At 63.5% G+C, this 57671-nt stretch carries 45 protein-coding genes and 1 riboswitch (1 of these 46 cut by a window edge); of the genes, 30 read left to right on the top strand and 15 right to left on the bottom strand.

The window, feature by feature from the left end:
* The first annotated feature begins 77 nt into the window (after positions 1-77).
* The 7 genes from ACIOAU_RS08625 (at position 78) to ACIOAU_RS08595 (ending at position 6736) form a co-directional block, all read left to right on the top strand.
* Complete coding sequence (locus tag ACIOAU_RS08625) at positions 78-2198, top strand: bifunctional diguanylate cyclase/phosphodiesterase (protein ID WP_150571083.1); 2121 nt, start codon at positions 78-80, stop codon at positions 2196-2198.
* A 39-nt stretch (positions 2199-2237) separates the two neighbouring features.
* A complete protein-coding gene (locus ACIOAU_RS08620; protein ID WP_101315795.1) occupies positions 2238-2738 on the top strand; it encodes a M48 family metallopeptidase in 501 nt (166 codons plus the stop codon).
* 11 nt (positions 2739-2749) lie between these two features.
* Positions 2750-3046 (top strand): helix-turn-helix domain-containing protein, encoded by a 297-nt coding sequence (locus ACIOAU_RS08615; protein ID WP_101315797.1) that lies wholly within the window; start codon positions 2750-2752, stop codon positions 3044-3046.
* Between the two features lie 94 nt (positions 3047-3140).
* Positions 3141-3776 (top strand): transcriptional regulator, encoded by a 636-nt coding sequence (locus ACIOAU_RS08610; protein ID WP_150571084.1) that lies wholly within the window; start codon positions 3141-3143, stop codon positions 3774-3776.
* 116 nt (positions 3777-3892) lie between these two features.
* Positions 3893-4867 (top strand): threonine/serine dehydratase, encoded by a 975-nt coding sequence (locus ACIOAU_RS08605; protein WP_150571085.1) that lies wholly within the window; start codon positions 3893-3895, stop codon positions 4865-4867.
* Entirely contained in the window at positions 4864-5811 is a 948-nt protein-coding gene (locus ACIOAU_RS08600) for an ornithine cyclodeaminase family protein (RefSeq protein ID WP_181089562.1), read from the top strand. Before ACIOAU_RS08605 ends, ACIOAU_RS08600 begins: the two co-directional genes overlap by 4 nt.
* A 187-nt stretch (positions 5812-5998) precedes the next feature.
* Positions 5999-6736 carry an ABC transporter substrate-binding protein gene (locus ACIOAU_RS08595; protein WP_101315806.1) on the top strand — a complete coding sequence of 246 codons (738 nt, stop codon included), beginning with the start codon at positions 5999-6001 and terminating at the stop codon, positions 6734-6736.
* Between the two features lie 8 nt (positions 6737-6744).
* Here the strand turns inward: ACIOAU_RS08595 and yccS are convergent, their stop codons facing one another.
* The 8 genes from yccS to putA form a co-directional block, all read right to left on the bottom strand.
* Entirely contained in the window at positions 6745-8928 is a 2184-nt protein-coding gene (gene yccS, locus ACIOAU_RS08590) for a YccS family putative transporter (RefSeq protein WP_150571088.1), read from the bottom strand.
* A 60-nt stretch (positions 8929-8988) separates the two neighbouring features.
* Positions 8989-10170, bottom strand: a complete 1182-nt coding sequence (locus ACIOAU_RS08585) for an NAD(P)/FAD-dependent oxidoreductase (RefSeq protein WP_150571089.1) — start codon at positions 10168-10170, stop codon at positions 8989-8991.
* 73 nt (positions 10171-10243) lie between these two features.
* Entirely contained in the window at positions 10244-11629 is a 1386-nt protein-coding gene (dbpA, locus tag ACIOAU_RS08580) for an ATP-dependent RNA helicase DbpA (RefSeq protein WP_401181352.1), read from the bottom strand.
* A gap of 64 nt (positions 11630-11693) precedes the next feature.
* The gene (gene mdtD / locus ACIOAU_RS08575) at positions 11694-13121 is read right to left on the bottom strand and encodes a multidrug transporter subunit MdtD (RefSeq protein ID WP_101315814.1); all 1428 of its coding nucleotides are present in this window, start codon (positions 13119-13121) and stop codon (positions 11694-11696) included.
* 30 nt (positions 13122-13151) lie between these two features.
* The gene (locus ACIOAU_RS08570) at positions 13152-14483 is read right to left on the bottom strand and encodes a TldD/PmbA family protein (RefSeq protein ID WP_401181349.1); all 1332 of its coding nucleotides are present in this window, start codon (positions 14481-14483) and stop codon (positions 13152-13154) included.
* Positions 14483-15925, bottom strand: a complete 1443-nt coding sequence (locus ACIOAU_RS08565) for a TldD/PmbA family protein (RefSeq protein ID WP_401181346.1) — start codon at positions 15923-15925, stop codon at positions 14483-14485. The genes ACIOAU_RS08570 and ACIOAU_RS08565 overlap by 1 nt, the downstream gene beginning before the upstream one ends.
* A 31-nt stretch (positions 15926-15956) precedes the next feature.
* Positions 15957-17759: an acyl-CoA dehydrogenase gene (locus ACIOAU_RS08560; protein WP_150571092.1), complete on the bottom strand. Its 1803-nt coding sequence runs from the start codon at positions 17757-17759 to the stop codon at positions 15957-15959.
* A 626-nt stretch (positions 17760-18385) separates the two neighbouring features.
* Positions 18386-22339, bottom strand: a complete 3954-nt coding sequence (gene putA / locus ACIOAU_RS08555; RefSeq protein WP_401181343.1) for a trifunctional transcriptional regulator/proline dehydrogenase/L-glutamate gamma-semialdehyde dehydrogenase — start codon at positions 22337-22339, stop codon at positions 18386-18388.
* 357 nt (positions 22340-22696) lie between these two features.
* Here putA and putP point away from each other — a divergent pair, with 357 nt between their 5' ends.
* From putP to ACIOAU_RS08510, 9 genes are all read left to right on the top strand, one after another.
* Positions 22697-24172, top strand: a complete 1476-nt coding sequence (gene putP / locus ACIOAU_RS08550; protein WP_220632963.1) for a sodium/proline symporter PutP — start codon at positions 22697-22699, stop codon at positions 24170-24172.
* Between the two features lie 154 nt (positions 24173-24326).
* Positions 24327-25163 carry a 23S rRNA (adenine(2030)-N(6))-methyltransferase RlmJ gene (locus ACIOAU_RS08545; protein ID WP_150571094.1) on the top strand — a complete coding sequence of 279 codons (837 nt, stop codon included), beginning with the start codon at positions 24327-24329 and terminating at the stop codon, positions 25161-25163.
* Positions 25164-25303: 140 nt separating this feature from the next.
* Positions 25304-27061, top strand: a complete 1758-nt coding sequence (locus ACIOAU_RS08540) for a carbamoyltransferase (protein ID WP_101315830.1) — start codon at positions 25304-25306, stop codon at positions 27059-27061.
* Positions 27045-28175 (top strand): glycosyltransferase, encoded by a 1131-nt coding sequence (locus ACIOAU_RS08535; protein WP_401181338.1) that lies wholly within the window; start codon positions 27045-27047, stop codon positions 28173-28175. Before ACIOAU_RS08540 ends, ACIOAU_RS08535 begins: the two co-directional genes overlap by 17 nt.
* A complete protein-coding gene (locus ACIOAU_RS08530; RefSeq protein WP_150573091.1) occupies positions 28175-29071 on the top strand; it encodes an antimicrobial resistance protein Mig-14 in 897 nt (298 codons plus the stop codon). Before ACIOAU_RS08535 ends, ACIOAU_RS08530 begins: the two co-directional genes overlap by 1 nt.
* A 2-nt stretch (positions 29072-29073) precedes the next feature.
* The gene (locus ACIOAU_RS08525) at positions 29074-30501 is read left to right on the top strand and encodes a PIG-L deacetylase family protein (RefSeq protein WP_259074450.1); all 1428 of its coding nucleotides are present in this window, start codon (positions 29074-29076) and stop codon (positions 30499-30501) included.
* Positions 30498-31454, top strand: a complete 957-nt coding sequence (locus ACIOAU_RS08520) for a glycosyltransferase (RefSeq protein WP_401181335.1) — start codon at positions 30498-30500, stop codon at positions 31452-31454. The genes ACIOAU_RS08525 and ACIOAU_RS08520 overlap by 4 nt, the downstream gene beginning before the upstream one ends.
* Positions 31455-31483: 29 nt before the next feature.
* Positions 31484-32251: a glycosyltransferase family 2 protein gene (locus tag ACIOAU_RS08515; RefSeq protein ID WP_219860653.1), complete on the top strand. Its 768-nt coding sequence runs from the start codon at positions 31484-31486 to the stop codon at positions 32249-32251.
* Positions 32252-32273: 22 nt separating this feature from the next.
* Entirely contained in the window at positions 32274-33407 is a 1134-nt protein-coding gene (locus ACIOAU_RS08510) for an O-antigen ligase domain-containing protein (protein WP_224785561.1), read from the top strand.
* A gap of 133 nt (positions 33408-33540) precedes the next feature.
* Here ACIOAU_RS08510 and ACIOAU_RS08505 read toward each other — a convergent pair whose 3' ends face one another.
* A complete protein-coding gene (locus ACIOAU_RS08505) occupies positions 33541-34179 on the bottom strand; it encodes a toluene tolerance protein (protein WP_220632966.1) in 639 nt (212 codons plus the stop codon).
* Between the two features lie 113 nt (positions 34180-34292).
* Between ACIOAU_RS08505 and msbA the strand changes: the two genes are divergently transcribed.
* Positions 34293-36095, top strand: coding sequence for a lipid A export permease/ATP-binding protein MsbA (msbA, locus tag ACIOAU_RS08500; protein ID WP_103435826.1), 1803 nt, complete (start codon positions 34293-34295; stop codon positions 36093-36095).
* A 127-nt stretch (positions 36096-36222) separates the two neighbouring features.
* A complete protein-coding gene (gene hldE, locus ACIOAU_RS08495; RefSeq protein ID WP_101315843.1) occupies positions 36223-37644 on the top strand; it encodes a bifunctional D-glycero-beta-D-manno-heptose-7-phosphate kinase/D-glycero-beta-D-manno-heptose 1-phosphate adenylyltransferase HldE in 1422 nt (473 codons plus the stop codon).
* Between the two features lie 183 nt (positions 37645-37827).
* Here the strand turns inward: hldE and ACIOAU_RS08490 are convergent, their stop codons facing one another.
* The 4 genes from ACIOAU_RS08490 to ACIOAU_RS08475 all read right to left on the bottom strand — a co-directional run bounded on the left by ACIOAU_RS08490 (position 37828) and on the right by ACIOAU_RS08475 (position 41223).
* Positions 37828-38790 carry a metal ABC transporter ATPase gene (locus ACIOAU_RS08490; RefSeq protein ID WP_101315845.1) on the bottom strand — a complete coding sequence of 321 codons (963 nt, stop codon included), beginning with the start codon at positions 38788-38790 and terminating at the stop codon, positions 37828-37830.
* A 39-nt stretch (positions 38791-38829) separates the two neighbouring features.
* The gene (locus tag ACIOAU_RS08485) at positions 38830-39642 is read right to left on the bottom strand and encodes an aldo/keto reductase (RefSeq protein ID WP_101315847.1); all 813 of its coding nucleotides are present in this window, start codon (positions 39640-39642) and stop codon (positions 38830-38832) included.
* Positions 39639-40814: an FAD-dependent oxidoreductase gene (locus tag ACIOAU_RS08480; RefSeq protein WP_259074441.1), complete on the bottom strand. Its 1176-nt coding sequence runs from the start codon at positions 40812-40814 to the stop codon at positions 39639-39641. The genes ACIOAU_RS08485 and ACIOAU_RS08480 overlap by 4 nt, the downstream gene beginning before the upstream one ends.
* Positions 40815-40890: 76 nt before the next feature.
* On the bottom strand, positions 40891-41223 hold the full coding sequence (locus ACIOAU_RS08475; protein WP_103435831.1) for a multidrug efflux SMR transporter: 333 nt from the start codon (positions 41221-41223) through the stop codon (positions 40891-40893).
* A 133-nt stretch (positions 41224-41356) separates the two neighbouring features.
* Between ACIOAU_RS08475 and waaA the strand changes: the two genes are divergently transcribed.
* Positions 41357-42628: a lipid IV(A) 3-deoxy-D-manno-octulosonic acid transferase gene (gene waaA, locus ACIOAU_RS08470; protein ID WP_401181329.1), complete on the top strand. Its 1272-nt coding sequence runs from the start codon at positions 41357-41359 to the stop codon at positions 42626-42628.
* A 44-nt stretch (positions 42629-42672) separates the two neighbouring features.
* Here waaA and ACIOAU_RS08465 read toward each other — a convergent pair whose 3' ends face one another.
* The gene (locus tag ACIOAU_RS08465) at positions 42673-44109 is read right to left on the bottom strand and encodes a TolC family outer membrane protein (RefSeq protein ID WP_101315855.1); all 1437 of its coding nucleotides are present in this window, start codon (positions 44107-44109) and stop codon (positions 42673-42675) included.
* Positions 44110-44265: 156 nt separating this feature from the next.
* Positions 44266-44372: riboswitch (TPP riboswitch) on the top strand.
* A 156-nt stretch (positions 44373-44528) separates the two neighbouring features.
* Here ACIOAU_RS08465 and thiC point away from each other — a divergent pair.
* Both thiC and cytX read left to right on the top strand, forming a co-directional pair.
* Positions 44529-46415 carry a phosphomethylpyrimidine synthase ThiC gene (gene thiC / locus ACIOAU_RS08460; RefSeq protein ID WP_101315857.1) on the top strand — a complete coding sequence of 629 codons (1887 nt, stop codon included), beginning with the start codon at positions 44529-44531 and terminating at the stop codon, positions 46413-46415.
* Between the two features lie 146 nt (positions 46416-46561).
* The gene (gene cytX, locus ACIOAU_RS08455; RefSeq protein WP_188035212.1) at positions 46562-47845 is read left to right on the top strand and encodes a putative hydroxymethylpyrimidine transporter CytX; all 1284 of its coding nucleotides are present in this window, start codon (positions 46562-46564) and stop codon (positions 47843-47845) included.
* On the opposite strand, the gene ACIOAU_RS08450 is transcribed toward cytX, so the two are convergent.
* A complete protein-coding gene (locus tag ACIOAU_RS08450; RefSeq protein WP_150571107.1) occupies positions 47814-48560 on the bottom strand; it encodes an RsiV family protein in 747 nt (248 codons plus the stop codon). The two genes, cytX and ACIOAU_RS08450, sit on opposite strands and share 32 nt — an antisense overlap.
* Before the next feature lie 184 nt (positions 48561-48744).
* Here ACIOAU_RS08450 and ACIOAU_RS08445 point away from each other — a divergent pair, with 184 nt between their 5' ends.
* The 9 genes from ACIOAU_RS08445 to ACIOAU_RS08405 all read left to right on the top strand — a co-directional run.
* Positions 48745-49362 (top strand): NUDIX domain-containing protein, encoded by a 618-nt coding sequence (locus ACIOAU_RS08445; RefSeq protein WP_101315863.1) that lies wholly within the window; start codon positions 48745-48747, stop codon positions 49360-49362.
* A complete protein-coding gene (locus tag ACIOAU_RS08440; protein WP_101315865.1) occupies positions 49353-49805 on the top strand; it encodes a DUF1249 domain-containing protein in 453 nt (150 codons plus the stop codon). The genes ACIOAU_RS08445 and ACIOAU_RS08440 overlap by 10 nt, the downstream gene beginning before the upstream one ends.
* An 85-nt stretch (positions 49806-49890) precedes the next feature.
* Positions 49891-50700, top strand: a complete 810-nt coding sequence (cpdA, locus tag ACIOAU_RS08435; RefSeq protein WP_181089584.1) for a 3',5'-cyclic-AMP phosphodiesterase — start codon at positions 49891-49893, stop codon at positions 50698-50700.
* A 133-nt stretch (positions 50701-50833) separates the two neighbouring features.
* Positions 50834-51442, top strand: a complete 609-nt coding sequence (locus ACIOAU_RS08430) for a YqiA/YcfP family alpha/beta fold hydrolase (RefSeq protein ID WP_101315869.1) — start codon at positions 50834-50836, stop codon at positions 51440-51442.
* A gap of 34 nt (positions 51443-51476) precedes the next feature.
* The gene (gene parE / locus ACIOAU_RS08425) at positions 51477-53381 is read left to right on the top strand and encodes a DNA topoisomerase IV subunit B (protein ID WP_401181322.1); all 1905 of its coding nucleotides are present in this window, start codon (positions 51477-51479) and stop codon (positions 53379-53381) included.
* A complete protein-coding gene (locus ACIOAU_RS08420; RefSeq protein WP_401181842.1) occupies positions 53381-54364 on the top strand; it encodes an esterase-like activity of phytase family protein in 984 nt (327 codons plus the stop codon). The genes parE and ACIOAU_RS08420 overlap by 1 nt, the downstream gene beginning before the upstream one ends.
* Positions 54361-54879, top strand: coding sequence for a TIGR02281 family clan AA aspartic protease (locus tag ACIOAU_RS08415; protein ID WP_401181319.1), 519 nt, complete (start codon positions 54361-54363; stop codon positions 54877-54879). Before ACIOAU_RS08420 ends, ACIOAU_RS08415 begins: the two co-directional genes overlap by 4 nt.
* 10 nt (positions 54880-54889) lie before the next feature.
* On the top strand, positions 54890-57148 hold the full coding sequence (parC, locus tag ACIOAU_RS08410; RefSeq protein ID WP_101315877.1) for a DNA topoisomerase IV subunit A: 2259 nt from the start codon (positions 54890-54892) through the stop codon (positions 57146-57148).
* 173 nt (positions 57149-57321) lie between these two features.
* On the top strand, positions 57322-57671 hold the 5' portion of the coding sequence (locus tag ACIOAU_RS08405; RefSeq protein WP_101315879.1) for a membrane integrity-associated transporter subunit PqiC. 361 nt of this gene lie beyond the right edge of the window; only the first 350 of its 711 coding nucleotides appear in the window; the start codon lies at positions 57322-57324; its stop codon lies off the right edge, out of view.

Below are 57671 nucleotides of genomic sequence, written 5' to 3'. Positions count from 1 at the left end.
TCTGATTCCATTGCACCCCGCCAACTGCGGTCTAGAGTAGACGGGTAGGAAGCAGTCGCTCTTACAAGAGAAGCAGCATGGATGAAGCTCAACCCACTGCAACGGACGGCAAGTCCGTCTTGCTGGTTGTCGACGATTACCCAGAGAACCTGATCAGCATGCGCGCCCTGCTGGCCCGTCAGGATTGGCAGGTATTGACTGCCTGTTCGGGCACCGAGGCGCTCGGCGCGCTGCTCCGCCATGAAGTCGACCTGGTTTTGCTCGACGTGCAGATGCCCGAGATGGACGGCTTTGAAGTCGCCCGCTTGATGCGCGGCAGCCAGCGCACTCGACTTACTCCAATCATTTTCCTGACTGCCAACGAGCAGTCGCAGGATGCCGTGCTCAAGGGCTACGCCGCCGGCGCCGTGGATTATCTGTTCAAGCCATTCGACCCGCAGATCCTCAAGCCCAAGGTGCAGGCCCTGCTCGAGCAGCAGCGCAACCGACGCATGCTGCAGCGCCTGACCCGCGAGCTTGAAGCGGCGCGGGCCTTCAATGCCTCGATCCTGGAAAACGCCGCCGAAGGCATCCTGGTGGTGGATGAGAGCGGCACCATCAGCTTTGCCAATCCGGCGATTTCAAGCCTGCTGGATACCCCGGTGCAGGTGCTCCAGGGCGCCCACGTGCTTGACCTGCTGCAACTGGCGACACCAAGCCTGTGGCGCGAGTCGGACTTCTTCAAGGCGTACCAGCAACGGCAGATCTTCCGCGTGCACGATGCGCAGTTGCGCACCGCCGACGGGCAACTGGTGCCGGTGGCGTTGTCCTGCGCGCCGCTGCCGAGCGAGCAGCACGCCATGGTAATTACCCTGCTGGACATGTCAGTGGTGCGCAGCCTGCATCAGCAGCTGGAACAGCAGGCGGTCACCGACCCGCTCACCGGCCTGCTCAATCGGCGCGGCTTCTACCAGGCTGCCGAAGCTGCGCTGCTGCGCAACGAGCACTCGGAGAAGGTCCAGGCACTGATGTACATGGACCTCGATGGCTTCAAGCGGATCAATGATTCGCTCGGGCACGAGGCAGGCGACGAGATCCTGCACTGGGTCGCGTCTCAACTGAAGGATTGCCTGGGCAGCGAGGCGCTGCTGGCACGGATGGGCGGTGACGAATTCACGGCTTTGTTCGACGGCCTGCCGTATCCAGAGCTGGCCGGACGCTTCGCTGAGCGGGTGCTCGAACGCCTGTCGATCACCCACCAGGTAGACGGGGTGGATGTATCCCTGGGCGTCAGCATTGGTATCGCCACTTATCCCGACTGCGGCGGCACTTTCGAGGGCCTGTTGCGCGCGGCGGACACGGCGATGTACGCCGCCAAGCATGCTGGCCGTCAGCAATACCGGTTTTACGATCAGGAGCTGAACGGCCGTGCGCGGTCGCGGCTGATGCTCGAAGACGGCGTGCGCAGCGCCATCGAGCAAAAGGACTTCAGCCTGGTGTTCCAGCCGCAGGTGGCGTTTGCCGATGGCCAGCTGCGTGGCTTCGAGGCGCTGCTGCGCTGGCAGCACCCCAGCGTCGGTGATGTACCGCCGGGCTTGTTCATCCCGTTGCTGGAAGAGACCCGGCTGATCAGCCGCCTGGCCAGCTGGATCTACGATCAGGGTGCTGCCCAGCGCAAGGCTTGGCGCGCGGGCTTTGCCGATGACCTGGTACTGGGGATCAGTCTGAGCCGGGTCCAGTTCGCCATGCCAAATCTGGTCGATGAACTGCAGGCGGTGATCCAGGCGCACGGCTTGCGCCCGGCGCAGCTTGAGGTCGAGGTGGCGGAAACCTCGCTGATGTACAACGTCGACGCCGCCGTGAAGCAGCTCAACCGCCTGCGTGAGCTTGGCGTGCGAGTAGCGCTGGACGACTTCGGCGCCGGCGGCTGTTCGCTGCGGATGATCCGCGATCTGCCCATCGACACGCTCAAGCTTGACCGCCATCTGGTCGCGCGTCTGCCCGACTCGGCCAGCGATGCGGCGTTGGTGCGCAGCGTCATTGGCCTGTGCGCCGACTACGCGATCACGGTCATTGCCGAAGGCGTGGAAACCGAAGCCCAGGCGGCCTGGCTGAAGGCGCACGGCTGCTGTTATGTGCAGGGCTTTTTGGTGGCACGGCCGATGACCGCTGCCGATGCGAGCGGCTTTCCATTGTTTTTCCACTGGCCCGGGCAATGATTGGCTAGAATCGCGTGTGCTTTTATCGACCGCCGTGCCATGACCGACCTACGTTACCTGCAAGCCTACCCACCGCACCTGCAAGAGCAGGTGCGGCAGATGATCGCCAGCGACCGCCTGGGCGAGTACCTGCGCCAGCGCTATCCCGCCCGTCACCAGGTGCAGAATGACAAGGCGTTGTACGCCTACGCTCAGGAACTGAAGCAGAGCTACCTGCGCAGTGCGCCGAACCTGGACAAGGTGCTGTTCGACAACCGCCTCGACCTGACCCACCGCGCCCTGGGTCTGAATACGGCTGTGTCGCGGGTACAGGGCGGCAAGCTCAAGGCCAAGAAAGAAATCCGCATCGCGGCCTTGTTCAAGGACGCCGCGCCAGAGTTTCTGCGCATGATCGTCGTGCATGAGCTGGCGCACCTGCGTGAGCGCGACCACAGCAAGGCGTTCTACCAGCTCTGCCAGCACATGGAGCCGGATTACCATCAACTGGAATTCGACCTGCGCGTTTACCTGACCTACCAGGAACTGCCCAATCAATCCTAAGGACCCCGAGCATGGAAGTGAGCAAGACCAAGAGCAGCTTCTACCGCCGCCTGTACGTCGCCTGGCTGATCGACAGCCAGACCGCCGCCAGCGTACCGGCGTTGACCGAAGCCACCGGCATGCCCCGGCGTACCGCTCAGGACACCATCGCTGCGCTGGCCGACCTCGACATCATCTGCGAATTCGAGCAGGAGAGCGGCGCCCGCAACCATGCCGGGCAGTACCGCATCCGCGACTGGGGTGCGATCGACAAGCAGTGGATCGGCGCGCATCTGGCGCACATCCGTAAGGTGCTGGGCTACCCCTGAATCAATCTGCAGCGGGTCGCTCGCGGCCGCTGCACTTTCCCTGCCTGCCGCGCCTGGCTTAGCATGGCGCGCTTTACCCTCAGGAATGCTTGCGATGTCTGCACCCCGGCCGGCGCTCAGCCCCCGCTTCAGCAACTACGCCGCCATGGCCGATGGCGTCGCCACGCTGCTGTTTCCGCATGCTGAAGTGGTGGTGCATGACCTGCGCAGCCAGACCATCGTGCACATCGCCAACAATATCTCCAAGCGCCAGTTGGGCGACGACTCGGCGCTGCAAGACTTGCCCGCCGACCTCAATGGCGCCACCCGCCTGGGTCCGTACGAAAAGCTCAACTGGGACGGCCAGAAAATTCGCTCGATCAGCAGTGTGATGCTCGATGACAACGGCCAGCCCGAAGCGCTGCTGTGCATCAACTTCAACGTATCGCTGCTGGAGCAGGCCAGGCAGGCGCTGGATGTGTTCTTCCAGGCCAGCCGCCTGCTACCGCAACCTGAAGTACTGTTTCGTGATGACTGGCAGGAGCGCATCAACACCTTCATGCACAGCTGGCTGGCCGAACGTAGCCAGAGCCTCAACACGCTGGAGCGCGAGCACAAGCGCGAGCTGATCGAGGCTCTGCATGGCGAAGGGGCATTCCGCGGCAAGAGCGCATATGACTATGTGGCCAACGTGCTGAACATGGGCCGGGCGACCGTCTACAAATACGTGAAGCTCGCTCGCGAAAGCTGATCACCTGTCGACCTGCTCGCTGGTGCTTGCGCGACGTGGAAATAAAATCTATCGTAGATTTAATTTCCATATAAGTGCGCTGCCTGGGTGGCGCTCTGTCACCGAGAGCATTACTGATGACCGACGACCAAGCACTGGGCTCCCTGCAGCAGGCCATCACTGAAGCACACACCGCGCTGCGCCCGCAGGTCGCGGTCACGCCGTTGACCTTGAGCAGCCGCCTGAGTGCTTTGAGCGGCTGTGAGGTTTACCTCAAGTGCGAGCACCTGCAGCACACCGGCTCGTTCAAATACCGCGGTGCCAGCAACAAGCTGCGCCTGCTTGACCCGGTCCAGCGCCAGCGTGGCGTCATCACCGCGTCCTCTGGCAACCACGGCCAGGGCCTTGCCTTGGCCGGCCAGGCACTGGGCGTGCCTGTCAGCGTCTACACCACCACGCAGGCCTCCAGCTATAAGCTGGAAGCAATGCGCGCACTGGGCGCCGAGGTCATCAGCCTTGATCTCGATCCGCTCGGCGCCGAACTGGAAGCCGGGCGCCAGGCGCAGTTGCAAGGCAAACCGTACGTGTCGCCGTACAACGACTACCAGATCATCGCCGGTCAGGGCACGGTCGGAATGGAACTGTTCGAGCAGCAGCCGGAGCTGGATGCGGTGTTCGTGGCTGTGGGCGGTGGTGGTCTGATTAGCGGCATTGCAGCGGCCCTGCATGGCCTGTCGGCGAAAACCCGCATCGTTGGTTGCTGGCCAGCCAACTCACCGGCCCTGCATGCCTCACTCGCAGCAGGGCGGATCATCGAGGTCGACGAGGAGGAGACTATCTCGGATGGCACCGCCGGCGGCGTCGAACCCGACAGCGTTACCCTCGGCCTGTGCCAACGGCTGTTGAGTCAGCGCGTGTTGGTCAGTGAGGCGCAGATCAAGGCTGCCATGCGTGAGGTCGCCGCCAGCGAGCGCTGGATCATCGAGGGCGCCGCAGGCGTGGCGATGGCCGGCATGCTGGCGCTGGCCGAGGAGTATCGCGGCAAGAAAGTCGCAGTCGTGCTGTGCGGCCGCAATATCGTGCTGGAGAAATACCTCGAGGCTATCGCATGAAGGTCTACGAGCTGCCGGCGATCATGGCCGCGCTGGATGCCCATCAGGCCATGTGCGCCATCGAACTGGGCTTTGTCGCTTATTCCGCAGGCCGGGTGCAGGTGCCACCGGTGCAGGCATTCGGCTTCCCTCAGGCAAATGGCGACTGCTGTATCAAATCGGCCTATGTCGAGGGCAGTGAGACTTTCACGGTCAAGGTTTCCACTGGTTTCTACAGCAACCCGCAGCAGGGCTTGCCGAGCAACGACGGGCTGATGCTGGTGCTCAGTGCCAGCACCGGCCAGCCGTTGGCGCTGCTGGCTGATCAGGGTTGGTTAACCTGCATGCGCACCGCCCTGGCTGGGCGCATCGCGGCACGGTTGCTGGCGCCGAACCGGGTCGAAGCGATCGGCATCCTCGGCACCGGCATGCAGGCGCGCTTGCAGCTGGAGCAGTTACTGGCAGTCACCGCCTGCCGCGAGGTGCTGGTGTGGGGTCGTAGTGACGCCGCGCGGCGCGACTACAGGGCGTTTGCCGAGGCGCTGGGCTGCACGGTGCGCTGTGTCGAGCAACCGCGGCTAGTGGCCGAGGCGGCCAACCTGCTGGTCTGCGCCACGCCTTCCCGCGAGCCGCTGCTGCAACGTGAATGGCTGCTGCCCGGCAGCCATATCACCGCGGTTGGTGCCGATGCACCAGGCAAGCAGGAACTGGCGGTGGAGCTGGTCGCCAGTGCTCAGCGGATCATTGTCGATTCGCGCCGCCAATGTAGCCAGTACGGCGAGGTGTCTCATGCGCTCAAGGCCGGTTTGATAGCCCCAAGCCAGCTGAGCGAACTCGGCGAGGTGCTGGCAGGGCACGCGACCGGGCGCGAACACGACGGGCAACTGACCCTCGCCGATCTGACCGGCGTTGCGGTGCAGGATGCGCAGATTGCCCGCTGCGTGCTGGAGGTGCTGCAACGCTGACCAATTGGGCCTCGCAACGAGGCCTGATTATTGCTTTGGCAAGTAATCTGCCGGCTTGGCCAAAATAGAGGCCATTTGACATCATTGTCCGCTGTCGGCAGTCCCGCGGATCTGTATTCTGCTCGGTATGACGGAGCACATGTTACCGTCATCCGCGGGAGCCCCCCATTGCCAAAAGGATTCGTGCATGCGGCCACTGCTGTGCCTTGCCGGGCTGTTGCTGGCGTTGCTGGCCTCGCCTGCAGCTGCAGAGCAAAAACTGCGTCTGGTTGCCGACAGCTGGCCGCCGTTCACCGACGCCAGCCTGCCCGGCGGTGGCCTAGCGACCAGCCTGGTGACCACGGCGCTGACGCGCGCAGGCTTTGCCAGTGAATACGAAGAAGTGCCCTGGGCGCGTGCGTTGAAAGGGTTGGGCGAAGGACGTTACGACGTGCTGGTCAACGCCTGGTACAACGAGTCGCGCACCCAGATCGGGCAGTTTTCCAGTGCCTTTCTGAGTAACCGCATTCGCCTGCTCAAGCGTCAGGGTGAGGCCTTCACTTATCAGCGCCAGGCTGACCTGTACCCCTACAGCATCGCCGTGGTGCGCGGTTATGCCTATTCGCCGAGCTTCGACGATGACAGCCGCCTGAGCAAGGTACAGGTGCGCAATTTCTCCTCAGCTGTGCGCATGCTGGCGGCCGGGCGGGTCAAGCTGGCAGTGGAAGACGAGTACGTCGCACGTTACAACCTGCAGCGCGAGCCGCAGCAGGTGCGTGACTCGGTCAGTTTTGTCGATCCGCCGCTCGGTGAGAACAGCCTGCACATTCTGGTCAGCTTGCAGCACCCGCAACATCGGCAGATCGTGCAGCGCTTCGAGCGCGCCATCGCGGCCATGAAAGCCGATGGCAGTTATCAGCGCCTGCTGCGCCAGCATGGCTTTTGAGCCCAGGCTCAGCTCGGCGCACCTTCCTTGATCAGGTGCGCGGCCATGGTCCGCAGCGGGCCGAGCTGGCGGCAGATCAAGGCCAGCTGCGTCTGCACCAGACGCTGATGCTCATCCAGCTCTTCCGGCATCTGCTCGAGGGCATTGGCCAAGGCTTCTTCTTCATCACTGTGAATCGCCACCGGTAGGCGCGCGGCCAGGCCGTTGGCGATCTGGTCGAGGCTGTTGGCCAGGCTGACCCCGGCACCGTCGATCAGTTGCTCGTGGACCTCTGGCGGCAGCGCCGTATCGCGGTGCGCACCTAGTCCTGACAGGTAGCTGAGCAAGGTGTGCGAGAGCACCAGGAAGCGGAAACCGACATCGGCTTCCTTACGGAAGTGGCCAGGCTCCATCAGCATGTTGGCCAGAGTGGTCGACAGCGCTGCGTCAGCGTTGTGCGCATTGCGCCGGGCCAGGCGATAGGCGAGGTCGTCGCGTTTGCCGTACGCATACTGCTGCATGATCTGGCGCAGGTACTCGCTGGCGCAGGTCAAAGTATTGGCCAGCACCTTGTTCAGCCGCCGCCCCTGCCAGTCGGGCAGGAACAGGAACACCGCCAGAATGGCGATCAGGCTGCCGACCAGGGTATCGAACAGGCGCGGCAGGAACAGGCCGTAACCGTCGCCGATCTGGTTGAAGCAGAACAGCACCATCAGCGTGATTGCCGCCGTGGCCAGGGTATAGCGGGTGGTGCGGTTGACGAAGAACACCACCCCGGCAACCACCGCGAACAACGACTGCACCACCGGGTTAGGGAACAGATCGAACAACGCCCAGCCGACCGTCAGGCCGATCGCCGTGCCGAAAATCCGCTGCACCAGCTTGCGCCGCGTCGCGCCATAGTTGGGCTGGCAGACGAACAGCGTGGTGAGGATGATCCAGTAACCCTGGGTCGGGTGAATCAGATGCACCATGCCATAGCCGATTGATAGCGCCAGCGGCAGGCGCAGGGCGTGGCGGAACAGCAGCGAAGTCGGCGTCAGCTGCGTGCGCAGGCGGCTCCAGACGTCCTTGAAGTTGCGCGGCGAGCGGTCCAGCAGGCTGCTGTCACTGGCATCGGCAAGGCCGTCCGGGTTGCTGGCGTCGGCGAGCAGGCGGTCCAGCGTGGCGAGGTTGCCGGCCAGCGCCCGCAGCGAGCGCAGCAGGCCGCGCCAGGCTGGGTTGCTCTGGATGCGCAGGTGTTCCAGGGAGGCGTGCAGGTCTTCCAGCGCCTCGGCAAAACCGCTGCCGTAGACGAACGGCTGGCGCATGCGGATCGATTCCGACAGCTGCTGGCAGGCCGAGCCTTGCTGGCGCAGCAGGCGCTGGCAGCGGAACATCACGTCGCTGTGGAAAAACGCCTCGGCCAGAGCGTTGTACGGATAGTGCGAGGCACTCACGCGCTCGTGAATGTCCTGGGCCAGGAAATACAGCTTGAGGTAGCGGCTGACCTTGGAGTTGGGTTGGCTGTTGCCGACCCGGTGCAGGATGATCTCTTTGGCGGCGTTGAGGGCTGCGACCACCTTGCCGTTCTGCTGGGCCAGCTCCAGCCGTCGCGATTCCACTTCAAGGTTGCGAATTGGCTCGAACAGGTTGGCCTTGAGCTTGAGGTAGCGGCCCAGCTCGTAGAACAGCTTGGCCAGGCTCTGCTGCACCGGCTGATTGGAGAACAGCGCCTGCCACAGCACCGACAGCAGCCCATACCAGGCAGCGCCTGCCACCAGCAGCAACGGCTCGTGCCAGAAGTCGGTGACCTCACCGCCGCGCTGGTCGACGCCGATCATGGTGTACACCGAGAGGATCAAGGTCGCCGAGGCAATCGCGCCATAGCGCTCGCCCAAGGCGCCGAGCATGGTCAGGCAGAACGCCGCCAGGGCCAGGGCGAAGGCAAAGATCCAGGGGTAGGGGAACAGCAGCTCGACCGACAGCGCGGCGATGGCAAAACAGGCCAGGGTCACCAGCAGGGCGCTGAGGCGGCCCTGCCAGCCGTCGTCGGTCTCGGCCAGGGCGCTGGCGATGATCCCCAGGAACAGCGGGATCAACAGCTTCATTTCATCTTGATACCAACACAAGGCCATGCTGCCGGTGAGGGCGATGGTCACCCGGATGGCATAACTGAACTTGTCCTGGCCCCACAAACGACGCAGAGAATGACGAAACGAGCTCGATGACATAGTGGCCTGCTGGCAGTGATCGATGAGAACCTTTCAGGGCATTGCTGAAAGGATTCTACATTACACGAACTGCGCCGCGGCGTTGGCAGAAGCCCAAGCCCACTGGAAATTAAATCCGCCGAGATGGCCGCTGACATCGAGCACTTCACCGATGAAATACAGCCCAGGGCTTTTCAGCGATTCCATGGTCTTGGACGACACTTCGCGGGTGTCGACGCCGCCCAGGGTGACCTCGGCCGTGCGATAACCTTCGGTGCCGGCCGGCACCACCTGCCAGCAGGCCAGCTTGTCAGCGATCTGTGCCAGCTCAGCCGGGGTGTACTGCTTCATCGGCTTGGATTCGAACCACTGCTCGGCCAGCAGGTTTGCCAGCTTGCGCGTGAACACCTCGCCGAGCACGGTCTTCAGCTCGCTGTTGGCGCGCTCGATTTGCTGGCTTTGCAGCCAGTCCAGCGCGTCACGGTCAGGCAGCAGGTTGATCTCGACGCTGTCGCCGGCCTCCCAGAACGAAGAAATCTGCAGAATCGCCGGGCCACTCAGGCCGCGGTGAGTAAACAGCAGGTTCTCGCGGAAGCTGCTGCCGTTGCAGCTGGCGGTGCAGTCCAGCGAGGTGCCCGAAAGCTCGGTGCACATGGCCTTGAGCTGCGGCTCGGTGATGGTGAACGGCACCAGCCCGGCACGGGTTGGCAGCAAGGTGTGGCCGAACTGGCGCGCCACCTGGTAGCCGAAGCCGCTGGCGCCCAGCGTCGGGATCGACAACCCGCCGGTGGCGATCACCAGCGACTGGCAGGCGAACGGGCCGGCGCTGGTCTGCAGCCGATAACCCTCGGCGGTTTTCTCGATGGTCTCGATGCTGGTGTCCATGCGCAGGTCCACCCCGGCAGCGTCGCATTCAGCCAGCAGCAAATCGAGGATGTCGCTGGACTTGTTGTCGCAGAACAGCTGACCGAGCTTCTTCTCGTGATACGGCACCTGGTGCTTGGCCACCAGTTCGATGAAGTCCCACTGGGTATAGCGGGCCAGCGCCGATTTGCAGAAGTGCGGGTTGTTCGAGAGGAAGTTGCTCGGCTCGGTGTACATGTTGGTGAAGTTGCAACGCCCGCCACCCGACATGAGGATCTTCTTGCCCGGTTTGTTGGCATGGTCGAGCAGCAGCACGCGGCGGCCACGGTTGGCGCTGAGCTGAGCGCACATCAGGCCGGCGGCGCCAGCGCCGAGGATGATCACGTCGGTGGAGTGCACGGGAGTTACCTGGAATCAGTTGAACAGAAGGTGAGGCCAACCCTGCGCCGCCGGCACAGGGTTGCTGTAGCTATCAGAGGATGCGCACTCTCAGCGCGCGGCCCTTGATCTTGCCGCTGTTGAGGCGCTGCACGGCCTGCTTGGCCAATGCTCGCTCGACCGCAACCAAGGCCTGGAAGTCGAAGATGGCGATCTTGCCGACCTGCTTGCCAGGGATGCCGGCGTCGCCGGTCAGTGCACCGAGGATGTCACCCGGGCGCAGCTTGTCTTTACGCCCGGCGCCGATGCACAGAGTGACCATTACCGGCAGCAGCGGCTCGCCGCCCTGGCTCTTGAGGTTGTCCAGCTGTTCCCAGCGCAGGGGGCGCTTCTGTTGCTGCTCGATGGCCTGGGCGCGATGGCCTTCGGCGGGAGCGACCAGGCTGACGGCGACGCCCTTTTCGCCAGCACGGCCGGTACGGCCGACTCGGTGTACGTGGATTTCGGCATCACGCGCCAGTTCGACGTTGATGACCATGTCCAGGCCGTCGATATCCAGGCCGCGCGCGGCAACGTCGGTGGCAACCAGCACCGAGATGCTACGGTTGGCGAACATCGCCAGCACCTGGTCGCGGTCACGCTGCTCCAGATCGCCATGCAGCGCCTGGGCAACGATGCCCTTGGCGGTCAGGTGGTTGACCACTTCGTCGCACTGCTGCTTGGTGAAGCAGAACGAGACGCACGATTCAGGGCGGTAGTGCGCGAGCACGCGGGTCAGCGCTTCAAGGCGCTGCTGCGGGTCGATCTCGATGAAGCTCTGCTCGATCTGGGTTTCGCTGTGCAGCGCGTCGACCTTGACCTGCTGCGGCTTGCGCATGAAGTCAGCGGCCAGTTGCTCGATGCCGCTCGGGTAGGTGGCCGAGAACAGCAAGGTCTGCCGGCGCGACGGGGTCTTGCCGATGATCGCGGCAATGGCGTCGAAGAAGCCCATGTCGAGCATGCGGTCGGCTTCGTCGAGCACCAGCGTGTTGAGACCGTCGAGGACCAGCGTGCCCTTGTCCAGATGCTGCTGAACCCGGCCCGGAGTGCCAACGATGATGTGCGCGCCGTGCTCCAGCGAGGCGATCTGCGGGCCGAGCGAAACCCCACCGCAGAGGGTCAGGATCTTGATGTTGTCTTCCGCCCGGGCCAGCCGGCGCAGTTCTTTGGCCACCTGGTCAGCCAGCTCGCGGGTCGGGCACAGGACCAGTGCCTGGCAGCCGAAGTAGCGCGGGTTGAGCGGATTGAGCAAGCCGATGCCAAAGGCGGCAGTCTTGCCGCTGCCGGTCTTGGCCTGGGCGATCAGGTCCTGGCCACGCAGGATCACCGGCAGGCTCTGGGCCTGGATCGGGGTCATCGCGGCATAGCCGAGCGCCTCCAGGTTGGCCAGCATGGCGGCAGACAAGGGCAAAGAGGCAAATGCGGTGGATTCGGTGGTCACGAGGCGGGCCTGGGTAGCAAAGCGAAAAATGCCCGATAGTCTACCAGCCTCGTGGCCATTCCCCCTAAGGTTCGATCTCGGCTTCCGGACGACGGGCACGCCTGCCGTCGCTTGGCGCCAGTTGCAGGAAGATCGCCGCTGCCAGCATCGACATCAGGCCGATGGTGAAGAAGGTCAGCTGGAAGGCCCCCAGCACGCTCTCAACGCCATCGCCGTTACCAGCCGCGGTGAAGCCGCCGAGCAGGGCACCGGCACAGGCCACGCCCAGGCTCAAGGCCAGTTGCGCAACCACCGAAAGCAAGCCGTTGCCGCTGCTGGCGCTGGCATCGTCGAGATCGATCAGGGTCACCGTGTTCATCGCGGTGAACTGCAGCGAGTTGACTGCACCGAGCAACGACAGCTGCACCAGCAACAAAGCATACGGCGTCTGCTCATCGACCAGGCCCAGGCTCGCCAGGAGGATGCCTAGCAGCACGGTATTGCCGGTGAGGATGATACGGTAGCCGAGCCGCTCGATCAGCGGCCGTGCTACCGACTTGGCAACCATCGCCGCTGCTGCCAGAGGGATCATGCTCATGCCGGCCTGGGACGGCGAATAGCCCAGGGCGATCTGCAGCAGCAGCGGCACCAGAAAGGGCAGGGCACCGCTGCCCAGACGGGCGAACAGGTTGCCGAGAATACCGATGGCGAAGGTGCGCACGCGGAACAGGCTGGGCGAGAACAGCGGCTCGGGATCGCGCCCGGCGCGCAGCCAGTAGGCCGCCAGGCAAGCCATGCCGGCAAACAGCAGCAACATCACCCGCAGGTGCGGCATGTGCAGCTCGCCCAGGCCTTCCATGGCAATGGTGATCAGCACCATCGCTGCACCAAACAGAAGGAACCCTGGCGTATCGAAGGTCGTGCGCTCGCTGCCGCGCAGGTCGGGGATGAACTTCCATACCGCCCAACAGCCCAGCGCACCCACCGGCAGGTTGAGCAAGAAGATCCAGTGCCAACTGAGGATTTCTACCAGCCAGCCACCGACGGTCGGCCCCAGCAGCGGGCCGAGCAGGCCGGGGATGGTGATGAAGCTCATGATCCGCACCAGCTCTGAACGTGGGTAGGCGCGCAGCACCACGAGCCGCCCGACCGGCAGCATCAAGGCACCGCCCAGGCCCTGAATGATCCGCGCCCCGATGAGGAAGCCGAGGCTGTTGGCCAGGGCGCACAGCAGTGAGCCAAAGCTGAACAAGAGGATCGCGCTGAAGAAGATCCGCTTGGTGCCAAAGCGGTCGGAGATCCAGCCCGAGGCCGGGATCAGCAAGGCCACGGTGAGCATGTAGGCGATGATCACCCCTTGCATGCGCAGCGGGTCTTCTTCGAGCGAGCGCGCCATCGCCGGCAGCGCGGTGTTGAGGATGGTGCCGTCGAGTGACTGCATGAAAAAGGCAATCGCCACCACCCACGGGATCCAGCGGGCGGTGACAGGGTCAAGCGGTGCGCGATCGGTCATGGCGGCCTCAAATCCTTCCAGGCGGCGGTGTTACAGAGTCAGGGTCATCGCTTTGACCAGCGCGCCCGGCAAATGACTCGATCCGGTTTGCCGTTGGCCGTAGGTGCTGGTCGAAAGGATCAGCTCACGCTCGGCGGTCAGGGCTTCGAGCTGCTGGCCGAGCAGGTTGTACAGGGTGTCGTCGAAGCGCATGGTGCTGACCGGCCCCTTAATCTCGCCGTTCTCGACCCAGAAGGTGGCAAAGCGGGTCAGGCCGGTCATCCGTGCTGCTGGCAGGTCAGAGTAGTTCAGGTACCACAGGTTGCTGATGTACAGGCCGGTGCCCAGGCGCTGGAGGATGTCGGCGGTGGCCAACTCGCCCGGTGCCAGGCTCAGCGCGCAGGGCGACTCGTAGCTGTCGGCGCCGTTGGCGGCCAGCTTGAACTCCGCTGCGCTGCGGGCACTGACCAGGCGCTGCAGGCCGCGACCCTCGGCGATCAGTTGCAGGTCCTGGCGCTGCGAACCTTCGTCGGAAAACGCCGGGCTCAACGAGCCACTGACCTGCTCGCTGATACTCACCAGCGGGCTCAATTGCGCATCGCCGCTGTACAGGCGCTGCAAGGCGCTGTTGCCGGTGGCCAGTGCCTGCGCGGAAAAACCGCCCCAGCAGAGCATGCCGGCGATTTCATCCATGGCCGCTGGCGCCAGGTAAGCGCGATAGCTGCCGGGCTTGAGCAGCACCCCAGGCAGGCCCAGATAGGCCAGTTGCTCGCGGGCCAGGCGCAAACGCTCGACAAAGGCAGCAGCGTCCCAGCTCTGGCCTGCATAGTTGGCTTTGACTGCCTCGCCGTTGGCGTGGAACAGGCTCCAGTCGAAGTTGAAACTGACCGCTTCATGCCAGCCAAACGCCCCGAACGAACTGGCAAAGCCGCGGCAGATCGGGCCGGCGGCGTAGATGCCGACCAAATCCAGTTCGGCAGCTTCGCGCTCGACCAGCGCCAGCACCTCGGCTGGGGCCGGCAGCGCCTGTTGTTGCAGGCTGTGCGACTGCCAGGCGCTGTCGTCCAGGCTCAGGTACGGGTCGACGGCCAGCAGCGGCAAGGTCTGGCGCAATTGCTTGAGCGCATCGTGCAGGCGCTGCTGGTCAAGCTCGGCATCGCCACACAGGGTGAACTGCTGCTCGGCCTGGCGGCCATTGTCGACCAGCCGCAGTTGGGCGCTGGCCTGGCTGACCACACCGGCCTGGCGCACCTTGGCATGGTTGAAACGAATGAACTGCGACTGCTCGGCGCTGAAACCGAGGGTGAACTGCTCGCCGTCGCGCAGGGCTGCACGCAAGGTTTGCAGCAGCTGCTGGAATTGCTCCTGGGGTGTGGCGCGCATCAGGCGTCTCCTCCGAATACATCGATCTGGCTGAACACACAGGCCGGCGACGCATGGCCGACCCGCACCACCTGATTGGGCTCGCCCTTGCCGCAGTTGGGGGTGCCGAGTACCTCGAAAGTGCTGCGGTCGCCGACTGCCGACAGGTCGCGCCAGAACTGCGCCGAAATACCGCGGTAGTTAGGGTTCTTGACCACGCCCTTGAGTTGGCCGTCTTCGATCAACTGGCCCCACTCGCAGCCAAACTGAAACTTGTTGCGCGCATCGTCAATCGACCACGAGCGGTTGGTGCGCATCAGGATGCCCTGCTCGATACCGCCAATCAGCTGCGCCAGCGACTGCTCGCCGGGTTCGATATTGAGGTTGGCCATGCGGTCGATCGGCGCGCGGTTCCAGCTGCAGGCGCGGCTGTTGGCGACCCCATCAAGCCCGGAGCGGAACTGCGACAGCGCGCCCCCGAGCGGGCGTAACAGCTTGCCCTGACGGATCAGGAACTGCTTGCTGGCGGCCGTGCCGTCATCGTCGTGGCTGTAGCTGGCCAGCTCTTCGGCGATGGTCGGGTCGAAGGTCACATTGAGTAGGCTCGAGCCATATTGCAGCTGGCCGAAGTCGCTGGCTTTGACGAAACTGGTACCGGCGTAGTTGCGCTCGTCGCCCAGAATTCGGTCCATCTCCAGCGGGTGGCCGATCGACTCGTGGATCTGCAGCATCATCTGGTCAGGCATCAGCAACAGGTCGCGCTTGCCGCTCGGCGTGTTGGGCGCCAGCAACAGTTGCAAGGCCTGATCGGCAACCTGCGTCGCGGCACCGATCAGACCGCAGCGCTCGATGATCTCGAAACCGCCCTGCTGGCCAAAATTGTCCCGGCCCAGGCTGCGGCTCTGGCTGTCCTGGCCGTCGCTGGCAGTGACGGCCATGCCCGGGAACAAAAAGCGCTGGGCGTGGCGCAGTTCGGCGCCGGCCGAGTTCAAGTAGGTCTGCTCGACTTCGCTGATACCCAGGCTCGCCTGCCAATCGACCAGGCGGTCATCCGTCGGCACGCTGGCCGATTCGGCGGCGAGCAGGCCCAGGCAATCGGCCAGGTTCGGCAGCGGCTGAATGAAGTTGGGGGAGACATGGTCATGGCGCTCGCTCGGCACGGGTTGCGTGCTCAAATCCAGCAGGCTGTGCCGGGCGATCTGCCGGGCCAGCGCTTCGGCCTGCTCCAGCGCCCGTTGCAAGCCGCTTTGCGAAAGATCGGCGGTGGCCGCATAGGCCTCGACACCGTTGATGCGCACGGTAAGCATGGCGCCTTCGTCCTGATTGAAGAACGGTGGCTGGGCAACATTGCGGCGCACCGCCAGGCCTTGATAGGACTGCTTGACGTGGCGCAGCGAAAACACCTCGGCCGTACTGCGCAGCGAGGCAAAGCGCTGACGCAGCAGGGCGCTGGAATCGAACATGGGCAGAACTCCGTGAACGCGGCGGCTCCCCCTAGAACCACCCTTCGTGCATGCTCAGGCAAGTGTCATCGCGGGCCTCGAGCAGTGCCAGCTCAGTATGGCAGCCCGGTACTTCCCAAGTCAGGAAATAACGCGCCGCCTGCAACTTGCCACGATAGAAGTGGTGGTCGGCCGCCGCGCCGTTGACCAGCCCGCGCTCGGCATGCAGCGCCTGCTCCAGCCAGCGCCAGCCAATCACGCAATGGCCAAACACCTTGAGGTACAGCGCCGAGTTGGCCAGCGCAGTGCTGACCTTGCCCGCCGCCATATCGCCAAGCAGCGCCAAGGTCACCGCCTGCAGCCGATTGACCAGTTGCTCAAGCGGCTGGCGCAGGTCATCGAGGGCAGGGTGATGGCTGGCGCGCTCGGCCGTTGCGGCGATCAGGCGGATCAACTGCTTAAGCCCGGCGCCGCCATTGTGCGCCAGCTTGCGGCCGAGCAGGTCGAGCGACTGGATGCCGTGGGTGCCTTCATGGATCGGGTTCAGGCGATTGTCGCGGTAGTACTGCTCGACCGGATACTCGCGGGTGTAGCCGTGACCGCCGAGGATCTGGATCGCCAGCTCGTTGGCCTTGAGGCAGAACTCCGAGGGCCACGACTTGACGATCGGCGTCAGCAGGTCGAGCAATGCCTGGGCCTGCTGGCGCTCGCTGTCGCTGGGCGCGGTGTGGGTATCGTCGAACAGCCGCGCTGCATACAGGCCCAGATCGAACGCACCTTCGACATAGGCCTTCTGCGTCAGCAACATACGCTTCACGTCACTGTGAGCGATGATCGGCACTGCCGCGCTGAGCGGATCCTTGTTGTCCGGCAAACGCCCCTGTGGCCGCTGGCGCGCATACTCCAGCGAGTACAGGTAGCCGGCATAGCCGAGCATCACCGCACCCATGCCGACGCCGATCCGCGCCTCGTTCATCATCTGGAACATGCAGGCCAGGCCCTGGTGCGGCTGGCCCAGCAAATAGCCCACGCAGTTGCCCTGGTCACCAAAGTTAAGCGCCGTCGAGGTGGTGCCGCGCCAGCCCATCTTGTGAAACAGCCCGGCCAGCAGCACATCGTTGCGCGGGCCCAGGCTGCCATCGGCATTGGCCAGGTACTTGGGCACGATAAACAGCGAAATGCCCTTCACCCCGGCGGGCGCGTCCGGCAGCTTCGCCAGCACCAGATGGACGATGTTCTCCGACAGCTGATGGTCGCCGCCGGAGATGAAGATCTTGTTGCCCTTGATCCGGTAACTGCCATCGCCAGCCGGTTCGGCGCGGGTGCGGATATCCGCCAGTGACGAGCCAGCATGGGGTTCGGTCAGGGCCATGGTGCCGAAGTAGCGCCCCTCGATCATCGGCTGCAGGAACAAGCGCTTCTGCTCATCGCTGCCGAAACTCTCGATCAGGTTGGCGGCGCCCATGGTCAGAAACGGGTAGGCCGTAGTGCCCGCGTTGGCTGCCTGGAAGTGCGCGAAACAGGCTTGCGAGAGCAGGCTCGGCAACTGCATGCCACCGACCTCGAAATCGCGGTTGGCATTGAGGAAACCCGCCTGCAAAAAGGCATCGACCGCAGGCTTCACTTCGGCAATCAACTCGGCCCGGCCATCGACGTAGCGCGGTTCATTTTCGTCTGCCTTGCGGTTGTGCCCGGCGAAGTACTTCTCGGCGATGGTGCGCGCAGTGGCCAACGCCGCATCGAAGGTTTCCCGGCTGTGCTCGGCGAAGCGCGGGCGCTGGGTCAGGGCCTCGGCGTCGAGTACTTCGTAGAGCTCGAAAGCCAGGTTGCGGGAGCTGAGCAGGGTTTCGGACATGCTGGCGGGTCCAGTGGTGAGGGGCTTAAGGCGAGTCTAGGAACGAGGAGTGGGTGAGGCCAGCATCATTGATTGAGGTGATGGTGTGGGGGAGGGGTGGCGAATTGCGGCCACTAAGTGCATGTCACGGGCTTCTGGAGCGGCCTTGTGTTGCGATGCGCCGCGCGGGCGGCGCTGGATCTTGAGAGCGCTCCCCGCAGTCCCCATTTCCTCGAAGGGCTTCACATGACTTGAGCGCGTTGGCCAAGGCGCTGATGGATGATGCCGAGTTGGGGATGCGGCGGTGATTGCGCTGCGGTGCGCCAACGGCCGGCTATTGGACGTAGTTTGGTGTAACTGCTGCTGATGTCGGGGCCGCTTCGCGGCCCTTTCGCGACACAAGGCCGCTCCTACAGGGGCCGCTTCGCGGCCCTTTCGCGACACAAGGCCGCTCCTACAGGGACCGCGTCCAGTCGGCGTAGGCGCGCCAGACGCCTCGCCCGCCGCCATGCGCGGTACTGTAGGAGCAGCCCCAATACAGGCGACGCCGACCTGGAATCAGGCGATGCAAGTGGCAGCAAGTTGTATCTGAAAGTCATAAAAAAGGAGAGCCGAAGCTCTCCTTTTTGGTTACTGCCGTGTCGGTGTCAGCCGATCGTCATCAAGCTCGCGTTACCCCCCGCCGCAGCGGTGTTGACGCTCACTGCGCGCTCGATCACCAAACGCTCCAGGGCAATCTGCTGATCGCCGCTGGACAGCCCGTGCACACCGACAATCGCCCCGGCGCGCTTGGCTACCTGCTCGCACACGGCGCGCAGTTGGTCCGAGTGGCCGTGGTGGATAACAGCATCGAACGCTACTTCATCCTTGGTCCAGTCGGCCACCAGCTTGACCTTGCCTTGCAGCTCTTTAGGCAGGCGCGCACGCAGGCTCTTGGCCGGCTCGCCGTCGACGCATACCGCCGAGCTGCCTACGGCCAGTACCGCAGCCAATTGAGCCAGCAGGTCAGCTTCATTGTCTGCCAGGCACAGCACATGCTCGCGCGGCAGGATGGTGTAGCTGTTGCGCTCGCCGGTCGGGCCCGGCAGCAGGCGGGTGATGCCGCTCTGTGATTGCTCTGCGAACTGCTCGCAGAGGCTGGCCAGGTCGCTCAGCTTGTTGCTTTCTGCCCAGGCTTTAAGGCTGTGCAGCGGCTTGATCAGTTGCTCGCGCAGGACGCTGTCGACCTTGCTGGCAGCATCGGCCTCCTTGAACTGGCGAGCCACGGCGTCGACCGGGCGGGTTGAGAGCAGGCGGTACAGGTACAGCGGGCCGCCGGCTTTCGGGCCGGTGCCGGACAGGCCTTCACCACCGAACGGCTGCACGCCGACCACGGCACCGACGATGTTGCGGTTGACGTACATGTTGCCGGCGTTGACGGTATCCACAACCTTGGCGATGGTTTCGTCGATGCGGGTGTGTACGCCCAGGGTCAGGCCGTAGCCGGAGGCGTTGATCTGCTCGAGCAACTGGTCGAGATTGCGGCGGTTGTAGCGCACTACGTGCAGTACCGGGCCGAAGATCTCGCGCTTGAGTTCGTCGAAGCTGTCCAGCTCGATCAAGGTCGGCATGACGAAGGTACCGCGTTTGCACTCGGCAGCATCGGCGATGGCCACCTGATACACGGCGCGGCCTTTTTCACGCATGGCCTGGATGTGCTTCTCGATGCCAGCCTTGGCTTCGGCGTCGATCACCGGGCCGATGTCCACCGAGAGTCGTTCCGGGTTGCCCTGGCGGTTCTGCGCCATGGCGCCCTTGAGCATTTCAATGACGCGGTCGGCGGAGTCCTCCTGCAGGCACAGGACGCGCAGGGCCGAGCAACGTTGGCCGGCGCTGTCGAACGCCGAGGAAACCACGTCGATCACCACTTGCTCGGTCAAGGCCGACGAGTCGACGATCATCGCGTTCTGCCCGCCGGTTTCGGCGATCAGCGGGATCGGCCGGCCTTGAGCGTCGAGGCGGCCAGCGATATTGCGTTGCAGCAGGCGGGCGACTTCAGTCGAGCCAGTGAACATCACACCTTTGACTCGCTCGTCACCGACCAGACCGGCGCCGACGGTTTCACCGCGGCCTGGCAGCAGTTGCAGCACACCTTCAGGGATGCCGGCTTCAAGCATCAAGCGCACCGCTTGCGCAGCGATAAGCGGAGTTTGCTCGGCAGGCTTGGCCAGCACAGGGTTACCGGCAGCCAAGGCCGCGGCAACCTGGCCGCTGAAGATCGCCAGCGGGAAGTTCCACGGGCTGATGCACACCACCGGGCCCAGTGGGCGGTGGGCGTCGTTGCTGAAGTTGTTGCGGGCCTGTACTGCGTAGTAACGCAGGAAGTCCACCGCTTCGCGGACTTCGGCAATGGCGTTGGCGTAGGTCTTGCCGGCCTCACGCACCAGCAGGCCCATCAACGGCTGGATCTCGGCCTCCATCAGGTCGGCGCTGCGCTCGAGGATCGCTGCACGCTCGGCTGGCGGCGTCGCTTGCCAGATCGGCGCAGCGTTCAGCGCGCACTGGATGGCGTTGTCGACATCAATGACGGTGGCTTCCTGCACATGACCGACGACGTCGCGATGATCGGACGGGTTGATCACGGCTGCCGCCACTTCCTGGCTGCTGGCGCAACCCAGCATTGGTGCGGCTTTCCACTCGGTGTGAGCGGTTGCCAGCAACGCGCAGGACAGCGACGCCAGGCGATGTTCGTTGGCCAGGTCGATACCGGCCGAGTTGGCCCGCTCGCTGCCATACAGGTCACGCGGCAGTGGGATGCGCGGGTGCGGCAGGCCGATGCTGCCTTCCTGGGCCGCCATTTGCTCGATATTGGCGACCGGGTCGGAGACCAGCTCTTGAATCGAAATCGAGTGGTCGGCAATACGGTTGACGAACGAGGTGTTGGCGCCGTTTTCCAGCAGGCGTCGCACCAGATAGGCTAGCAGCGTCTCGTGGGTACCGACCGGGGCATACACCCGGCACGGACGGTTCAGCTTGCCATCGGCAACTTTGCCCACCACTTGCTCGTAGAGCGGCTCGCCCATGCCGTGCAGGCACTGGAACTCGTACTGGCCCGGGTAATAGTTCTGCCCGGCGATGTGGTAGATGGCCGACAGGGTGTGGGCGTTGTGGGTAGCGAACTGCGGGTAGATGGCTTCTGGCACCGACAGCAGCTTGCGTGCGCAGGCGATGTAGGAAACATCGGTGTACACCTTGCGGGTGTAGACCGGATAGCCTTCCAGACCTTCGACCTGGGCGCGCTTGATTTCGCTGTCCCAGTAGGCGCCCTTGACCAGGCGGATCATCAAGCGATGGCGGCTGCGCTTGGCCAGGTCGATGACCGAGTCGATCACGTACGGGCAACGCTTCTGATAAGCCTGGATGACAAAGCCGATACCGTTCCAGCCAGTCAGCGATGGCTCGAAGCACAGGCGCTCGAGCAGGTCCAGCGACAGCTCGAGGCGGTCGGCTTCTTCGGCGTCGATGTTAAGGCCGATGTCGTACTGCTTGGCCAGCAAGGTCAGCGACAGCAGGCGCGGGTACAGCTCGTCCATCACCCGCTCGTATTGCGCGCGGCTGTAGCGAGGGTGCAGGGCGGAAAGCTTGATCGAGATGCCCGGGCCTTCATAGATGCCGCGGCCATGGGAGGCCTTGCCGATCGAGTGGATCGCCTGCTCGTAGGAGGCCAGGTACTTCTGTGCGTCATGCTCGGTGAGTGCGGCTTCACCGAGCATGTCGTAGGAATAACGGAAGCCTTTGGACTCGAAGCGGCTAGCGTTGGCCAGGGCTTCGGCGATGGTTTCGCCGGTGACGAACTGCTCGCCCATCAGGCGCATGGCCATGTCGACGCCCTTGCGGATCATCGGCTCGCCGCTCTTGCCGATGATGCGCGTCAGCGACGAAGTCAGGCCGGATTCGTTGTGGGTCGAGACCAGCTTGCCGGTCAGCAGCAGGCCCCAGGTTGCTGCGTTGACGAACAGCGACGGACTGTTGCCCAGGTGCGGGTGCCAGTTGCCGGTGCTGATCTTGTCGCGGATCAGCGCGTCGCGGGTGCCTTTGTCGGGGATGCGCAGCAGGGCTTCGGCCAGGCACATGAGTGCAACGCCTTCCTGCGACGACAGCGAAAACTCCTGCAGCAGGCCCTGAACGATACCGGCACGACCGCTGGCGCTCTTCTGGTTACGCAGCTTCTCGGCGATGCCCGAGGCGAGCTTGTTGGTGGCTTCGGCCTGGGCAGTGGTCAGGCGCGCCTGCTCCAGCAGCATCGGCACCATTTCCTGCTCGGGGCGACGGTAGGCCGAAGTGATGGCAGCACGCAGTACCGATTGCGGCAGGATGCTTTCAGCGAACTCGAGGAAGCATTGATGGCTATGCTCAGGCTGTACCTCGCCGGCGTCGTCACTGAGGTTGGCACCATGGCCATTGATTTCGTGCAGGGTCGCGCCACCCTCGAGCTTCTCCAGGTAATTGAAGATAGCCTGCTTGATCAACCAATGCGGCGTGCGGTCAATCGACTGCGCAGCTGCCTTGAGTCGCTCACGGGTAGGGTCATCGAGTTTGACCCCAAGGGTGGTCGTCGCCATTTCTTATCCTCATTATTGCCACTTGCTGTGGCTTTAGCTGAGGCCAAGATTAGCGCTAGCCCATTGCGGGTGCAACCTGGTGCAACCCGTTTTTTTATAGTTTGAGGTGCAACTCGTCTGGCGCGTGGTTTCAGGTCGTCGCGCTGCTCGATTGTGGTGCGTTTTCCTTTGATAAACGCGGCGTTTGCGACAAAAGTGTCTAAAAGCGACGTTTTCTGTGTAAACGCATTTCAGGGTGCAACTGGCAAATGAAAAATGGTTGCACCCGGTTCATGTTGTTGCATAGCATGCGCCGCCTGGGTGCAACCGCTTTGTCGGCAGGTTGCATGAAATAAAAACAAACGCCAGGGCACAACCATGGGCAATCCACTGACGATCACCTTCGTGGTCTACATCGCAGCAATGGTACTGATCGGCTTCGCCGCCTATCGCTCCACCAACAACCTTTCCGATTACATTCTCGGCGGACGTAGCCTCGGTAGCGTTGTCACCGCGCTGTCCGCAGGTGCCTCCGACATGAGCGGCTGGCTGTTGATGGGCCTGCCAGGCGCCATCTACATGTCCGGCTTGTCCGAAGCCTGGATCGCCATCGGCCTGACCGTTGGTGCCTACCTGAACTGGCTGTTCGTGGCCGGCCGTCTGCGTGTGCAGACCGAGCACAACGGCGACGCGCTGACCCTGCCGGACTACTTCGCCAGCCGCTTTGAAGACAAGAGTGGCCTGCTGCGGATCATCTCCGCGATCGTCATCCTGGTGTTCTTCACCATCTACTGTGCCTCCGGCATCGTGGCGGGTGCTCGTCTGTTCGAAAGCACCTTCGGCATGTCGTACGAAACCGCGCTGTGGGCCGGCGCTGCTGCGACCATCGCCTACACCTTCGTCGGTGGTTTCCTGGCAGTGAGCTGGACCGACACCGTGCAGGCCTCGCTGATGATCTTCGCGCTGATCCTGACGCCGATCATCGTGCTGATCTCGACGGGCGGCTTCGACACCACCTTCCTCGCCATCGAAGCGCAGAACCCGGCCAACTTCGACATGTTCAAAGGGGCGACCTTCATCGGCATCATCTCGCTGATGGGCTGGGGCCTGGGCTACTTCGGCCAGCCGCACATCCTCGCGCGGTTCATGGCTGCCGAGTCGGTCAAGTCGATCGCCAATGCTCGTCGCATCTCGATGACCTGGATGATCCTGTGCCTGGCTGGTACTTGCGCCGTGGGCTTCTTCGGTATCGCCTACTTCTCGGCCAACCCTGAACTGGCTGGCCCGGTTACCGAGAACCACGAGCGTGTGTTCATCGAGCTGGCGAAGATCCTGTTCAACCCGTGGGTTGCCGGTGTGCTGCTGTCGGCCATCCTGGCGGCGGTGATGAGCACCCTGAGCTGCCAGCTGCTGGTCTGCTCCAGCGCCCTGACCGAAGACTTCTACAAGACTTTCCTGCGTAAAAACGCTTCCCAGGTCGAGCTGGTCTGGGTCGGCCGGATGATGGTCCTGGCCGTGGCACTGATCGCCATCGCCCTGGCAGCCAACCCGGAAAACCGCGTGCTTGGTCTGGTGGCGTACGCCTGGGCTGGCTTCGGTGCTGCGTTTGGTCCGGTAGTCCTGCTGTCGGTACTGTGGAAGGGTATGACCCGCAACGGCGCGCTGAGCGGTATCGTAGTTGGCGCACTGACCGTGATCTTCTGGAAGCAGCTGGACACCGGCCTGTACGAAATCATCCCGGGCTTCCTGTTTGCCACCATCGCCATCGTGCTGGTGAGCAAGCTGGGCGCACCGACCTCGAGCATGGTTTCGCGCTTCGAGAAGGCTGACGAGGCTTACCACATCGGTAAGTAATGTTGCCCTGACCGCTGTATGAAAAAGCCCGCGCCTGTTTAGGTGCGGGCTTTTTCTTGCCCGCTGCAAGGCAGGCCTGCAGTCGCCTGGCGCATACGCAGGCCTGACGGCTCCAGCCTGACAAGGTAAACTTGCCGCCTGCGCAGGAGTTGCCATGAACTATCGTCACGCCTTCCACGCCGGCAACCATGCCGACGTCTTCAAACACATCGTGCTGACCCGCCTCATCGCCTTGATGTCGCGCAAGGAGCAGCCGTTCGCTTACATCGATACCCACGCCGGCCTCGGTCTGTACGACCTGCACGGCGACCAGGCGAGCCGTACCGGTGAGTACCTGGAGGGCGTTGCCCGGCTGTGGGGCCGTGACGATCTGCCAGGGATCACCGCCGACTACCTGCGCGTGATCAAGCGCCTGAATCCAGAAGGTGAGCTGCGCTATTACCCGGGCTCGCCCGAGTTGGCGCGCCGGCTGATGCGTCAGCAGGACCGTGCGCTGTTCAACGAAAAGCACCCGGAAGACGGCCCATTGCTGCGCGAGAACATGAAAAAGGACCCGCGCGTCACCGTTCATCTGGGCGAAGGCTGGCATGTGCCGCGGGCGCTGCTGCCAGTGCAGGAAAAGCGCGCGATCATGCTCATCGATCCGCCGTTCGAGCAGGCCGACGAGCTCAAGCGCTGCACCGTTGCAGTCAAGGAAGCGATCGGGCGCATGCGCCAGACGGTGGCGGTGATCTGGTACCCGATCAAGGACCAGCGCTTGCTGACTCGCTACTATCAGGACCTGACCAGCACCGGCGCGCCGAAGCTGCTGCGCGCCGAGCTGTATGTGCATCATCAGGACAGCCCGCAGGGTCTGAACGGTTCCGGCCTGGCGATTGCCAACCCGCCATGGGGCCTGGAAGAAGAGCTGCGCGAGTTGCTGCCGCTGCTGGCCAAAGAGCTGGCCCAGACTGACGGTAGCTGGCGCCTCGATTGGCTGATTGCTGAATAATCCGATCCTGTCTCGCCGCCCCGGGCCCGCTCCACACAGGGGCGGTGCGCGATGGAGCTTTGCGTTATAATCCCGCCCTTTAGCCGCCGTCCGCCCGTGAGGCCGACCGCGCATCTCTACCGAATGAAGAGGCTAGACCCTTGGCATTGACGATTCTTGGCCTGTCCGGCGCCCTTAGCCATGACCCTTCCGCGGCCCTGTACATCGACGGCAAGCTGATTGCCGCCGCCGAAGAAGAGCGCTTCGTGCGTGACAAGCATGCGAAGAACCGCATGCCCTACGAATCGGCGAAGTTCTGCCTGGAGCAGGCCGGCATCAAGCCGTCGGACGTCGATGTGGTCGCCATACCCTTCGCCCCGATCAGCCTGTTCGGCAAGGCCCGCTGGCACTATGCCAAGCGCTACTGGTATGCCCCGGACCGCGCCCTCGACGCGCTGCTGATGGGTAACCGTCGCTACAAGCGCTATCGCAACAAGATCGTCTGGTGCCTCGAGCAACTGGGCTTCGATCCGAAAAAGATCAAGATCGAGCCGGTCGAGCACCACCTGGCGCACGCCTCCAGTGCTTACCACTGCTCGGGCTTTAAAGAAAAAACCGCGATCCTCGGCATCGATGGCAAGGGCGAATACGCCACGACCTTCTTTGGCTACGGTGAAAACGGCAAGATCCACAAGATCAAGGAGTTCTTCGATCCGGACTCGCTCGGCGGCCTGTATGGCGCGATCACCGAGTTCCTCGGCTTCGAAATGCTCGACGGCGAGTTCAAGGTCATGGGCATGGCGCCATACGGCGATGCCAGCAAATATGACTTCTCGCGCCTGGCCAGCTTTGAAAACGGCGAACTGGTGATCAACACCGAATACGCCAACGTCATCGGCCTGCGTCGCTATAAAGAAAAGGGCAAGGGCTTCTACTTCTCGCCAAAACTGATCGAGTGGCTGGGCCCCAAGCGCGAAGGCGATATCGCCGACGAGCCGTACATCCACTACGCGGCGAGCATGCAGGCGCTGTTCGAGAAGCTTGCGCTGCAGATGATCGACCATTATCTGGGCGACATCCTCAAGCAGACCGGCAAGCTGGCCTTCGCTGGCGGTTGCGCGCTGAACGTCAAGCTCAACCAGAAGATCATCGCCCGCCCGGACGTCAAGGAGCTGTTCGTGCAGCCTGCCTCCGGTGACGCCGGTACTGCGGTCGGCGCTGCTGCCTACGTGTCGCACGCCCGTGGCGTCCCGGTCGAGAAGATGGAACACGTCTACCTCGGCCCGTCGTATTCCAACGAAGACGTGATTGCCGCCTGCGCTCGCCATCCGAGCCAGCCGCAGTGGCGCAAGCTGGACAACATGCCCGAGCAGATCGCCAAGATCATGGTCGATGGCAACCCGGTGGCCTGGTTCCAGGGCCGTATGGAATTTGGCCCGCGCGCGCTCGGTGGCCGTTCGATCATCGGCTGCCCGAGCGTTGCCGGGGTTGCTGACCGGATCAACCACCAGATCAAGTTCCGCGAGCGCTGGAGGCCTTTCTGCCCGTCGATGCTCGACACCGTTGCGCCGCAGATGATCAAGATCGATCACCCTGCGCCGTTCATGACCTTCACCTTCGAAGTGTCGGATGAATGGAAAACCCGTGTACCGGAAGTGGTCCACGAGGACGGCACTTCGCGTGCCCAGGTGCTCAAGCGCGAATACAACCCGCGCTACTACGACATGATGAAAGCGCTGGAAGACCTGACCGGCAACGGCGTGTCGCTGAACACCTCGCTGAACCGTCGTGGCGAACCGATGATCTGCTCGCCGACCGACGCCTTGAACATGTTCTTCGGCTCGGACCTGCAGTACCTGATCATGGAAGACATCCTGGTCGTGAAGGATGGCGCTGCGCCTTATGACCAGCCGCTCTGAACCGCGCATTCTGCAGTTCTGCCATGGTTATGACGGGCCGTTTCTCGACTGCGCCCGTCAGTACGCCAGCCTGTTTCAGGGGCGCGGTTATCAGGTCACCACGGTGTTTCTCACCGGCAAGGCCGATCCGCAGGTAGCCGCGGGCTGTGCTTCGGACGAAGTGCTGTTTCTCGAATTCAGCTCCAAGGCCGTGCGCGGCCTGAAGCTGGGGGCGATACGTGCGCTGCGGCGGATCGCTGCCGAGCGCAACTTTGCCCTGTGCATCGCCCACCGCTTCAAGCCGATCTATATCGCCTTGCTCGGCACCGATCTGCCGGTGATCGGCGTGCACCACGCGTTCGGCGACTATCAGCGCAACAGCCGCCGGCTTTTCGCTAATCTGTTCCGCCAGCGCCTGAGCTTGCTCGGCGTGTCCGACGCGGTGCGCGACGATATGCGCCGCTGCCTGACGCAGTGGCCGGCCGAACGTATTCAAACCCTGTACAACCGCATCGACGTCGATGCACTGCAGGCCAGCCTGGTGCCGGCTGAAGAAGCCCGGCGGGTGCTTGGCCTCGATCCGCAGGCGTGGATTGTCGGCAATGTTGGCCGTCTGCACCCGGACAAAGACCAGGCGACCTTGCTCAAAGGATTTGCCCAGGCGCTGCCGAATCTGCCTGCCGGTGCTCGCCTGGCGATCCTCGGCACTGGCCGCCTGGAGCCACAGCTCAAGGCCCTGGCGGTCGAACTGGGTATTGCTGCTCAGGTCGACTTTCTTGGCCAGGTGGCGGATGCGCGGTGCTACTTCAAGGCGTTCGATGTATTTGCGCTGAGCTCGGACCACGAGCCGTTCGGCATGGTTCTGCTGGAGGCTATGGTCGCCGGCGTTCCGGTATTGGCCACGGCCTGTGGCGGTGCCCGCGAAGTGGTCGAGGGCGTTGGCATGCTGTTCCCGCTGGGCGATGCCGGGCAGTTGGCCCAGGGCCTGGAACATATGGCCAGGCTGGACGACCAGCAGCGTCAGGCGTGTGCCGAGCACATGCTGCAACGCTTGCGCGAGCGCTTCAGTGACCAGGCCGTCGCCGAGACCTTCTGGCAGTTGCCGCAAGCACAGGCGTTGGCGGTGCAGCCGTGATCTTCAACCGCATCCCGGCTGTGCGCGAGCGCGGCTGGAAAGTCATCGATGCCGCCGCCTATGCCGAGACCTGGCAGCGCTTCGGCGGCAGCGTCGCGACCCATCCGCGGGTGCTCGAACAGTTGGCTGAGCTTGCGCAGATCCCGGTCCGCTATCTGGGGTGGGAGCAGGGCGGTGATTTACAGGCGGCCATTCCGACCTGGGGGCGCCACCTGGCATTGTCCAAGGACGTGCTCAAGCGTCACGGCAAAAAGGGTCTGTTCGACCTGGGCAATGCCGAACTGATTCTGCCGGCGTCCAGCACTGCCGAGGCGCCGCTGCGGCACGCCGGGCGCTACCTGTCAGAGCTCAACCACGGGCGCTTCAGCGGCCTGCAGGCGCAAGCTGAACAGTTGGCCATGGCCCGCGCGCCGGAAGACCTGTCGAAGAAGTTTCGCTACAACCAGCGCCGTGAACTGCGCTTGTTGGAAGAAGCCGGCGGGCAGGTGCAGCCGATCAGCGATTTTACCTCGGCGCAGATCGCCAGCATGTATTGCGACCTGTTCCAGCGCCGCTGGGGCTTCGCCGCCACCGGCGCGCAGCATATGCCTGAAGTGCTCGAGCGCCTGCGCGAGCTGTTGATCGGTTCGGTGGTATTGCTTGAAGGTGCACCGATTGCCATCCAGCTGATCTACCGTGTCGAGGCCCCGGAGTGGGTCAGCGTCGAGTACGTCAACGGCGGCGTCGACCCCGAGACCAAGGCGTTCAGCCCCGGTAGCGTGCTGAGTTTCCTCAATACCCAGGCCGCCTGGGAAGATGCCCGCGCGCGCAACAAGGCCCTGCGGTTCTCCTTCGGTCGTGCTGACCGGGAGTACAAGGAGCGTTGGTGCACGCCGGTGCCGGTGTATCAGGTCTGACCATGAGCGCACGCAAGCAGCAGTTACTCAATCGTCATCGCAAGCGCAAACGGCTGGTTGTGTTGGTGCTGTTGTGCGTTCTATTGCTGTCGGGCTTGTGGCTGTGGTGGCTGCCGCCGGTACTCGCGCTGCTGCTGTGGGTCGGCCATGAAGCCTGGTTTTCCGATCACCTGTTCTACGTGGCCGCCAGTGATTACGAGTACGACCTGCAAGGCTGCGCGCGCTACCCGCTGCACAGCCGCGACGGCCTGCTCACGCTGCCTGCAGATTGCGTACTGGATGCCAGCCAGACCCTGCTGCTGCGGGTGCAACTGCGCGCCAGCTTGCTGGGTCGGCTGCTTGACCCTGCCGTTGTCATCGAAGGCGGCAACGCCGACAAGCAAAGCTTCGAGCGCGGCGCCAAGGGCGTGCGCTACCTCAATCTCAGTGGTCAAGAGGCTGCATTGGCAGCTGGGCAACTGCGTTTGCGCGGGCGCCACTGCCGGCTGGCAGCTGAAATGGAGCTGCTGGTTATCGGCCACGCCGACTACCTTGCCGGCACCCTGATGGTGATCGCGCCGCATGCCGATGATGCCGAACTGGCGGCCTTTGCAGCGTATGCCCAGGCCGAGCAGAGCTGGATCGTCACCCTGACCGCTGGCGAAATTGAAAATGAGTACTACCGCGACACACTGGCCCTGGACACCGTGCAGGCAGCCCGGCTCAAGGGCGAGCTGCGCAGTTGGGACAGCGTCGCCGTGCCGCGCTGGGCCGGGGTGCCATCGGCGCAGAGTGTGCAGCTCGGTTACTTCTGCATGCAATTGAGCGCGATGCAGGCCGATCCGCAGGCAGCAGTGGCGTCCCGTGAGGCCGATCTGGTCGACACGCGTCCGTTTCGCCGCTTCAACGAATGCACCCTTCAGAGTGATGCACACGGTCAGCCGACCTGGCAGGCCCTGGTGGCTGACCTGTGCGAGCTGATCGAGCGCGCGCGACCGGACACCGTAGTGCTGCCGCATCCGCAGCTCGACCCGCACCCCGATCACGTCTGCGCCCACGACGCACTGCGCGAGGCGCTGGCCGCGTGCCAGTGGCAGCCGCAGACCCTGCTGCTGTACGCCAACCACCTTCATGACAACGACCGCTGGCCGATGGGCGAGGCGGGTGACGGCGTGGCCTTGCCCCCGTTGTTCGAGGCGCAGCCGGGGATGTGCCCGTGGGCACTGCAAGTCTCGCCTGAGCGACAGCGGCAAAAGGCCATGTCTTTGGCTATGATGCACGACCTGCAGCCGCCGGCGCCGCTCAAAAGGCGGGTTCGGCGCCTGCTGCAACAGTATCTGGCTGGTCGCCGTTGGCCGCTATTTGGTAAAAACGAGTTCTTCCGTAAGGCAGTGCGTCGCCACGAACTGTTTTGGGTCGAGACACTGGTCGACAAGAGTAAACCACAGTGAAAGTCCTGTTTCTGGTCCAGAAAGAGCAGCGCGCCATCCTTGATCGGCTGTATGAAGGCATCGCCGCCAGTTGCGAGTGTGATATCCGCTGGCTGACCGACGCCGAACAGGACGACCTGCGCGGTTACTTCAAGCAGCATGTGCAGGTCGAACAGTACGACCGCATCCTGTTCTTCTTGCGCTTCAAAAAGGAGATCCGTCAGGTTCGCTTCATCAGCCAGATACCCAATCTGGTCATCCTCGAGCACGATGCCTACCAGAACTACATCCCCTGCAAGTACACCGGCAAGTTCAGCGCGCATTACCGCCGCCTGCCGTGGGCGCGGGTGATCACCTCTGGTGCGGTGGTCACCCGCCGTCTGCAGGACGAAGGCTTTGACGCGGTGTTCGTGCCCAAGGGCTATGACCAGGCGCTGCTGCGCAACGAGAACCGCGAGCGCGATATCGAACTGGCGTTTGTCGGCAGCCTGCGCAGCGTCGCCTATTCCGGGCGCAAGGCCATGCTCGACTCGTTGGCCGAGGTGGAAAACCTGGTCATCACCCGCACCAAGTCCGGCGAAGAGTACAGCCAGACCCTCAGCCGCATTCGCTACTTCGTCAGTGCCGATGTCGGCATGGGCGAGTACATGATCAAGAACTTCGAAGCCATGGCCTGTGGCTGTGTGCTGTTCGCCTACGACCAGGGTGATGAAGAAAACCGCGCCCTGGGCTTTGTCGACATGGAAAACATCGTGCTGTACCGCGACCTTGCGCAATTGCGAGAAAAACTCGCGGTGCTGCGTGCCGACAGCGCCCTGGCCGAGCGTATTTCCCGCAATGGCCAGGCATTGGCAGAGCAGCGCTTCAGCTTCCACGCCATCGGCCAGGCGATCGTCGAGGCCATGCGTCCCCCTTTGCGTCAGCGTGACAACCCGGGCCCGTGGCAACGTCTGCGTCGCGCCCTGGGTCTATAACGCCCGACCCTAAACCATCGAGGACAACCATGCTTTTCAGTGAAAGCAGCGAGATCACGCTGATGGTGACCAGTTGCGGTCGGTTCGATCTGCTCAAGCGCACGCTCGAGACCTTCGACCGCTTCAACACCGCGCCCATCCGCGAGGTGTTCATCACCGAAGACGCCGGCGACGAAGCCGTGCGCGAGTGCATCCCCGAACACTGGCGTGCGCACACGACCTTTATCGTCAACAACCCGAAGCTGGGCCAGTTGCGTTCGGTTGACGCCGCGTACGCGCAGATCAAGACGTTCTGGGTGTTCCACTGTGAAGATGACTGGGCGTTCTACCGCCCGGGCTTCATCGAAGACTCCATGGCCCTGCTTGAAGCCGATCCACAGGCCTTGCAGGTCTGGCTGCGCAGCTTTGCCCATGACCTGCAGGTGCATAGCCCGTATGTGTTCCTGCACGAGCGTCAGGTGCACGCCGGCATCCCGTTCTACCAGCTGGGTTCGAACAAACCGGAATGGCAGGGGTTCTCCTTCAATCCGGGCCTGCGCCGGCTGGCTGATTACCAGGCGCACGCGCCGTATGCCTCGCATTCGGGCGAGAAGAGCCTGTCGCGGCTGTATGCCGACGCCAACCGCTACGCACTGATTCTTGAAAACGACGCTGTATTGCACACCGGTTTCGGTGAGCACGTGGAAATGCCCGAAGAGAAGGTCAAGAAGCTTCGGCGCAAGCGCATGGAGCGCATCAAATTGATGGCTGCGCTCGTTATTGGACTGCTGGTTGGATGGATATTGAAGGATGTTTGAAAAGATAGGCAAGGAGGGCGCAATGAGCAGGCAATACTTTGCTGCAGCACTGATCGTGTTTCTGCTCAGCTATGTGTTGATGACGTCCTCGAAGTGGACCAACAACATTTTTTACGCGTTCGTCGCGTTGCCTGGGCTGGTGTTCCTGATAAAGGAGCGCGGCGCGGGATTGTTTGCAAACAAGCTGGGCTGGGCCTGGGTAGTGTTTCTGCTGTGGTTCCTGGTGCCGGCGGCGGTGGCTGGTGATGGGCAGTTCTACAAGCACATCCTCTATGTGACCTTGTTCGTGTTCATTCTGGGCGGGCTGCTCAATCCGGACTTCTTCCGCTCCGAGGCATTCACCCGGGCCCTGTTCTGGGCGTTGTGCCTGTATATCTATGGCTGTGCGGCCTATGCCTACCAGTCTGGCGAGTTCCGCTTCGGCGCGCGAGTAGGGATCCTGCCCGCGCGGCTTGAGAACGTGATCTATGCCAGCATCTGGTTGTTCTGCGCGCTGGCCCTGGCCATGCCAGCGTGGGTCAAGAACCGCCGCTGGGTGGAAGCCTGTGCTGCCGTAGTGCTATCGGTGGTGGCGGTCAGTTTCGTCTTGCAGACGCGCACTGCACTGGTCGGCGCAGCCTTCCTGTTCGCGGCCTGGGCGTGCTACGCGCTGTGGCGCTTCCCCCGGGTTGCCGGGCCTTGGCTGTTGGCGTGTGGGGTGATGGGGGCGATAGCGCTGTGGCTGGTCAAGGATGCGCAGTGGTTCCATAACCTGTTTGCGCGCGGCGACTCGTATCGCATCGAGTTGTTCCAGATCATGGTCGGCGAGTGGCGCAATTGCGGCTGGCTGCTTGGCTGTGGCGTAGAGTTCCAGACCGACAAGCTGCTCAGCGGTGTGATGCCGATTCAGCATCCGCATAACATCTTCGTCGCGATGGGCTTGTACACCGGTGGCGTTTCGCTGGTGTTGTTCCTGATCGTCATGGCCATGACCCTGATCGAAGCGATTCGCCTGCGCGATCCGTGGGGTATGTACCTGGCGTGCGCGCTGGTGATGCTCAATTTCGATGGCAGCAAGCTGATCGGCAATCCGGATGAGCTTTGGCCGCTGGTGTTGTTGCCGGCAGCGATGGTGTTGGGCAGGGTTGTCCAGCAACAACAGCGTAAGCGCTGGTAACAGATCAGAAGCTTGCGCGATCCCTGTAGGAGCGGCCTCAGCATCGCCGCTGACTTCGCGGGCCAGCTACGCTGGCCTTTCGCGACACAAGGCCGCTCCTACAGGTCGCGGTGAATTCAAGGTTTGCGCGGTTTCAGGCCAGAACCCTGGTCAGCTCTTCGCGGCTACACAGCTGCTGGGCGGCCAGATAGCCGTCGACAAAGCTGCTGTCGCCGGCGTCGAGTAGCCACTGGCGATCCTGAGGATAGCGCAGCATGTGCTTGAAATTGCGCAGCCGCTGCGATTTGCGCAGCGGCCGGCGGAAGATGCGCAGGTCGGCGATGTCGATCAAGCCCAGCTCACCCTCAGGCGTGAGCACCACATTGCCCATGTGCGCCGAGCGGAAGTACACCCCGCGCTCATGCAGAATCGCGATGAACCGGCCCAGTTGCGCACGCAGTTGGTCGTGATCGGCAGGCTGTTCAAGCACCTGGCGCAAGGTCTGCCCAGGCAGTGGCGCATAGTGCACGGCATCGCGCTCGATTGCGCCAATACGGTATACCGCCTTCACCACTGGACACGGAATCTGCCGCTCCTGCAAGTGCCGACAGTTGTCGGCAAAGCGCTGCGCATACGGATACCACGCAGCAGAGCTGAGCAGGCGCTTGCGACGAAACAGTTTGAGCATGCTGCCATCGGCCAGGCGCAGGACCTTGTCGCCGGTGCCGTCGGCTTCGAGCACAGTGGCGCCTTCGCGCAGTGCGAGATAACGTGCCTGTTCAAGCGCTTGCATCAAGTCTCCAGAGTGTGGCCAAGGGCAGGGCAGCCGCCTATCTTACCTGCAGCAGGCGGTCGGCAACACCGCGTGTGGTATAATCCCGACTCTTTTTCACCCGACGGATTGTCATGACAGTTCCCGAATCGTCCGCGCCCTCGAGCCTGAAGATCTATTTCCGCCTGCTCAGCTATGTGAAGCCCTATCTCGGCATCTTCATGCTCAGCATCCTCGGCTTCGTGATCTTTGCTTCGACCCAGCCCATGCTGGCCGGCATCCTCAAGTATTTCGTCGACGGCCTGAGCGATTCTCAAGCCGTGCTGTTCCCCTCCGTGCCGTACCTGCGCGACCTGAAACTGCTGCAGGCAGTGCCGCTGCTGATCATTCTGATCGCCGCCTGGCAGGGCCTTGGTTCGTTTCTGGGTAACTACTTTCTGGCCAAGGTCTCGCTGGGCCTGGTCCACGACCTGCGCGTCGAGCTGTTCAACAAGCTGCTGGTGCTGCCCAACCGCTATTTCGACAGCCACAACTCGGGCCACCTGATCTCGCGCATCACCTTCAACGTGACCATGGTCACCGGTGCTGCCACCGATGCAATCAAGGTGGTGATCCGTGAAGGCCTGACGGTGGTGTTCCTGTTCGCCTACCTGCTGTGGATGAATTGGAAACTGACCCTGGTGATGTTGGCGATCCTGCCGATCATCGCGGTGATGGTCAGTACTGCCAGCAAGAAATTCCGCAAGCAGAGCAAGAAGATCCAGGTCGCGATGGGGGATGTGACCCATGTCGCCTCCGAGACCATTCAAGGCTACCGTGTGGTGCGCAGCTTCGGCGGCGAAGCCTACGAGCAGCGCCGTTTCAACGCGGCCAGCCAGAGCAACACCGACAAACAGCTGCGCATGACCAAGACTGGCGCGCTGTACACGCCGGCGCTGCAGTTGGTGATCTACACCGCCATGGCGTCGCTGATGTTCCTCGTGCTGTTCCTGCGCGGCGACGCTTCGGCCGGCGATCTGGTGGCCTACATTACTGCCGCTGGCCTGCTGCCCAAGCCGATTCGTCAGCTTTCGGAAGTCAGCTCGACCATCCAGAAAGGCCTGGCCGGTGCCGAGAGTATCTTCGAGCAGCTCGACGAGCCTGCCGAAGTGGACGCTGGCACGGTTGAAAAGGACCGCGTCGAGGGTCGTCTGGTGGTGCGCAACCTGAGCTTCACCTACCCCGGTACCGAGCGCCAGGTGCTGAACGACATCAGCTTCACCGCAGAGCCTGGGCAGATGATCGCCCTGGTTGGTCGCTCCGGCAGTGGCAAGTCGACCCTGGCAGCGCTGATCCCGCGCTTCTATCACCACAATGAAGGGCAAATTCTGCTCGATGGCGTGGAGATCGAAGAGTACAAGTTGCGCAACCTGCGCCGGCATGTCTCGCAGGTCACCCAGCACGTCACCCTGTTCAACGATACCGTCGCCAACAACATTGCCTACGGCGATCTGGCTGGTGCGCCGCGCGAGGCCATCGAGGCTGCCGCCGCCGACGCCTACGCCAAGGAATTCGTTGATCAGTTGCCCAAGGGCTTCGACACCGAAGTCGGCGAGAACGGTGTGCTGTTGTCCGGCGGCCAGCGCCAGCGCCTGGCGATTGCCCGGGCCTTGCTGAAAAACGCCCCGCTGCTGATTCTCGACGAGGCCACTTCGGCGCTCGATACCGAGTCGGAGCGGCACATCCAGGCCGCGCTGGATCACGTTATGCAAGGTCGCACCACGCTGGTCATCGCCCACCGCTTGTCGACCATCGAAAAGGCCGACATGATCCTGGTCATGGACCAAGGCCGTCTGGTCGAGCGCGGTACCCACGCCGAACTGCTCGAGGCTAATGGCCATTATGCCCGCCTGCACGCGATGGGCCTTGATCAGCCAGAGAAAGTCGATATCACCTGAGTCGGCTGTTGCGGGGCCGATCCGGCCCCGATTGTCACCGGAATTGTCCAGGCCAGCTTGGCGCTAAAGCCATCGTCTGGCCTGTGCTAATATCCTGCCCCTGTTAATTTTTCCATATGGGTTGCCCATGAAGTTGTCCATGCCGAGTTTCGATCAAGCCCCGGTGTTGGTGGTCGGCGATGTCATGCTCGACCGCTACTGGCATGGTGGTACTTCACGTATTTCCCCGGAGGCGCCGGTGCCTGTGGTCAAGGTCGAACAGATCGAAGACCGTCCCGGCGGCGCGGCCAACGTGGCCTTGAACATTGCCGCCCTGGGCGCGCCGGCCTCGCTGGTCGGTGTGACCGGCCAGGACGAAGCGGCCGAGAGCCTGAGCAACAGCTTGCAGGCTGCGGGCGTACGCTCGATCTTCCAGCGCATTGCCCACCAGCCGACCATCGTCAAGCTGCGGGTCATGAGCCGTCATCAGCAACTGCTGCGCATCGACTTCGAAGAACCGTTCGCCACCGACCCGCTGTCATTGGGTGTAGAGGTTGAAAAGCTGCTGGATGGGGTCAAGGTGTTGGTCCTGTCCGACTACGGCAAGGGCGCCCTGAAAAACCACCAGAGCCTGGTCCAGGCGGCGCGTGCCCGCGGTATTCCGGTATTGGCCGACCCCAAGGGCAAGGACTTCTCGATCTACCGCGGCGCGAGCCTGATCACGCCCAACCTGAGCGAGTTCGAAGCCATTGTCGGCCGCTGCGTCGATGAAGCCGACCTGGTCGGCAAAGGCCTGCAATTGATGCAGGAGCTGGATCTGGGGGCATTGCTGGTGACCCGTGGCGAACATGGCATGACCCTGCTGCGCGCCGACCACCCGGCGCTGCACCTGCCGGCCCGGGCCCGTGAAGTGTTCGACGTCACCGGTGCCGGCGACACGGTCATCTCGACCCTGGCCGCCGCTATCGCTGCTGGCGAAGACCTGCCCCATGCCGTGGCCCTGGCCAACCTTGCCGCCGGCATCGTGGTCGGCAAGCTCGGTACCGCGGCGATCAGCGCCCCTGAACTGCGCCGTGCGATTCAGCGCGAAGAAGGTTCGGAGCGCGGCGTGTTGACCATCGAACAGTTGTTGCTGGCGATCGACGATGCGCGCGCGCACAACGAGTCGATCGTGTTCACCAACGGCTGTTTCGACATCCTTCATGCCGGCCACGTGACCTACCTGGAGCAAGCCCGCGCCCAAGGTGATCGCCTGATCGTCGCCGTCAACGACGACGCCTCGGTCAGCCGCCTGAAAGGTCCCGGCCGGCCGATCAATAGCGTCGACCGGCGCATGGCAGTACTCGCAGGCTTGGGCGCCGTCGACTGGGTCATCAGCTTCCCGGAAGGCACTCCAGAAAACCTGCTCAGTCAGGTCAAGCCTGATGTGCTGGTCAAAGGTGGCGACTACGGCATCGATCAAGTGGTCGGCGCCGACATCGTTACCAGCTACGGCGGGACGGTGAAAGTGCTCGGCCTTGTGGAAAACAGCTCAACCACTGCAATAGTGGAAAAGATCCGCAAGAACTGAAAAAGGGCCGCTTAGCGGCCCTTTTCATTCTCGGCATGCCCCGATCCCCTGTAGGAGCGGCCTTGTGTCGCGAAGGGGGTGCGAAGCGCCCCCCAAATTTCAGCTCCGCCGCCGACATTGCTGGGCCCGCTTTGCGGGCCTCTCGCGACACAAGGCCGCTCCTACAAAGAGCAGTCCGCGTAACTATTTATGCAGCGAAGTCCGCGCCCGAGCCAGCAGAGCCCGCGCCTTGCCCGTCAGCCGCTGCAACCGCGAAGCCGGCCTAGGCTCCACCAGCCCCTGCTGGCGCAGCCAATCCTTCCAGCGCACTCGCTCATCACGCACCACCCAGCCTTCCTGCCGGGCAAAACTCTCGGCCAGCCAGATCCCACGGGTACTGGCCGGCACCAAGGTGTCCTTCTTCAGCGTGAACAGCTCGGCCGTAGGCCGCCCATCCACCAACGGCATCAAGTACAGATCAGGCCGTTTGCGATTAAGCCGCGCCACCAGTTGATCCCCTTCCAGCCGCTCATCCACATGAAACAGACTCAGCGACTTGGCCTCCCGCGGCACCTGCAAGCGCAAGTCATAGATCAGCTGCAACGACGCTGTAGGCAAATGCACATAGGCCCGCGGCTGTTCGATCAACACCAGGTTGCCCGACTGCACCGGCCGCGCCGCCGTCGCCTGTGAGGTCAGCACAAACGGCAACGCCTCCCGATAATGCAGCGCCGCCGCGTAGGGCGCGGGCAACCAGGTATCGTTGAAGCGCCCGCCCAGCCAGCCCTCTGGCGTCTCCAGCAGGCACTCTTCGGCTACCTCCTGAATCGCGGTATGCAGCGGCAGGTTCAGCTCCTGCGCCGGCACATATCCGGAAATCAGCTTGAGCACCACATCGCCACGGTCTTGCCGGCGCTGACGCACCAGCACCCAGTATTCGCGGTTCTGCCACTGCAGCGTCAGCCGCACCGACACGCCCAGGTTGGCCAGCTCAACCACGAAGCGCTCGCTGTCTGCCACCTGCACGGCCTTGCGTCGTTGCAGGGTCTGGGCGAAGTTCAGCGGCATGCCGATGGTCTGATAACTCAGGCCCTCGGCAGTGGCTTCGACATGCAGCGGCAGCGTTTTGAAGTTGCTCGGGTTCTTGCGGATCAGCGTACGTGCCACGAGGCTCCTCCTTGCGCTTGTGTAGCCGTGCCAGCGGCCCTATTGCTGCCTCAAGATACGGGCAACGGTGGCCACGTTATGGGCCAGATGCAGCGGGTTGATGGTGCCGACGATAGCACTGCTCACGCCTGGGTGGGCAAACAGCAGCTCGAAGCTGGCCTGCACCGCATCCACCCCCGGCGCCAGGCAGACATGCCCGCTGGCCAGGGCCTTCTTCACCAGAATGGCTTTGCCATGCTCGGCGGCGTAGTCCAGTACCGGGCGTTCGGTTTGCTCGTTGAGGTTGTAGGTAACCATCGCACAGTCACCCTCCTGCAACGCCTTGAGCCCACCTGCGGCGGTCTTGCCAGACAAGCCAAAACCGAGAATCTTGCCTTCCTGCTTGAGCGCGGCGAGGGTCTGGTAGACCTCTTCCTGCTCGAGGATCGCCAGGTCATTACCATCTGAATGGACCAGCACCAGCTCGATTCGATCCGTTTCAAGACGCTTGAGGCTACGTTCGACCGAACGCCGGGTGTGCGCAGCAGAGAAGTCGAAGTGCGACTGGCCGTCGTTGAACTCTTCACCGACCTTGCTGACGATCACCCACTCGTCACGCTGACCGCGCAGCAGCGGCCCGAGGCGCTCTTCACTGCGACCGTAGGCCGGCGCGGTATCGATCAGGTTGATCCCCAGTTCACGCGCCTGGGCCAGCAGCATGCGTGCCTCGTCGTCGCCTGGGATGGTGAACCCGGTGGGGTATTTGACGCCCTGATCACGGCCCAGCTTGACCGTGCCCAGGCCCAGCGGCGAAACCATCAGGCCAGTGCTGCCCAGCGCTCGGTGCAGGTCATGCAGATCGGGCAGGCTCATGGCAGCAGTTGCTCCCAGGCCGGTACGCCGAGCGCAGGCCGGGGCAGGCCGGACAAGTCAGGCTTGGCTTGAGGGCGAATACCATCGCGTTCGAGCTTGGCCAGCACGTGATCGGCGAAGTCCGGCGCCAGCGCCAGTTTGGTCGGCCAACCGACCAGCAGGCGCTGCTCTTCGGCGAGGAAGGCGTTGTCCGGCCGCACCTGGCCAGACTGCGCTGGCTCGGCTCGATCAACCCGCAGGGTGGCCCAGCGCAGCTGGCTTTGATCTACCCATGGCAACAGGCTGGCGACTTCTTTCTGCGCGGCAGCGATCTGCGCCGCTGGCTCGCGGGCAACGCCATCGGCTTCAGCCAAATCACCACCCAGGTACCACACCCACTGGCCATCCGCGCCGGGATGAGTGGTGACCGTGATGCGCGGCTTGGGCCCACCGCCGAGGCAGTGCGCGTACAAAGGCTTGAGGTTGGGGCCCTTGGCCAGAACCATGTGCAACGGTCGGCGCTGCATGGCCGGTTGGTCCAGGCCGAGGGCCTGAAGCAGCTCGGCGGTGCCACCACCGGCGCTCAGCACGATGCGCTGGGCGTGAATCTCGCGCCCGTCGACACGCAGGCCGACCAGTTCATCGCCTTCGCGCAACGGCTCGATCTGCTCGCCGGCGAGCAAGCTGTCACCGGCCAGCGCAGCGAGGTTGGCGAGCAGGCTGGGCACGTCGATGACCAGCTCGGCGAGGCGATAGACCTTGCCTTTGAAGGCGCGGTCTTGCAGGGCAGGCGGCAGTTGTTCGCCCTTGACCTGATCGACCCGGCCGCGCATGGCCTTGCTGGCAAAAAAGCTGGTGACATTGCCAAGCAGGCCGCCCGGCGACCACAGGTAATGTGCATCGGACAACAAGCGTACCTTGTCCAGGTTCAGCTCGCCGCTGCCGGCCAGCGCCTCGCGCCAGCGCCGCGGCATGTCGGCGATCGCCTCGGAGGCGCCGGTCAGGCTGCCGTGCAGAGCGTACTTGATGCCGCCGTGGATGATCCCCTGCGACTTGATGGTCTGCTCGCCGCCCAGGCTTGCGCGTTCCACCAGCACCGTCGAATAGCCCAGGCGCTGCAGCCGGGCATTGAGCCAGAGGCCTGCGACCCCGGCGCCGACGATCAGTACGTCAGTGGAAATGGCAGATGGCATGCGGGCACCTCAAAGACAGGGACAGGCCAGCAGTATACAGGCTGATGTCTTTGCCGTTGACCGCGCAACGCAACGGTCAGTGCCCGCTGCTGTTGGAAAATACCTGAATGACTACCACGCCGCCGACGATCATCGCCATGCCGAGCACGGCCGGCAGGTCCAGTTTCTGCCCATAGATGAGCCAAGCGGCGATGCTGATCAGGACGATGCCCAGCCCCGACCAGATGGCGTAGGCAATACCTACCGGAATGCTGCGTACCACAAGGGTCAGCATCCAGAACGCCACGGTGTAGCCGGCGATCATCAGCAACAGCGGTAGCGGCGTACTGAGGCCTTTGACCGCCTTCATCGAAGCGGTGGCGACGACCTCGGCGCAAATGGCGATGGCCAGATAAACATATGCGTTCACGCTGCGTTCCTCGATTGATTGGCGGCCATTCTAGGCGATCCGCTTGCCAGCTTTCACACTATGTCCGCCGCTTTTATGGCTTGGGCGGACATGGGCAGGCCTTTTCAGGCAGTTCCTAGTAAACTGCGCCGCCATGAACAGAACCCTTTATACCCTGCTGTTTCACCTGGGCCTGCCGCTGGTAGCGCTGCGCCTGTTCCTGCGTGCGCGCAAGGCGCCGGCCTACGGCCAACGCGTCGCCGAGCGCTTTGCCATCAAGCTGCCGCCGATGCATCAGGGCGGCATCTGGGTGCATGCGGTGTCGGTCGGCGAGAGCATCGCGGCGGCGCCGATGGTGCGCGCATTGCTCAAGGCCTATCCCGAGCTGGCGATCACTGTAACCTGCATGACCCCTACCGGTTCGGAGCGGATTCGCGCGCTGTTTGCCGATGAACCACGCATTCAGCATTGCTACCTGCCGTATGACCTGCCCTGGGCGGCGGCGCGTTTTCTCGACCAGGTGCGACCGCGGCTGGGCGTGATCATGGAAACCGAGCTGTGGCCCAACCATATCCACCAGTGCGCCAGGCGCGGCATCCCGGTGGCGCTGGCCAATGCGCGCTTGTCGGCGCGGTCGGCGCGCGGCTATGGCCGCTTCGCCAAACTGACCCGGCCAATGCTCGCCGAGATGAGCCTGATCGCGGCGCAGACCGAAACCGAAGCCGAGCGCTTTCGTAGCCTCGGCGCGCGGCCTGAATGCGTGCAGGTGACCGGCTCGATCAAGTTCGACCTCAAGCTCGACGAACAGCTGCTGCCCCGTGCCCGCCAGTTGCGCGAGCAATGGCAGGCCAGCCAACGCCCGGTCTGGATCGCAGCCAGCACCCATGAAGGCGAGGATGCGCAGGTACTCGAGGCGCACCGCCGTCTGCTGCAGGTGCATGCCGATGCGCTGCTGATTCTGGTGCCGCGTCATCCTGAGCGGTTCAACGCGGTGCATGCGTTGTGTGCCGAACAGTTCGCTACCGTGCGCCGCTCCAGCGCCGAGTTGGTCACCGACGCAACCCAGGTGCTGCTCGGCGATACCATGGGCGAGCTGCTGTTCCTCTATGCGCTGGCAGACATCGCCTTCGTCGGCGGCAGCCTGGTGCCAACAGGCGGGCACAACCCGCTGGAGCCGGCCGCGCTGGCCTTGCCGGTGATCAGCGGCCCACACGTGTTCAACTTCCTCGATATCAGCGCAATGCTGAAAGATGCCGGCGCGTTGCACTCAGTTGCCGACAGCCAGGCATTGGCCGCCGCCGTGCAGCGGCTGGTCGAGTTGCCGCAGGACGCCAAGCGCATGGGCGAAGCGGGCAGGGCGGTGATGCAGGCCAACCAGGGCGCGTTGCAGCGCTTGCTGGATGGCCTGGCTCGGCTGCTGGGCTAGCGATAGATCGCGGCGCCGGGTGAGCCCGGCGCCGCAGTCGCAGATCAGGGCCGGCGTTCGAAGTTCTTCGCCGCCGCTGCTGCCAGATCCGGTGGCAGGAAGTCCTTGTCCGGGTTGTAATCGGCTTTCAGATAACGGCCCAGGTCGGACAGGTCCTGCGGGCTCAGGGTGCCGGCAGCCTGCTTCAGGCGCAGGTTATCCAGAATGTAGTCGTAGCGGCTGTTGTTGTAGTCACGCACCGAAGTGTACAGCTGGCGTTGCGCATCGAGCACGTCGACGATGTTGCGGGTGCCGACCTGATAACCGATTTCGGTCGCCTCCAGCGCACTCTGGTTGGAGATGATCGACTGCTTGCGCGCCTGCACCTGTTCGACATCGGTATTCACCGCGCGGTGCAGGTTGCGGGTGTTTTCCACCACCTGGCGGCGCAGGCTTTCGCGCTGTTGCTCGCTCTGGCTCAAGCGCTGATAGGCCTCGCGCACTTGCGAGCTGGTCAGGCCGCCGCTGTACAGCGGGATGTTCAACTGCAGGCCGATGCTGGTCTGTTCGACGTCGCCGCCGTAGCGCACGCCGGGCTGCGGCGCCGGGTTGGAGAAGCCCAGCGCATCGTTGTCACCCTTCTGGTAACGCGCCACCGCGTCGACCGTCGGGGCATGGCCGGCCTTGCGCTGGCGCAAGGTTTCTTCGGCGGCATCGACAGCGTAGTTGGTCGCCTGCAGGTTGAGGTTCTGCCGTGCGGCGGTCTCGACCCAGGCCTTGGCATCGTTGGGCATCGGCACCTGGATCGGCAGGCTGTGGACCACGCCCTGCAACGAGCCATAGTCGCGGTTGGTCAGCGTTACCAATGCCTCGAAGGCATCTGCTACCTGGCGTTCGGCGATGATCCGGTTGGCCCGCGCCGTGTCGTAGCTGGCCTGCGACTGGAGCACGTCGGTCTTGTCCGACAGGCCGACGTCAAAGCGCTCGTTGGACTGATCCAACTGGCGCTTGAGGGCGGCTTCCTCGGCTTTGGTCGAGGCCAGATTGTCTTGTGCGCGCAGTACCGAGAAATAGTTCTCGGCGGTCTGCAGAATCAGGTTCTGCTCGTTGGCCGACAGCTCCAGCGCCGCCTGCTCGTTGACCGCTTCGGCGGCTTGCAACTGGAACCAGCGATCGGCGCGGAAGATCGGCTGCGACAGGGTCGCGCTCCACGAATTGCCGCTGCGATTGGAGGTGATCGCCGGCTCGTCGAGCTTGGTGCGGGTGTTCATCATTTCGGCACCCGCCGACAGGTTCGGCAGCAGCCCGGCGCGGGCCTGCGGCACGATTTCGCGGCGTGCGCCATAATCGGCGCGGGCAGCGGCAAGGTCGGCGTTGTTGCTGGCCGCTTCCTGATAGACGCTGATCAGGTCGGTCTTCACCGGCGCGGGCAGGTCAGCCGCCCAGACCACTCCGTTGGACGCACAAGACACGGCAACCGCCAGTGAAAGTTTGCGCAGCATAGGGCAATCCTTGTACGAGTTTTAATTACTGAACCGTTGAGTATCGGTGCGCCAGTGTAAGGCTGCGCACGGCCGGCAACAATCGCTGATTGGCGCCTTTGATCGCCGCGCTGCAAGCACCCTTGGCTTTGCGCGCAACTCCAGTCTAGACTGCGCATGTTCTTGTCGGGGTGCCTTGATGCAAAGGCTGAGATCGGAAGTTTCCGGATCCCGTTGAACCTGATCAGGTTAGCGCCTGCGTAGGGAACAAGATTTCTCGCTTTCCCGGCGAGTCTCTTGTGTCAGGTCCGGGATTTGTCGAGCAGCGTAGCCGCGCATTGGCATTCCAGGTATCCGGCACTGCACCCATCAAGGGTGTGTCCGCGTCATTCAGGTTCTCCCCCGACATTCCGCCGCTAGGAAGCTGTCTGGAGCCTGTGATGAGCAAACAAGAAAAAGCGATCAACCTCAGCGAATCGGCGCAAGTCGATCAGCAGTCTGTGCAACCCTTCACCCGTTCGCGCAAAGTGTATGTCCAGGGTTCGCGCCCGGATATCCGTGTGCCCATGCGCGAAATCAGCCTGGATGACACCCCTACCGACTTTGGCGGCGAAGCCAATGCGCCGGTGCTGGTGTACGACACCTCGGGCCCGTATACCGACCCTGCTGTCAGCATCGATGTGCGCAAAGGCCTGGGCGATGTCCGCTCGGCCTGGATCGACGCGCGGGGCGACACCGAACGCCTGGAGGGCCTGAGCTCGAACTTCGGCCAGCAGCGCCTGAGCGATGCCGAACTGACCAAGCTGCGCTTTGCCCACGTGCGCAATCCGCGCCGGGCCAAGGCCGGCGCCAACGTTACGCAGATGCACTACGCGCGGCAGGGCATCATTACTGCCGAGATGGAATACGTCGCCATCCGCGAAAACATGAAGCTGCAAGAGGCCCGCGCTGCCGGCCTGCTTGAGCAGCAGCACGCCGGCCACAGCTTCGGCGCCAGCGTGCCCAAGGAAATCACCGCAGAGTTCGTTCGCGACGAAATCGCCCGTGGTCGCGCGATCATCCCGGCCAACATCAACCACACCGAACTCGAACCGATGATCATCGGCCGTAACTTCCTGGTGAAGATCAACGGCAACATCGGCAACAGCGCGCTGGGGTCGTCCATCGAAGAAGAAGTGGCCAAGCTGACCTGGGGCATCCGCTGGGGTTCGGACACGGTCATGGACCTCTCCACCGGCAAGCACATCCATGAAACCCGCGAGTGGATCATCCGCAACTCGCCGGTGCCGATCGGCACCGTGCCGATTTACCAAGCGTTGGAAAAGGTCGGCGGCGTTGCCGAAGACCTGACCTGGGAGCTGTTCCGCGACACCTTGATCGAGCAGGCCGAGCAGGGCGTGGACTACTTCACCATCCATGCCGGCGTGCTCCTGCGCTACGTGCCGCTGACCGCCAAGCGCGTCACCGGCATTGTCAGCCGTGGTGGTTCGATCATGGCCAAGTGGTGCCTGGCGCATCACCAGGAGAACTTCCTCTACACCCATTTCGATGAAATCTGCGAAATCATGAAGGCCTACGACGTCAGCTTCTCGCTCGGCGACGGCCTGCGTCCGGGCTCGATTGCCGATGCCAACGACGCCGCCCAGTTCGGTGAGCTGGAGACCCTGGGCGAACTGACCAAGATCGCCTGGAAGCACGACGTGCAGTGCATGATCGAAGGTCCCGGCCATGTGCCGATGCAGTTGATCAAGGAGAACATGGACAAGCAGCTGGAATGCTGCGACGAGGCGCCGTTCTACACCCTCGGCCCGCTGACCACCGACATCGCGCCGGGCTACGACCACATCACCTCGGGGATCGGTGCGGCGATGATCGGCTGGTTTGGCTGCGCCATGCTCTGCTATGTCACGCCCAAGGAACACCTCGGCCTGCCGAACAAGGATGACGTCAAGACCGGCATCATCACCTACAAGATCGCCGCCCACGCCGCCGACCTTGCCAAGGGCCACCCCGGCGCGCAGATCCGCGACAACGCGCTGTCCAAGGCGCGCTTCGAGTTCCGCTGGCAGGACCAGTTCAACCTTGGCCTGGACCCGGACACCGCCCGTGCCTACCACGACGAGACCCTGCCCAAGGAGTCGGCCAAGGTCGCTCACTTCTGCTCGATGTGCGGGCCGAAGTTCTGCTCGATGAAGATCACCCAGGAAGTGCGCGAGTACGCTGCCAATCAGCGTATCGAGGCGGTCGACATGTCGGTCGAGGAGGGCATGCGCGAGCAGTCCGAGCGCTTCCGTCAGACCGGCAGCCAGCTGTACCAGAAGGTGTGATGCAACTGGGGCTGCTTTGCAGCCCTTCGCGGGTAAACCCGCTCCCACAGGTTTAGGCGGCGCTGCAAAACCTTGTGGGAGCGGGTTTACCCGCGAACGAGCGCGAAGCCCTCGCATCTCCACAATAACTCCGGCGAGCATCAACTATGACCACCCCCAGCAACTTCTCCCCCGATCATCCGATCCCCGCCAGCCAGCGCCTGTTTGGCGGGCGGGACCTGTTTGTCCTGTGGTTCTCCCTTGGCACTGGCTTGATGGTGCTGCAGGTCGGCGCCATGCTCGCGCCGGGCCTGGGCCTGGCCGGCGCGATGCTGGCAATCGTGCTCGGCACTGCGGTTGGCGTGCTGCTGCTGGCTGCCGCCGGGGTGATCGGCAGTGACACCGGCCTGTCGGCCATGGGCACCTTGCGCTTGAGCCTTGGCCGGCACGGCGTGCGCCTGCCGGCAGTGCTCAACTTGCTCCAGCTGATTGGCTGGGGCTCGTTCGAAATCATCGTCATGCGCGACGCCGCCAGCCTGCTCGGCGCGCGGGCGTTCGGAGCCGATAGTGCCTGGACCAACCCGCTACTGTGGACGCTGTGCTTTGGCGCGTTGGCAACGCTGCTGGCAATCTGCGGCCCGCTGACCTTCGTGCGCAAGATCTTGCGCAAGTGGGGTATCTGGCTATTGATCGGCGCCTGCCTGTGGCTGACCTGGAACCTGTTTGCCAAGGCCGATCTGAGCGCTATCTGGCAGCGTGCGGGCGATGGCTCGATGTCGCTGGCAGTCGGTTTTGACATCGTCATCGCCATGCCGCTGTCGTGGTTGCCGTTGATTGCCGACTATTCGCGCTTCGCCCAGCATGCGGGCCGCGTGTTCAGTGGCACCGTGCTCGGTTATCTGCTTGGTAATGCCTGGCTGATGAGCCTTGGCGTTGCCTACACCCTGGCCTTTGCGCCAAGCGGTGAGGCCAATGCCCTGCTGCTGGCGCTGGCCGGCGCCGGTTTGGGTATCCCGCTGTTGTTGATTCTGCTGGATGAGACCGAGAACGCTTTTGCCGATATCCATTCCGGCGCGGTCTCCACCGGCTTGCTGCTGCCGATCAAGGTCGAACACCTGGCCCTGGCGATCGGCCTGCTGTGCACGCTGATCGCCTGTCTGGCGCCGCTGGCCCAGTACGAGAACTTCCTGCTGTTGATCGGTTCGGTGTTCGCGCCGCTGTTCGGCGTGGTGCTGACGGACCACTTCGTGATCCGCCAGCGCCAGTTGCCGACCCGTGTCGACGGCTTGCACTGGCAGGCGCTGCTGGCCTGGGCGGTGGGCGTCGCGGCCTACCATGGCATTGCCAATCTGGCCCCGGAGGTCGGTGCAACCCTGCCTGCGTTGGTGCTGGCAGGGCTGCTGTACGGGCTATTGAGTGTCAGCCGCGGCCGGGAAACAGCTCAGGCTTGATCACGCCATTCAGGCGCGGGTAGGGGATCTTCAGCTCGACGTGGCCCATGGAGTAGGGCGCGATGGCATACACCTCGTACTTCACCACGACCGCACCGTAGGTCAGGGCGATGTGCGGGGACTTCTTGAACGGCCAGGTCTTGACGAATTCGGCGTCCTTGTCCATGCCGGTGCTGATCATCCAGGCGCGGTGCGACTCTTCGACGGTTTTCCAGAAGGTGTCTTCCTGGCCTGGCACCAGCATGTCCTGCAGGGTCAGGACCTTGTCCTGCTTGCGCGAGTAGTTGATGAACGCGCGGCCGGGCATGCCGTGGGCGCCGCCGCTGTCGAGGTAGCTGGACAGCTCGATGATCACCAAGCCGTCATGCTGTTCACGTACCTTGGCTTGCAGGTAGCTGCTGTTGCGCTTGTCGGCGCTGGCCAGGTACTGATCCTCGTAGGCCTTGAGCGAGGTCGGCGCGCTGCTGCGGGCGTTGTCGGTGGTCAGTTGCAGCAGGCGGCTTTCGACGATGGCGTCGAGCTTGGGCAGCGCCGGGAAGTGCACGGTGTCGATGTTCACCAGCGGGCAGTCGCTGGCACTGCAGCCCGGCTTGACGTGCTCCCAGGCATCGCGCTTGACCTCGAGTGGGGCCCGGTAATTGGGCGCGAACAGGCTCTGGCAGGCGCTCAGTGCCACCGCCAGCACAGCCACGGAAGTCAGTTTGACTAGCGTCATGATGATCCTTGCAGAACTTGGATAGTCGGCCTTGGACCGTCGGCAAAGCCGTCGGTTCGCCACTAAGCTAACAGACATGACGCACCCGCTTCCAGCAGCCTGAACGGTCAACGGAAAGGGGTGAAACCCGGTCAAACGCAGAGTAGGATGGCGCGATGCGGTAGTTGAGGTAATGAGGATTTCCATGACAGACACGTCCAATTCGGTGCCCAAGACGGTTGAGATCGTCAAGCGCGAGAACTGCTTCCAGGGCTTTTACAAGCTCGACAAGCTGCACCTGCGCCATGAGCTGTTCGCCGGCGGCATGAGCCGTGAGATCAGCCGCGAGCTGTTCGTGCGCCACGATGCAGTGTGCGTGCTGCCGTACGATCCGCTGCGCGACGAGGTGGTGCTGATCGAGCAGTTCCGCGCTGGCGCCATGGGCAAGGTGGCCAATCCCTGGCTGATTGAAATGGTCGCGGGCCTGATCGACAAGGACGAGCAGCCTGAAGAGGTTGCCCATCGCGAAGCCGAAGAAGAAGCCGGCCTGACCTTCTCGGCCTTGTGGCCGATGACCCGCTACTTCCCATCGCCGGGCGGCAGCGACGAGTTCGTGCATCTGTTTCTCGGCCGCTGCGTCAGCGAAGGTGCCGGCGGCTTGCATGGGCTGGAGGAAGAGGGCGAGGATATCCGCGTGCGCGCCTGGTCGTTCGAGGACGCCCTGCAGGCGGTACGTGACGGGCGCATCTGCAACGCGGCCAGCATCATCGGCCTGCAATGGCTGGCGCTGAACCGCGACGAAGTACGGGGGATGTGGAAGTGAACCTGCTGCGCGAGCGTTATCGGGTCGATCTGGTCGGGCTGCAAAGTGCCTGCGAGGCCAACTACGCTCGCTTGATGCGCCTGCTGCCGGACATGCGTACTACCCAGAGCTCGCGGCGCATCGGTATGACCCAGGGCGACCAGATGCTTGGCGTGCTGGTGCTGGACGTGCTGCTGACGTGCCCATACACCACCACCCTGCGCGTGCGTCAGGAGCACAGTCTGCCCTGGCTGCCGGTACCGCAGTTGGAAGTGCAGGTGTACCACGATGCGCGCATGGCCGAAGTGGTCAGCGCCGAGCATGCACGGCGCTTTCGCAGCATCTACCCGTACCCCAACGAAGCCATGCACCAGCCCGACGAGAAGGCCCAGCTCAATCTGTTTCTCGGCGAATGGCTGAGCCACTGCCTGGCCTGCGGCCATGAACTGGCGGCAGTACGCTGAAAATGTGATGCGAGTCGGCTTCGCCGGCTTGCGTGAAAGCTGTCAGCGGCGATAATCGCGCAGAACTCGCTCGAGGAGACGGCCGTTGCCGCAGCCCAACCATCCCCACGCACCGATCAATGTCGTGCAACTGACCGACGCCCATCTGTTTGCTGATCCGGCAGGCACCCTGCTGGGCCTGAATACCCGCGGCAGCCTGCAGCATGTGATCGACCAGGTGCATCGCGAACAACCTGCAATCGACTTGCTGCTGTGCACCGGCGACCTGTCGCAGGATGCCAGCGCGACGGCCTATCGCGCCTTTGCCGAGATGACGGCGACGCTGCGCGCGCCAGCCCGCTGGCTACCGGGCAACCATGATCAGGCGCGAGTGATGGCCGAGGTGGCGCAAGGTACGGATTTGTTGCAGTCGGTAACCGATGTGGGCAACTGGCGCATCATCATGCTCGACTCGGCAGTGGTGGGCGCGACCCATGGCCTGCTCGCGCCGGCGCAGCTTGCCGTCCTCGATCAAGCCCTGAACAGTGCCCCCCAGCGCCATTGCCTGATCTGCTGTCACCACCAGCCGGTGGATATCGGCTGCGCCTGGATGGCGCCGATCGGCCTGCGCAACAGCGATGAGTTGCTGCAACGGGTGCAGGCTCACCCGCAGGTGCGCGCGGTGCTCTGGGGGCATGTGCACCAGGCCTTCGAGCAGACGCGTGACGGCGTGCGCTACATGGCCACACCGTCGACCTGCATCCAGTTCGCCCCGGGTAGCGTCGACTTCAAGGTCAGTGAAGAGTTGCCGGGATACCGCTGGCTGCGCCTGCATGCAGACGGTCAGCTGGAAACAGGCGTAGAGCGGGCGCTGGATTATGTGCTGCAGCTGGATTTCAACAGCCCCGGTTATTGAGCGCGCAGTCCCAGCGACCTTGAACAATGTATTACGAAAATCCCGAAGCAGCGCCAATGCTCGGCGAACACGCTACACTGCGCGTCCCTGCGCCCCAACTGGCGGGCGCGCCGCAGCAGACACTGGGGGCAGCATGTCGGGTTCCATCCTTTATATCCACGGCTTCAACAGCTCGCCGCTGTCGACCAAGGCGCGCCAGCTTGAGGCTGTGATGCAGCAACTGGGCCTGGCTGGCCAGTTGCGCATCCCCGCGCTGCACCATCATCCGCGTGAGGCGATTGGCCAGCTCGAAGCCGCCATTGCCGAGCTGGGCGCGCCCTTGCTGGTAGGCAGTTCGCTGGGCGGCTACTATGCGACCCATCTGGCCGAGCGGCATGGCCTCAAGGCACTGCTGATCAACCCGGCGGTAGCGCCGCACCGCTTGTTCGACGGCTACCTGGGCACCCAGCGCAACCTGTATACCGATGAGCCCTGGGAGCTGACCCTGGACCACGTGCAGGCCCTGGCCGAGCTCGAAGTGGCGCCGCCAACCGACGCCGCACGCTACCAGGTGTGGTTGCAGACCGCCGATGAAACCCTCGACTACCGCCACGCCGCTGCCTACTACCAGGCCTGCGCGCTGCGTATCGAAGCCGGTGGCGACCACAGTTTCCAGGGCTTCACCAAGCGCCTGCCGGCGTTGCTGGCTTTTGCCGGCATTGCCCGCGAGCAATATGCGGCGCTCGATTTTTCTGTATTTTGATTTTTCGCATTCACCAGACTGACGACGAGAACCCATGGCCAACCCCAGCGCTAGCGCCTATAACGCCGACGCCATCGAAGTCCTCTCCGGCCTCGATCCGGTGCGTAAACGGCCCGGTATGTACACCGACACCAGCCGGCCCAACCACCTGGCCCAGGAAGTCATCGACAACAGTGTCGACGAAGCCCTGGCCGGCCACGCCCGCTCGGTGCAGGTCATCCTGCATGCCGACCACTCGCTGGAAGTCAGCGACGATGGCCGGGGCATGCCGGTCGACATCCACCCAGAAAAGGGCGTCTCGGGTGTCGAACTGATCCTCACCAAACTGCACGCCGGCGGCAAGTTCTCGAACAAGAACTACCAGTTCTCCGGTGGTCTGCACGGCGTTGGTATCTCGGTGGTCAACGCCTTGTCGACCCAGGTTCGGGTGCGGGTCAAGCGTGACGGCAACGAATACCAGATGACCTTCGCCGACGGCTACAAGGCCACCGAGCTGGAAGTGATCGGTACGGTCGGCAAGCGCAACACCGGTACCAGCGTGTATTTCAGCCCTGATCCGAAGTACTTCGACTCGCCGAAGTTTTCCATCAGCCGCCTCAAGCATGTGCTCAAGGCCAAGGCCGTGCTGTGCCCGGGCTTGTCGATCAGCTTCGAAGACAAGGCCAGCGGCGAGAAAGTCGAGTGGCACTACGAAGACGGCCTGCGCTCGTACCTGGTCGATTCGGTCAGCGACTTCCTTCGGCTGCCCGACGAGCCGTTCTGCGGCAGCCTGGCCGGTAACAAGGAAGCGGTCGACTGGGCCCTGCTGTGGTTGCCCGAGGGCGGCGACAGCGTGCAGGAAAGCTACGTCAACCTGATCCCGACGGCGCAAGGGGGTACCCACGTCAACGGCCTGCGCCAGGGCCTGCTGGATGCCATGCGCGAGTTCTGCGAGTTCCGCAACCTGCTGCCGCGTGGGGTCAAGCTGGCCCCGGAAGACATCTGGGAGCGGATCAGCTTCGTCCTGTCGATGAAGATGCAGGAGCCGCAGTTCTCCGGCCAGACCAAAGAGCGCCTGTCCTCGCGCGAGGCGGCGGCGTTCGTCTCCGGCGTGGTCAAGGATGCCTTCAGCCTGTGGCTCAACGCGCACCCTGAACTGGGTATGCAGCTGGCGGAGCTTGCCATCAGCAACGCGGGTCGCCGCCTCAAGGCGAGCAAGAAGGTCGAGCGCAAGCGCATTACCCAGGGCCCGGCACTGCCCGGCAAGCTGGCCGACTGCGCTGGCCAGGACCCGATGCGCTCCGAGCTGTTCCTGGTCGAGGGTGACTCCGCCGGCGGTTCGGCGAAGCAGGCGCGGGACAAGGAATTCCAGGCCATCCTGCCGCTGCGCGGGAAGATCCTCAATACCTGGGAAGTCGACGGCGGCGAAGTGCTGGCCAGCCAGGAAGTGCACAACATCGCCGTGGCCATCGGTGTCGATCCGGGTGCCACCGACCTGTCGCAGCTGCGCTACGGCAAGATCTGCATCCTCGCCGACGCCGACTCTGACGGCCTGCACATCGCCACCTTGCTCTGCGCCTTGTTCGTGCAGCACTTCCGGCCGTTGGTCGAGGCGGGCAACGTCTACGTCGCCATGCCGCCGCTGTACCGCATCGACCTGGGCAAGGAGATCTACTACGCCCTCGACGAAGCGGAGCGTGACGGCATTCTTGACCGTTTGGTCGCCGAGAAAAAACGTGGCAAGCCGCAGGTCACCCGCTTCAAGGGCCTGGGTGAGATGAACCCGCCGCAGTTGCGCGAAACCACCATGGACCCGAACACCCGGCGCCTGGTGCAGTTGACTCTGGATGACGTCGAGGCCACCTGCGAGCTGATGGACAAGCTGCTGGCGAAGAAGCGCGCCGGTGACCGGAAGAGCTGGCTGGAAACCAAAGGCAACCTGGCTGAGGTCATGGTTTGATTGTTCGGTTGCTTGCCGCAGTACTGGCCCTGGTCGCTTTGCCGAGTCTGGCGAGCGACTGGCCGGAGCTGAAGCTGAGCAGCGAGCACGCCATTGACGGCATGCCCAGCGGCAACCTCTCGGGCCTGGCGATGTGCCGTGGCGCGCTCTGGGGTGTATCCGACCGCGATGACGACCGGATCTACCGCTTCGAGCAGAGCGATGGCGTCTGGCAGGCCGAAGCGATGCCCTTCAGCGCGCCGCCAGCGCCTGACAGTGGCTTGCCATTAGGCTTGAAGGTGCGCAGTTGGGCGGTCGCCGCAGTGCGCGGTGGTGAATTGGACTTTGAAGGTATCAGCTGCGATCAGGCGGGTAACTTCTACTTGGTCAGCGAATCCCATGCGGCGGTGCTGCAGGTGCCGCTGCAAGGTGAGCCGAACTGGTTGAAGATCGACCCGTTGATGGTTGGCCGGGCACGTGCCAGCGGCATGCTGCTGCGCTTCAATGGCTTGTTCGAGGGGGTGGTGATCAACCCGGCGGGCGATCGTCTATGGCTGGCCGCCGAACGGGAACGGCGCGGCCTGGTTGCGTTGCAACGCCAGCAGTCGCTGTGGACCTGCGTGCGCAGCTGTGTGCTGTTCAGCGAGGCTGGGGTCGAGATGCAGCCGCCGCAAGTGGACAAGCCGCGGCCGGTGTCGCGTGATTTTGCCGACCTGGCGCTGTATGCCGGCAAGCTGTTTACCCTGGAGCGTAATGCCTACCGGGTATGCCGGCGCGACGTGGACAGCGGCGCCGTCGAGCGCTGCTGGTCGTTTGCCGCCGATGCGCTGACCGAGGCGCGCCGCTATGACCAGCTGTTTGGCGTCGCCGAAGCCTTGATCATCGATGACGAGGGCGCCTGGATTGGCGTAGACAACAACAACGGCGCCCGCGGAGATGGCGAAGTACGGCCGATCGTCTGGCGCTTTGCTGCGCCACAAGGCGGCTGGAGTGGCAAACCATGAGCCAGCCGGCCGGCAAGCGCGCGGGCAAGGTGCTGATGATTCTCGCCTGGGCGGCGGCGATGTTTCTTGCCACGCGCTTTTTTGGCGTCTGGGAGGATCAGCAGCGCAACCCCAATGCGCAACCCGAGTCGGCCCATGGTGATGGTTTCATCGAAGTTCGCTTACTGAGCAATGGTCAGGGCCACTTCGTCGCCGACGGCGCAATCAACGGCCAGACCGTGCACTTCATGCTCGACACCGGCGCGACCGATGTCGCCATCCCCGAGTCGCTGGCCAAAGGCCTTGAGCTGCAACGCGGTGCGCCTGTGCTGGTGAGTACCGCCAATGGCCGCACTGAAGGCTACCGGACCCGTCTGGAAAGCCTGCAACTGGGTGATATCCGCCTGCAGGGCGTACGCGCCCTGGTGGTGCCCGGCCTTGACGGCACAACCGTGCTGCTCGGCATGAGCGCCCTCAAACAACTTGAATTTACCCAGCGCGGCGGCAGCATGCTGTTGCGCCAGAACCTGAAATGACGAGGCCCGCATGAGCGACTCACTGGAACTCAGTCTCGACGGCGTCGAGCGCCGTTCCCTGGCTGACTTCACCGAACAGGCCTACCTCAACTATTCCATGTACGTGATCATGGACCGCGCCCTGCCGCATATCGGCGACGGCCTCAAGCCTGTGCAGCGGCGCATTGTCTATGCCATGAGCGAGTTGGGTCTGGATGCCGATTCCAAGCACAAGAAGTCGGCGCGTACCGTCGGCGACGTGCTCGGCAAGTTCCACCCGCACGGCGACTCGGCCTGCTATGAAGCCATGGTGCTGATGGCGCAGCCGTTCAGCTACCGCTATACCCTGGTCGACGGCCAGGGCAACTGGGGTGCGCCGGACGATCCGAAGTCGTTCGCGGCCATGCGTTATACCGAGGCGCGCCTGTCGCGCTACTCCGAAGTGCTGCTCGACGAAGTCGGCCAGGGCACGGTCGACTGGGTGCCCAACTTCGACGGCACTCTGCAGGAGCCGTCGGTTCTGCCGGCGCGGCTGCCGAATATCCTCCTCAACGGCACCACCGGTATTGCTGTGGGCATGGCCACCGATGTGCCGCCGCACAACCTGCGCGAAGTCGCCAGCGCCTGTGTGCGCCTGCTCGACGAGCCGAAAGCGACCATCGAGCAGCTGTGCGAGCACATTCAAGGCCCGGACTATCCGACCGAAGCCGAGATCATCACGCCGCGTGCCGACATCTTGAAGATGTACGAGAGCGGCAAAGGCTCGATCCGCATGCGTGCGGTGTACCGCGTCGAGGATGGCGACATTGTCGTCACCGCCTTGCCGCACCAGGTCTCCGGGGCCAAGGTGCTCGAGCAGATCGCTGCGCAGATGCAGGCCAAGAAGCTGCCAATGGTGGCTGACCTGCGCGACGAGTCCGATCATGAGAACCCATGCCGAATCGTGATCATCCCGCGCTCCAATCGGGTCGATGCCGACGAGCTGATGCAGCACCTGTTCGCCACCACTGATCTGGAAAGCAGCTACCGGGTCAACGTCAACATCATCGGCCTCGACGGCCGGCCGCAACTGAAAAACCTGCGGCTGTTGCTGCAGGAATGGTTGCAGTTCCGCGTCGGCACCGTGCGCCGGCGCCTGCAGCACCGCCTGGACAAGGTCGAGCGGCGCCTGCACCTGTTGGACGGCTTGCTCACGGCGTTTCTCAACCTGGATGAAGTTATCCACATCATCCGTACCGAAGAGCACCCCAAGCAGGCGCTGATTGCCCGCTTCGAGCTGACCGAAATCCAGGCTGAATACATCCTCGAGACGCGCCTGCGCCAGCTGGCTCGCCTGGAAGAAATGAAAATCCGCGGTGAGCAGGACGAACTGCTTAAAGAGCAGGCCAAGCTGCAGGCCCTGCTGGGTAGCGATGCCAAGCTGAAAAAGCTGGTGCGCAGCGAGCTGATCAAAGATGCCGAGAAGTATGGCGACGACCGCCGCTCGCCGATTGTCGAGCGCAGCGAAGCCAAGGCACTCTCGGAAAACGAGCTGATGCCGACCGAGCCGGTCACCGTGGTGCTTTCGGAAAAAGGCTGGGTGCGTTGCGCCAAGGGCCATGACATCGATGCCACCGGGCTTTCCTACAAGGCCGGTGACGGCTTCAAGGCCGCTGCGGCGGGGCGCTCCAACCAGTTTGCCGTGCTGATCGACTCCACCGGGCGCAGTTATTCGGTGGCCGCGCACACGTTGCCCTCGGCCCGTGGCCAGGGCGAGCCGCTGACCGGGCGGCTGACACCGCCGCCGGGGGCGACCTTCGAGTGCGTGCTGCTGCCCGAGGACGACGCCCTGTATGTGGTGGCCTCCGACGCGGGTTACGGCTTCGTGGTCAAGGGCGAAGACCTGCAGGCCAAGAACAAGGCCGGCAAGGGTTTGCTCAGCCTGCCCAACGGCGCCAAGGTGATCCCGCCGCGGCCGGTGAGCAACCGCGAGCAGGACTGGCTGGCAGCGGTGACCACCGAAGGCCGCTTGCTGGTGTTCAAGGTCGCCGACCTGCCGCAGCTGGGCAAGGGCAAGGGCAACAAGATCATTGGCGTACCTGGCGACCGGGTTGCCAGTCGCGAGGAGTACGTCACCGACCTGGCCGTCATCAGCGAGGGGTCGACCCTTGTATTGCAGGCTGGCAAGCGTACCCTGTCGCTCAAACCAGATGATCTGGAGCATTACAAGGGCGAACGCGGTCGGCGAGGCAGCAAGCTGCCCCGCGGCTTCCAGCGCGTCGATGGGCTGCTGGTGGAAGCTTCGAGCTAACCAGGCGAGTCGTCTGAACCGGCACTTTCGGCGTTGTTCGCGGCGGAACTACTGGAGTCGGACGACCTTTTCGCGGATGATAGGCGCTCGCGGCGCCGGCGTGGCCGAGCGCCCCAAAGACTCTACATGTGTATCACTGCGGTATGCCGAATGGCTGCCACCTGGATGGGATGATGAAATTTCCGCGCTTTCCATTTGCGCTGTTGATGACCGGCCTGCTGGGCCTGGGCGGGTGCAGTGTGCACCAGCCGGTAGCCCTGTATCAGCTGGACAGTGGTGAACCTGGCCAGCCTTCGCAGAGTGCCGGTATGGCTGTGGTGCTTGGCCCGGTTTCGGTGGCTGACTACCTGCAGCGCGAGACCTTTTTGCAGCGCCAGGCAGACGGCAGCCTGACTTCGGCGACGGACGGTCGTTGGGCGGGCAGCCTGTCTTCGGATATTGACCAACTGCTGGTGCGCCAGCTGGCCTGGCGCCTAGACAGCCAACGGGTGGTGCTGGCGCCGGCGAGCAGTGGTTTTGCGCC

The organism is Pseudomonas sp. NPDC088322, from assembly GCF_044740745.1.
In the GTDB taxonomy this organism is placed as follows: domain Bacteria; phylum Pseudomonadota; class Gammaproteobacteria; order Pseudomonadales; family Pseudomonadaceae; genus Aquipseudomonas; species Aquipseudomonas shirazensis.
Note: the sequence above shows the minus strand (reverse complement) of the source record. Positions and strands in the feature narration are given on the sequence as shown.

What these genes read in the sequence shown, in the direction of transcription:
- ACIOAU_RS08625 (WP_150571083.1), top strand. Translation starts at nt 78, where the DNA reads ATGGATGAAGCTCAACCCACTGCAACGGACGGCAAGTCCGTCTTGCTG.
- ACIOAU_RS08620 (WP_101315795.1), top strand. Translation starts at nt 2,238, where the DNA reads ATGACCGACCTACGTTACCTGCAAGCCTACCCACCGCACCTGCAAGAG.
- ACIOAU_RS08615 (WP_101315797.1), top strand. Translation starts at nt 2,750, where the DNA reads ATGGAAGTGAGCAAGACCAAGAGCAGCTTCTACCGCCGCCTGTACGTC.
- ACIOAU_RS08610 (WP_150571084.1), top strand. Translation starts at nt 3,141, where the DNA reads ATGTCTGCACCCCGGCCGGCGCTCAGCCCCCGCTTCAGCAACTACGCC.
- ACIOAU_RS08605 (WP_150571085.1), top strand. Translation starts at nt 3,893, where the DNA reads ATGACCGACGACCAAGCACTGGGCTCCCTGCAGCAGGCCATCACTGAA.
- ACIOAU_RS08600 (WP_181089562.1), top strand. Translation starts at nt 4,864, where the DNA reads ATGAAGGTCTACGAGCTGCCGGCGATCATGGCCGCGCTGGATGCCCAT.
- ACIOAU_RS08595 (WP_101315806.1), top strand. Translation starts at nt 5,999, where the DNA reads ATGCGGCCACTGCTGTGCCTTGCCGGGCTGTTGCTGGCGTTGCTGGCC.
- yccS (WP_150571088.1), bottom strand. Translation starts at nt 8,928, where the DNA reads ATGTCATCGAGCTCGTTTCGTCATTCTCTGCGTCGTTTGTGGGGCCAG.
- mdtD (WP_101315814.1), bottom strand. Translation starts at nt 13,121, where the DNA reads ATGACCGATCGCGCACCGCTTGACCCTGTCACCGCCCGCTGGATCCCG.
- ACIOAU_RS08570 (WP_401181349.1), bottom strand. Translation starts at nt 14,483, where the DNA reads ATGCGCGCCACACCCCAGGAGCAATTCCAGCAGCTGCTGCAAACCTTG.
- ACIOAU_RS08565 (WP_401181346.1), bottom strand. Translation starts at nt 15,925, where the DNA reads ATGTTCGATTCCAGCGCCCTGCTGCGTCAGCGCTTTGCCTCGCTGCGC.
- ACIOAU_RS08560 (WP_150571092.1), bottom strand. Translation starts at nt 17,759, where the DNA reads ATGTCCGAAACCCTGCTCAGCTCCCGCAACCTGGCTTTCGAGCTCTAC.
- putA (WP_401181343.1), bottom strand. Translation starts at nt 22,339, where the DNA reads ATGGCGACGACCACCCTTGGGGTCAAACTCGATGACCCTACCCGTGAG.
- putP (WP_220632963.1), top strand. Translation starts at nt 22,697, where the DNA reads ATGGGCAATCCACTGACGATCACCTTCGTGGTCTACATCGCAGCAATG.
- ACIOAU_RS08545 (WP_150571094.1), top strand. Translation starts at nt 24,327, where the DNA reads ATGAACTATCGTCACGCCTTCCACGCCGGCAACCATGCCGACGTCTTC.
- ACIOAU_RS08535 (WP_401181338.1), top strand. Translation starts at nt 27,045, where the DNA reads ATGACCAGCCGCTCTGAACCGCGCATTCTGCAGTTCTGCCATGGTTAT.
- ACIOAU_RS08525 (WP_259074450.1), top strand. Translation starts at nt 29,074, where the DNA reads ATGAGCGCACGCAAGCAGCAGTTACTCAATCGTCATCGCAAGCGCAAA.
- ACIOAU_RS08515 (WP_219860653.1), top strand. Translation starts at nt 31,484, where the DNA reads ATGCTTTTCAGTGAAAGCAGCGAGATCACGCTGATGGTGACCAGTTGC.
- ACIOAU_RS08510 (WP_224785561.1), top strand. Translation starts at nt 32,274, where the DNA reads ATGAGCAGGCAATACTTTGCTGCAGCACTGATCGTGTTTCTGCTCAGC.
- ACIOAU_RS08505 (WP_220632966.1), bottom strand. Translation starts at nt 34,179, where the DNA reads ATGCAAGCGCTTGAACAGGCACGTTATCTCGCACTGCGCGAAGGCGCC.
- msbA (WP_103435826.1), top strand. Translation starts at nt 34,293, where the DNA reads ATGACAGTTCCCGAATCGTCCGCGCCCTCGAGCCTGAAGATCTATTTC.
- hldE (WP_101315843.1), top strand. Translation starts at nt 36,223, where the DNA reads ATGAAGTTGTCCATGCCGAGTTTCGATCAAGCCCCGGTGTTGGTGGTC.
- ACIOAU_RS08485 (WP_101315847.1), bottom strand. Translation starts at nt 39,642, where the DNA reads ATGAGCCTGCCCGATCTGCATGACCTGCACCGAGCGCTGGGCAGCACT.
- ACIOAU_RS08480 (WP_259074441.1), bottom strand. Translation starts at nt 40,814, where the DNA reads ATGCCATCTGCCATTTCCACTGACGTACTGATCGTCGGCGCCGGGGTC.
- waaA (WP_401181329.1), top strand. Translation starts at nt 41,357, where the DNA reads ATGAACAGAACCCTTTATACCCTGCTGTTTCACCTGGGCCTGCCGCTG.
- ACIOAU_RS08465 (WP_101315855.1), bottom strand. Translation starts at nt 44,109, where the DNA reads ATGCTGCGCAAACTTTCACTGGCGGTTGCCGTGTCTTGTGCGTCCAAC.
- thiC (WP_101315857.1), top strand. Translation starts at nt 44,529, where the DNA reads ATGAGCAAACAAGAAAAAGCGATCAACCTCAGCGAATCGGCGCAAGTC.
- cytX (WP_188035212.1), top strand. Translation starts at nt 46,562, where the DNA reads ATGACCACCCCCAGCAACTTCTCCCCCGATCATCCGATCCCCGCCAGC.
- ACIOAU_RS08450 (WP_150571107.1), bottom strand. Translation starts at nt 48,560, where the DNA reads ATGACGCTAGTCAAACTGACTTCCGTGGCTGTGCTGGCGGTGGCACTG.
- ACIOAU_RS08445 (WP_101315863.1), top strand. Translation starts at nt 48,745, where the DNA reads ATGACAGACACGTCCAATTCGGTGCCCAAGACGGTTGAGATCGTCAAG.
- ACIOAU_RS08430 (WP_101315869.1), top strand. Translation starts at nt 50,834, where the DNA reads ATGTCGGGTTCCATCCTTTATATCCACGGCTTCAACAGCTCGCCGCTG.
- parE (WP_401181322.1), top strand. Translation starts at nt 51,477, where the DNA reads ATGGCCAACCCCAGCGCTAGCGCCTATAACGCCGACGCCATCGAAGTC.
- ACIOAU_RS08415 (WP_401181319.1), top strand. Translation starts at nt 54,361, where the DNA reads ATGAGCCAGCCGGCCGGCAAGCGCGCGGGCAAGGTGCTGATGATTCTC.
- parC (WP_101315877.1), top strand. Translation starts at nt 54,890, where the DNA reads ATGAGCGACTCACTGGAACTCAGTCTCGACGGCGTCGAGCGCCGTTCC.